The following is a 57,671-nucleotide window of genomic DNA, read 5'->3' on the forward strand; positions in this document are numbered from 1 at the left end:
ATCGCATTCAGCGGCGTGCGAATCTCGTGGCTCATATTGGCGAGAAACATCGACTTGGCACAGTTGGCTGCTTCCGCCTGCTGTTTCGCCACAATCAGCGCCAGCTCCGCCCGTTTCCGCTCGCGGATATCGCGGGTCACGCCGTGCAATTCCACCCGATCCAGCGGCACGTTATGCCAATAACTGGTGACGACTTCCGTCCAGACGGTCGTCCCATCTTTGCGCGGCTGCTCGATCTCATCGCAATAAAAATGCTCGGCAGGCATTTTCCCAACAAGCAGCGCCGCTGCCCGTTGGCGGACGAGCGCCTTCAATTGTTCGCCCATTTCCGGCATCAGTGCTGCATCCACCGGCGCGGCCATAATGTCATCCGCTGTGAAACCGCGCAGCGCCTCAACTGCCGGACTGACATACAGAAAACGCATGGTTGCGACATCGAGTGTCCACACCACGTCTTTGATGTTCTCGGTCAGAACGCGATATTTCTGCTCGCTCTCGCGCAGGGATTGTTCGCGCTGGGCGATGGCGGCAGCCATGGCGCGAAAATGAACATCAATATCCGCCAACTCTTTGAAACGATAGTTGATGTTGACGCTGTCGCCGATGGCGTTGCCGCGCTCTAAATCACGCATCTTGGCGGCAAAAGTGGCGATGGGGCGCGTAAACAGGCGATTTAAGTGCATGTTTTTGAACACCCGCACCAACAATGACACGCCGATAAACGTGACCAAAAAGATCAGCAGTGCATTGCGCTGGGTGTCGAGCACTTCGGTGGGAATCAGAGTCACGATCCGCGCTCCCAGCGCACCGGGTGCAGAAATCACGGGAATCCAGTGCCGTCCACCCGCAGTCAAGGTTCGATACGGCGAGGGCGGTTGTGTCCAGTGTTTGAGATCAAGGGCGAGAATGCGCAGCGTGGGATCGCTGGCGAGCATCACAAACCCGTCTTGCGCGACGAGCAGCACCGGAGTGCCGGAGTAACCGGAAAATTGCGTCAGAAAGTTCTGGACATAATCGAGATTAAGGCGTCCGAGATACAGATGATCGCCTGCCGCAATGTTGAGATAAATGCTTGGCAAATCATCTTCGTACCCGCGCATGATTTCAGAAAAATTGCCGCGTTCGCCGTTAGCTGCGAGATAGCGACTCAGTTTGCTAGTCGCAAAAGAAAAGCCGACAAAGGTTCTAATCTGTGAACCGGCTTTGTAAATTTGGGCAATGCGCAGGTCTTGATCTATCCGATAAATCTCTGAAAAAGTAGAAAACAGTGCAATCACCTTTGGCGTGCGTTCCGCATCCGGCAGTTTGATGAAAGATGCCAGCGCCGCCTGTGAGTCGTTAAGGTGTTGTTTCAAAAACAGATGCACTCTTGTGGCTTCGGCCAACCGCAAATCCAGATATTTCTGGTTCAATTTGGTCAAAGTGAACCACACGGCGAGAAACAAAATGATCGAAGTCAGTAGCAACGCCACTGCTTCTAGCAGCAGGTTGTAGCGTCCAAAGGAGAGGCGGTGCGGCAGTGTCATTTCAATTCGTTCCGTAAATCTCGAATGAAATAATAGGGTCGCGTCACATCGCCAAAGCGGTCAAAACTAATCGAACCCAAACTCGTGTGATGCGTTGGTGTGGACAGCAAATAGCGTTTGACGGTTTCCGGCGTGTCGTATCCCAGCGCAAATGCTTGATCGAGCAGCTCCAGCGCCTGCCGCACTTCAATCGTCATCGCGTGCGGTTTATAGCCAAAGCGAGCGGCGAAGCGATTGAAGTAGTGATCAATTTCCGTGTTTACTTCACGCGGCGGATAGGTGCTTGCCAAAATGATGTGGTCAATGGCGTCGCCAGCGGTTTCCAGAATGGCGGGAGAACGCGCCCAAGGTGTGAGCACAATCGGCGCGTCTGGGTGGAAATAATGAAAAAGCTGGGCGATGTTGCCGATGTCGCTTTGAAAACTGCCGCCAAGAATATAAAGCGCATCAAAGGGTTGCGCCATTAGCTGGCGCTCTTGTTCGGGATTAAATGCCGACATCAACATGGCGTGATGCTCAAGCTGCCAGTGGTTAACGGTGCTCAATTTAGCGGTAAAGGCGTTCAGCCCCGGCTCGGAATAAGCCAGATTGCCAGTGTCCTGCAACACCAACAGCCGCTTGCCCGGCAGCGTGTTGACATAATCCGCAATGGCGCGTTGCTCTTGAATGACATCAGGAACGATGCGCAAAATCCCGTCATCGCGCCCAGTCAGCACCGGCGTGGTTGACGAGGTGTTAATCAGCACTGCCTGCGTATCGGCGAACAGGTGCGCACTTTGCACTGCACAATTTGACGGATGCGTCGAGACAAAAAAACGAATGCCTCGCGCCAGCGCGGCTTGAACAGTCGCTGCCGTTTGTTCAGGTTGCCATTCGTCATCTACCGGAACCACGCGAATGCGGCTATGCGGATGTTCTTCCACAAATAAATCGCTTTCATGGATTTCGCTGGAACCGATGACTGCTCCCGATGCGATCCATGCAATCATTCCGACTTGAATTGGCGGCGCTGGACGCAATTGTAACCACGCCAATCCGCTGCTGATACTCAATAACGCCAACATGGTCAGCAATAACAAACTCTTTTTCATTCACTTAGCCCGATGTCAAGTATTTATTAGATTATTTTTATAGTGTATATTGAAAAGCGCGATCAAAACCAGAACTGCACACTAAAAGATAGGATAACTTTTTTTAAAATGGAGGTAAATGATGCGCGTACTGATTGTTGATGATGTCCCCGATAATGTGCGGATATTAAGCCGAATCGTAGTCAATGAAGGGCATCAGGTGTCCGCAGCAACGAGCGGACAATCGGCGCTTCGCTTGATTGAAAGCTGCGAACCAGATTTGATTTTGCTTGATGTCGTGATGCCAGAAATGGATGGTTATCAAGTCTGTACGACGCTGAAAGCGCATCCGCAATTTCGCGACATTCCGGTGATTTTTATTACCGGGCTGAATGATGTTGATGAAGAAGTACATGGGTTGGAACTGGGCGCGGTGGATTATATTATTAAACCGTTTAAAGAAGTAATCGTGCGAATGCGCGTGCGGACGCATTTGGAACTCAAGCGCCAGCACGACATTCTCAATCAGCTTTCGCATTTTGATGGCTTGACTGGCATTCCCAATCGCCGCGCTTTTGATGAACGGCTGGTGCAGGAATGGAAACGCGCTTGTCGTACAAATGACAGCCTCGCCGCAGTGATGATCGACATTGATTATTTCAAGCAATATAACGATGCCTATGGTCATCTCGTCGGTGATGATTGCCTGCAGCGTGTTGCTAAAGCATTGGCAAAACAGATGCAGCGCGGCAGTGATTTTATCGCTCGCTACGGCGGCGAAGAATTTGTTTGTTTATTGAGCGGTATTGATCACTCCGGTTTAGCGACGTTTGCCGAGCAATTGCGGTTGAGTGTTGCAGTGCTACAGATTCCACATTGCACTTCATCTGCTGCATTTTATGTCACGGTCAGTATTGGTGCGGTGCTATGCCAGCCGAGCATCAATACATCAGCAATTGATCTGATTGCACATACGGATTCTCAACTGTTTATGGCTAAAGACGGCGGGCGCAATCGCGTGAATCTCGCCACCATTAAATCCTGCTGACCGCACTGTTAAACCGCTTGATCGCAGTGATACTTGTATCATCTCGTTTTGAAAGCTGCGCCGTGCGCCGAGGATGTCGTTTATGTCCGCCAATTTACCCCCGCAATTGCAGTCACCAGCAGACCTGCACCCGCAGCGCCGCCGGATTTATAACCTGTTGGCATGGCTATGTTTTGGGCTGGGATTCATCGGCATGGTGGTGCCGCTGATGCCGACGACCGTATTTTGGATCGGCGCGGCGTGGCTGTGGCTGCGCAGTAATCCGCAGCGGGTGCGCTTTTTAGTTGAGCATCCGAGCATGGGCGCGTCTATCCGCAGCTTTTTAGAACACGGCGAAATTTGTCGCACCGGCAAAACGGCGGCGGTCAGCAGCATGGCGGGTAGTTATGTGCTGTGGTGGTGGTTGGTGCAACCGAGCGCCACCAGCGCCGCCATCGTCGCCGCCATTCTCGGCAGCGTCGCGGTGTGGATTGTCAGTCGTCCCACCCGTCGCCCGCATCCCGTTGCTGCGCCAGTCACCGTGACCTTGACGCCCAGCAAGCGCCAGCCACCTACTCTCTAAAACGATGCGTACTCTGTTATTGCTCGACAACGGCTCACGGCGGGCGGAATCAACGGTGATGCTGCGCCGTCTCGCTACGCAGCTCGCTGCCCGCTGCGGCGAAGCGGTGTTGCCCGTCTCGCTGCTGCATTCCGATCAGGTGCCGGTGGCGCAATTGGACGGGCAAGCGGCAGCCACACTTGCGCCGACGCTGCGGCAATTGTGCGCGGCTGGACAACGTGATTTTGTGTTGATTCCGCTGTTTTTTGGGGCGAGTCGGGCGCTCACCGAATTCATTCCGACTACGGCAGCGGAGGTCGCCGCTGACAGTGGTCATTTTCATTGGCAACTCGCGCCGACGCTCTGTCCGCTGCCGGCAGGCGAGCCGCTATTGGTGGACATCATGGCGGCACAGGTGGCAGATGCCGCTGCCGCGCTGGGATCATTAACGCCGCGAGTGGTGCTGGTCGATCACGGTTCACCAGTGCCGGCGGTGACGGCGGTGCGGCAGTGGATCAGCACCCAGTTGGCGCAGCGGTTGGGAATGACGGTGGCGCAGGCGGTGATGGAGCGCCGTGCTGGTGCGGCTTACGATTTCAACGGGATGCTGTTGGAAGAGTGGCTGCAACAACAGGCGGCAGTCGATGCGATCACGCCGGTGATTGTGGCGCTGTTATTTGTGGCTGCCGGTCGCCACGCCGGGGCAAATGGCGATCTGGCGACGCTCATCGCCCGCGTGACGGCGCAACATCCCGGCTGGCGCGTGGTGATGACGCCACTGGTTGGCAGTCATCCGCTGTTGGTGGACATCTTGCAACGCCGAATTCCCGCGCCAGCGTGACGTTGGCAATCAACGAACGTGCTGGCGCAACCACTCTCGTGCCGCCGCCGCATCCTCTTGAATTTGCTGTTGTAAAGCGGCGAGAGAGTCAAATCGCTGCTCATCGCGCAGCTTGTGGCAACATTCCACCGCCAGATGCCGCCCGTAAATCTGGGCATTAAAATCAAAGAGATGCACTTCCAGCCGGTCATCGCGTCCGCTGACGGTCGGGCGCGTGCCGATGTTGGCAACGCCAAGCTGCGGCATCGCGCCCAGCCCGTACACGCGCACCGCGTACACGCCGCGCAGCGGACTGACTTGACGATGTAAGTTGATGTTTGCAGTAGGAAAACCGAGCGTCTGCCCGCGTTGCTCGCCATAACCCACCCGCCCTTCAAACCGATACGGGCGTCCCAACAGATGCCGCGCTTGCGCCAAATCACCCAGCGCCAGCGCCGCTCGCACCCGTGTGCTGCTGATGCGAGCGTTGTTGTGCGTGATCGTGTGCAGATTATCCACCGCAAAGCCGGCATCTGCGCCCATCTGCTGCAATAACGTGTAATCGCCGCCGCGCTGGTGCCCAAAGCGAAAATCATCGCCGACCAGCAAAAAGCGCACGCCCAACCCTTCAATCAACAACCGCTGCACGAACTGCTCCGCCGCCAACGCCGCCAATTTCGGGTTAAATTCCAATAACATGACGCGCTCGATGCCGTTGTCACGCATCGCCGCGAGCTTCTCGCGCAGGCGGGTCAAACGCGCTGGCGCGGCAGCGGGGCGAAAAAACTCCAGCGGCTGCGGTTCAAACGTGATGACGGTGGCGGGCAAACCGAGGTCGCGCCCCCGCGCCAGTAAGCGTTTGAAAACGGCGCGATGGCCGAGATGCACGCCGTCAAAGTTGCCGATGGTGGCGACGCAGCCGTGATCGGCGGGGCGCAAATTATGTAATCCTCGAATCAGTCTCATAATTCTATTTCAAATAACTGGCAACGATGGTGGTAATTATTCTGGCAATAAATCAATTTGACGACTGGTGTTTATCGCTGGCGCATTAGCGAGTACCTCAAGATTCAATGGTAAATCTGCACGACACTGATCTTCAATCATTTCGCGCACGGTCACAATCTGAATACGCGGATAATCCCGCTGCAATAATGCGTGATGGTAGCGCCCCGCTGCCAATGCTTCATCGCGCATCGGCTTGGTTGGCTCTTCCAGCGTGATTAAAATCGCCATCACTGCTTGTTCTCGCAGGCGATCACTATTTAATGTCGCAATATCATTGCGCTGCACCTTGCCGGATTTTACTTGCAAAATCACTTTTTCAGTGCTCTGGTGTCCGCTGACAATATACGCAATGCCATCAATGCCTTTATTGGCACCTTTTTTATCGTTGATGATAGCGCGGTTTTTTGTATAAGTGAGCACCGCCCATTTTTCAAACTCTTTGCGCAGCCGATCATCCTTTTTATGCGCCAACGCTCGCGCTGCATCCATATCACGCGGAATGCCGTTTAACACAATCTGATTGACTGCGTCCGCACCGAAACTATCTTCTAACCGTCTTAAAATCAAGGCGATGCTTTGATAAGTGATGTCAATACCAATCCATTGTCGTTTCAAGCGATGCGCAACGGCAACGCTGGTGCCGCAGCCGCAATACGCATCCAACACCACGTCGCCTTCATTGCTGCTGGCGTGAATAATTCGCTCCAATAACGCTTCTGGCTTTTGTGTGGGATAGCCGAGGCGTTCACCGCCAAACGTGCCAATTTGCCCAATATCATTCCAAAGATTACTGACAGGAGCGCCTTTTTCTTCAACAAAATAATGTTTGTATACTGGATATTTTGACGTAGATGTTATTTTTGCTTCACCCGCTGCTAACAATGCGTTTAATCTTTCCGCCGACACTGTTTTTAACGGATTCCACTTAAATCGTCGTCCTTGTTCGTCTACTTTATCGTAGCGTTTTAACGCGCCCTGACTATAAGGTTTTGTCGCTTTATTAAACAGATATTCTGACGTTTTGCTGTACAATAAAATGCTATCCGTATTTGTTGGAAATCGCCGCGCTATTGCTTTACTGCTTCCCGAATTAAAAGTTCTCTCCCAAATGATTTCGTTCAAAAAATCTCCGCCGCGTGGACAAAAAATGCCATCCAAAATCAACTTCAAATAATGGCTGCATGTTGGATCACAATGCAGATAAAAACTGCCAGTTGGTTTTAATACCCGCCAAATCGCGTTAATTCGCTGCGTCATGCTGATAAGATACGCCAATAAACCACCAGTGCCTAATACGGCTTTTAAGCCTTTCATTAACTCAATGGTTTGCGTGGTGTAGTCATGTTGATTGGTGAGAATATCGGCGAAACCAGCATCAGCCAATTCGTTCCACGTCCAAGTATCAATAAATGCTTGCGCTTGTGCTGCGTCATCTTTACCGATGTTGTTATAAATCTGAAAGTAGTTGCGTTTAGAATTAAACGGCGGGTCGATATAACACAAATCAACAGATTTATCTTTGATTTTCTTGCGCAATACGTCCAAATTATCGCCATAAAACAATTGGTTCATCATTTTTTCCGCTGATTATGTCCGCATTTGTGCCGCACGATTTGCGCGACATTTTAACCAATACGCCCTGCACTGTATTGATTCGCACAGAATTGTGCGCCCGTGCCTGTCGCAATCCTCACAATTCACCCGCGCTTGCCCCACAAAAAACACGTTTTAACAACGACTTATCGCTAAAATTGGCGTTAGGCACAGCGTTTGCTTATTCCAACCGCAAGCGTTGTCAATTGCGCAAAACAGTTGGTTTGGTAGTGGCGGAGGCGGGTGATGACAATAACAGTATTGAATCAAGGTGGAAAAACCGCGCTCACGGGCTGCGCGGCGAGCAGTTGCGGCAGCAGTGCCGACGCACTTGCGCAATTGCCAGAAGCGCTGCGGGCGAAAATTAATAATCATCCGTGCTTTTCTGAAGATGCGCATCATCATTATGCGCGAATGCACGTTGCAGTTGCGCCTGCTTGTAACATTCAATGCCATTATTGCAATCGCAAATATGATTGTTCTAATGAATCGCGCCCCGGCGTTGTTTCCGAAGTATTAACGCCAGATCAAGCCGTTAAAAAAACGTTGGCAGTGGCGGCTGCAATTCCACAAATGACCGTGTTAGGAATTGCCGGCCCCGGCGATCCACTCGCTAATCCCGCTCGCACGTTTGCAACATTCCGCCAACTCACTGCTAAAGCGCCAGATATTAAACTGTGCGTGTCTACGAATGGTTTGGCATTGCCAGAAGTGATTGATGAGTTATGCCAACATAATATCGAACACGTCACGATTACCATCAATTGCGTTGATCCCGACATTGGTGCGCAGATTTATCCTTGGATTTTCTGGAATCATCGCCGTATTAAAGGACGCAAAGCCGCTGAGATTTTAATCGCGCAGCAGCAAAAAGGTCTGGAGTTATTGGTAGCGCGGGGCATTTTAGTGAAAGTGAATTCGGTGTTAATTCCCGGCATTAACGATGAACACTTAAAAGAAGTCAGCCGCATTGTGAAAGCCAAGGGCGCATTTTTGCATAACGTGATGCCGTTAATTTCCGAACCGGAACATGGCACCTTTTATGGTTTGACTGGGCAGCGCGGACCAACGTCAGCAGAATTACAAACGCTGCAAGATGCTTGCGCCGGTGATATGCGGATGATGCGCCACTGTCGCCAATGTCGCGCTGATGCAGTCGGAATGCTCGGTGAAGATCGCGGGCAAGAATTCACACTCGATAAAATTGAACAATTAGATGTTGATTACGCAGCGGCAATGGTGCAACGCGCTCAAGTTCACGCCGCAATTGAGGCGAAACGCGCAGCGCCTGCGCCAATCACGCCAACTGCGCCGCTCGTGACATTGAATCCGCAATTCCGCACATCCCGCCCGGTGTTAATGGCAGTGGCGAGTGGCGGTGGTGGTTTGGTGAATCAGCATTTTGGTGAAGCGAATGAGTTTTTGATTTATGAAGCGTCTAATCGCGGGGTGCGTTTAGTTGGAGCGCGAACTGCTGGACGTTATTGTCACGGCCCGGCGCAATGCGATGACAGCAGTGCGCAAAGATTTGCAAAAATTTTGCGGGTGCTTGCCGGTTGTGAGGTAGTTTTGTGTGCCAAAATTGGTTATGAACCTTGGCAACAATTAGAAGCGGCGGGGATTATTCCGAATAGTGAACACGCGCTCGAATCAATTGAAACGGCTGTGGCGGCGGTTTATCAAGAATTGAGCGCCAGCGGTCGTTTTAGTGTGGATTCAGTTGCCACGCAACGGCGTTCGGCGTAATTGTGGGAATTGACGATCATGGCTTTAACCATTATTGATGCGTGCGTGAATTGTTGGGCGTGTGAACCATTATGTCCGCAGCAGGCGATTCATGCCGCAAAACCGCATTTTTATATTGAGCCGACGCAGTGCAGCGAATGTGTCGGTGATTTTGCTGATCCGCAATGCGCCAGCATTTGTCCGGTTGAGGGCGCAATTGTTGATGCCGCTGGAGTGCCGTTAAATCCGCCGGGTTCATTAACTGGAATTACTCCAGAACGCATGACTGCGTTGCAATTAAAACGTCATGCACCGACGCCGCTGCATGTGATTGAATGACTGTTTTTTACAACCCACTGATAAATTGAGGAACGTTTAATTATGGCACTGGTGACTTTTTCTAATCCTGAACACAAGGATAAAACCGTGTATGCGGTTGCGGGCAGCCACACGGAAACGCTGCTGAAATTAGCCAAAGAGAATAAAATCGCAGTGAATCACGATTGCCAAGATGGTGAGTGTGGACATTGCGTGGTGCGCGTGACGAGTGTTGATAAGAAAACGCAGCGCATGGGTTATCATTTGACCGAGAAAGAACAAACGGTATTGCGGCAGTTGGGCAAATTAACCAAGGATGAGATTGATCAGTTATTGCTGGATGATTTGCCGAGTGAATGGCGGTTGGCCTGCCAGATGATTGTCCGCGATGAAGATATTTTAGTGGAGTATTGAATATGCCAGCCCTCGCTCGCAATGCCAGCCAAGATGCCAGTCATGTGTTTGAGCGTTTAATGGCGCGAGCGATGGGAAGAGAGAATGATCATGCTTTTGCGAGCATGATTGCGACACGAGCGACCGGTGGCGGGGCGTTGCCTGCGTGGTTGGGATTGGAGTTGACGGCGTTTCGCCAGTTGATGACGTATCATTTTCCGGGCGTATCGCCAGATGTGTTGGCGGCGACGGATGGCGGCGCTCCGCTGGCACCGCAGCGGCATGAGGAACGTCAGGAGTTGATCGCGCTGTTGCTGGCGGAGCGGGCGGGCAATTCGCACTCGGAAGTGTGGATGGCGCAGGTGATCGCGGCGGGCTGCATGGCGAACGATCATCTGTGGCACGATCTGGGGCTGTGGAATCGCGGCGAGTTGACGGCGTTGGTGCAGCGCAATTTTCCGGCGCTGGCGGCGCGTAACGTGGCCGATATGAAATGGAAACGCTTTTTTTACAAACAGTTATGCGAGGCAGCAGCGGTGACTGTCTGCCGCGCTCCTTCCTGCGAGGTCTGTGTTGACTATTCGCTTTGCTTTGGCGCTGAAACCTGACGCGCCTGCGCTTGATTTTCCTGCTAATTCGTTATCTAACCGCGCTGTTGCTGCCTATTTAGGCATGGCAATTGGCGATGCGCTGGGTGCAACGGTCGAATTTTTAACTCCGCGTGAAATTGTGGCGCAGCACGGTGAGCATCGTGACATTGTCGGTGGCGGCTGGCTGCGGCTGCGCAAAGGGCGGGTGACTGATGACACGGAGATGAGTTTGGCGCTCGGTCGCAGCATTTTGAGCAGTGGCGGGGTGAACGCGGACGCGGCGGCGGAGGCATTTAGCGCGTGGATGCGTACCAAGCCGGTGGATATTGGCAACACGGTGCGGCGCGGCATTCGTCATTATCGTCAGACCGGCGAGCCGGAGGTGCCGTTGCATGAATACGACGCGGGCAACGGGGCTTGTATGCGCACCTTGCCGATTGCGCTGTACACGTTGGGCGCGGATGTGGCGACGATAGCGGCGGCGCATCGGGCGCAAGCCTATGTCACGCATCACAATTTAGTTTCTGATGCGGGCACGTTGACGGTGATTCAGATGGTGCAGGTGGGGCTGCGCGGCGGGACTTGGCAGGAGTTGCGCGACCTGACCAAGGCGCTGGTGGCGGCAGATGAGCGATATGCTTTTGAGCGGCGGCGGATGGAAAATCCCAGCGGTTATATCGTCGATACGTTGCACGCGGTATTTCAGGCGCTCTTTGCGACCGATAGTTTTGAAGCGGCGTTGATTGATGTGGTGAATCGCGGCGGCGATGCTGATACGACTGGCGCGATTTTAGGAATGATTGCTGGCGCGTTTTATGGATTGGAGGCAATTCCAAAACGGTGGCTGGCGGCATTGGAAAAAGACACCGCACTGGCGTGTCGAGAGCAGGCATTGGCGTTAATTGCTGCTGCGCCGTATTAAAAAAACGCCCGATCTTAAATCCACCCAGCCCTCCTTTTTCAAAAGGGGGGCTTTTTTTTGCCTTTTTAGCCGATAATGACTGAAATGAAATAACGACTGCGGTGAGTAATTGAAATGTTGATGTCTGAGCGCGTGGCGATGATTTTAGCGGCGGGGCGCGGCGAGCGGATGCGCCCGTTGACCGATCACACGCCCAAACCGTTGCTGCCAGTCGCTGGCAAGCCATTGATTGTGCATCATATTGAGCGATTGGCGGCGGCGGGTTTTCGCCAACTGGTCATCAATCACGCCCATCTTGGTGCGCAAATTGTGGCGGCGCTCGGCGATGGCACGGCGTTTGGGGTGCAGATTCGCTATTCCGCTGAAGCGCGGGCACTGGAAACTGGCGGAGGAATTGTGCAGGCGCTGCCACTGCTGGGAACTGCGCCGTTTGTGGTTGTTAATGGCGACATCTGGACGGATTATGATGTCAAGCAGTTGGCGCTGGCTGAGGATGATTTGGCGCAGCTCGTGCTGGTGGACAATCCGCCGCAGCATCCGGCGGGTGATTTTCGGTTAGAAGAGGGGCGCGTGTGGGCAGACGGTGCGCCGCGCCTGACGTTTAGCGGGATCGGGTTATATCGACCGGCGCTGTTTGCGGGCTGTACGGCGGGCGCATCATTGCCGCTGGCTCCGCTGCTGCGGACGGCGATGGCGGCGGGGCGGGTGAGCGGGCAGTGGCATCGCGGACGCTGGTTTGATATTGGGACGCCGGAGCGGTTGGCGGAATTGGAGCAATTACTGCGGACTAATTAACTTGGGAGCGGCACCGATGTTTCATTTTCATTCAATTTTATTATTAACGCGTTGGGTTTTAGTGGTTTGTTTTATCGGTGGTTTGAGTTTTCCGGCGGGGGCGGCAATTTTTACGGTTAATAATATAGATGACAGTAGTGTTGGTTCTTTGCGGGATAAAATCACCAATGCAAGTGCCGGAGATACGATTAGCTTTGATCCGAGGCTTGTAGGTCAAACGATTACCTTAGCGAGTCAAATTACAATTAATAAATTTCTGACAATTGATGGTTCGGGTGCGTCGGGATTGATTATTAAGGGTGCGAGTGGCGACCGTGTGTTTTATGTGAATGAATGGATGTCATTACGCATAAAATTTTTAACGCTTGAAAGTGTCGGTTCCAGAAGCATTCAAGGCGGAGTGATTTATACCAAAGGCAACGGCGTTTTAGAGCTAGAAAATTGTACAATTCAAAATACTACTTCTAATGCTGGCGCTATTTATAACACAAGCTCAGATTTATACCTAAGCGATTGCACGCTTCAATATAATACTGCAAGTTTTGGCGCGGGTGTTTTTAATGACAGCGGAACAGTAAGAATCACCAACTCAACATTAAAAAGTAATGGTAGCAGTGCTGCGGGCACTGGCGGTGGTGCGATTAAAAATAATGCGGCTGGAACAGTGACTATCATCAATTCTACTTTGTCTGGCAATCAAGCAGATATTGGTGGTGGAATTTTTAATGAAGGTGCGCTCAGTGTAGAAAATAGTACTTTTTCTGAAAATAAAGCAATCAATGTCAGTAATCAAGAAGGTGGAGCAATTTATAACGAAAGCGGTGCAACCGCCACTGTTATCAACTCCACCTTTTCCGCAAATACTGCCGGTTGGATCGGTGGTGCAATTTCTAATGTTGGGACTTTAACAATCAAAAATAGCACCTTTGCTGAAAATGTTGCCACCAGCAGCACCAGCAGCAAAGGCGGTGGTATTTATAACGGCACTGGTGGCAACTTAACTGTAGCAAATAGCATTATTTCTGGTAACAGTATCTACAGCACCAACATCAGCCCCGAAATTCATAATAGCGGCATCGTGACGGTGCAGGGTAAAAATGTCATTGGTTTTAATGGCGGCTTTGGCGTTGACAGCATCACATTAAATGCCAGCACTTGTTTTACTCCATCCTCAGGCGCAGCATTAACAACACTGATCGGCGCATTACAAAATAATGGCGGTTTTACGTTCACCCGTGCTCCGGTGAGTGGCGGTTTGGCACACAATACCGGTGATAATGCGTTAGCTTCTGGATTATCTTTCGATCAACGCGGATTTTCTCGTATTCTTGATAGCACTGTTGATATTGGTGCGGTAGAAATTGATTCAGTAAGTTCAGTCAATTTATCTGTCACAACAATTGGAAGCGGTACCGTCACCAGTAATGTCGGCGGAATTAATTGTGGCACTACTTGTTTTACATCAATTAACTCAGGAACAGTTGTTACCCTCACTGCCACACCGGATAGTGATGGTTTTTTTACGAATTGGACAAATTGCACTGTTGTTGGCACTAATCAATGTCAAGTGACAATGGACGCGGCAAAAAACGTCACTGCAACTTTTGATACAAGTAAAACGCTCACAGTTAATTTCACTGGCACCGGCACAGTCGTTGCAACTTATACGGGAATTGGCACGCCCTGCACCAGTAATTGTGTGCTCACTTATTTGAACAATTCAGCAGTCGCTCTCAATGCTATTCCAGCAGACGGTTATATTTTTAGCGGCTGGAGTGGCGATTGCGTAGGAACAAGTATTTGTTCTTTAACAATAACTGATAACAAAACTGTCACTGCGAACTTCACGTTAAACAATTACTCAATCACCGCAACTTCCAATCTAACTGCGGGCGGTTCGATAAGTTGTTCACCGAATCCAGTCACTTCCGGCGGTACAGCAAATTGCACTGTAACCACTAATGCCAGTTATACGTTTAACGGCTTTAGTGGCGATTGCAGCGGCACAACTTGCGAATTAACTAATGTCACAGCCGATAAAACTGTCACTGCGAACTTCACGTTAAACACCTATTCAATCACCGCAACTGCCAATCCAACTGAAGGCGGTAGCGTGAGTTGCGGTTCTTATTTACTGACATACGGCAGCTCAAATACTTGCATGGCAACCGCTAATACTGGTTATACGTTTAACAATTTTAATAGCGATAGTGGTTGCAGCAACGCTAACGACCCAATTTGCATATTAAACAACGTCAGCACCAATAAAAATGTCGTTGCTAATTTTATTGCTATTCCTATCGCGCTCACCGTCACCAGCGCAGGTACTGGTGTTGGCACCATTACCAGCGTTCCTGCTGGAATCAATTGCAGTACCAATTGCAGTGCGAATTTTGCCAGCGATTCTGAGATTATTTTGAATGCTGCTGCTGCGACTGGCTCCACATTTACCGGCTGGAGCGGCGGTATTTGTTCTGGCACTGGCGCGTGTACGTTGCACTTAACCGCCGCGCAAACCGTTATTGCAACCTTTCGCTACAGCGCCGGAACCTTGGGACTAAATGATACGGGCATTGACACCTGCGGCAATGCCACCGCTAATCGTTTGCCGTGTCCGGTCGCAGGTTTTCCGCGCCAAGATGCTGAATACGGCACCAATCAATTTGATTTCACTAAATTGGATTTATCCGGTAATGAATTAGCTGCGACTGCCACCAATCATGCTTGTGTGCGCGATAATGTCACCGGCTTAACTTGGGAAATCAAAACCAAAGATGGCGGCAGTCGTGATCATAAATCGCTGTATCAATGGACAGAGCGGCTGGCTTATGTCGAAAATGTGAATGCTGTGCGATTGTGCGGGTTTAGTGATTGGCGGGTGCCTGATATTAAAGAACTCACCGGCATCGTGAATTATCAACACGTTATTCCTAAATCGGCAGTTGTAACCAGCTATTTTAGCGATTTAGATAAAATCGGCACCTTGGGATTCTGGTCAGAAGCAACCAGCTCTGATATAGCGAGCAGTGCTTGGTTTCTTTATTTTAGCAACGGTGCTGCCAATTACGGCAATCACAATAAAAAATATCACTTGCGCCTCGTGCGCGGTGCGCCAGCTCGCAACGTGTTGGTTGATAATAATAACGGCACCATTTCCCAAACGAATACCGGGTTAATCTGGGCAAAATGTAGTGAAGGTCAAACTGGCAATACTTGCGCAGGCACTGCAACGGTAATGACTTGGGAACAGGCGCTCGTGACCGCCAGCAATTCCAATTTAGCCAATTATTCCGATTGGCGGCTGCCCAACATTAAAGAATTGCAAACGTTAATTGAATACGAGCGCGACGGCGCAGCAAAACTCAATAGCAATTATTTTCCGAATACACCCGCAACTGCAATTTGGTCAAGTACGCCCTTTGCGTTATATGCCCGCAATGCGTGGTATTTATATCCGAATGGTTATCTTGGCTCGCTGGCTCGCACTACAACCTTTCACGCTCGCCTCGTCCGCAACGAATAACCGCCTCCGCCATTCCCAGCGCCAGCGTCACATCGCTGTATCATGCAGCGATCCGCTGCTCGCCAGCTTCACTGCGATTTTTATCTCACCATGACTCACTCGCTTCCCACCGGCGCGGCGCTGCTGCTCGATGTGCTCACTGAACTCGGCGTTGATTATCTGTTTGGGCACACCGGCGGCGCTGTTATTCCGATTCACGTTGAACTCAACAAACGGCTGCGGCGCGGCGACCGCGTGCCCAGTTTCATTCTCTGTCGGCAAGAAGGCGGTGCCGGTCATGCCGCCGAAGGCTATGCGCGGGTGAGCGGTCGCGTTGGCGTCGCGCTGGCCACTTCTGGCCCGGGCGCAACCAATCTCGCCACGCCGATTGCCGATGCCTACAAAGATTCGCTGCCGACGCTGTTTATTACCGGGCAAGTGCCGAGCGGCGCGATTGGCACCGATGCGTTTCAAGAAGTGGACACCGTCGGCATGACCCGCCCGATTTCTAAGTACAATTATTTGGTCAAAGACGTGCGCGATCTCGATTGGGTGCTGCGCGAAGCCTACGCGCTGGCGCAGCAGGGACGCCCCGGCCCGGTGGTGGTGGATATTTGCAAAGATGTCCAACTCGCGCCGGTGACGACGCACAACCCGCCGCGCCAGCGTCACCGCGAGCTGCTGCCATTTGATACGGCGCAAGCCACCGCCATTCTCGACGCGCTGACGCGGGCGGAACGTCCGGTGGTGAAAGCCGGTGGCGGCATCATTCACGCCAACGCAGCCGCCGCGCTGCGCACCTTTGCCGAGCAGTTTGACGTGCCCGTGACGACGACATTTAACGCGCTCGGCACCTTACCCTTTGATTTCCCAAATAATATCGGAATGCCGGGAATGCACGGCACGATCCCGGCGAATTACGCGCTGCGCGATGCCGATTTCATTTTGACGCTGGGCGGACGCTTTGATGATCGGGTGGCGGTGCGCGGGTTTGCGAGCGGCAAACGCATCGCGCATGTCGATATTGATCCGTCGGAAATCGACAAAATGATCGCCACTGATCTGGCGCTGGTGGCAGGGCTGGAGGACTTTTTCGACTTCACCCGCACTTCTGGGCGCACTGCGCAGCATCCGGCGTGGCTGGCGCAGATCGGGCAATGGCGCGAACAAATGCCCAAACCCTATGAATTATCGGCATATATCAAGCCGCAAACCGTGATTGAACTGGTCTCGGAATTGACCGCCGGCCAAGCCACAGTTGTCACCGGCGTCGGGCAACATCAAATGTGGGCGGCGCAGTATTACCGTTTCCAACGTCCGCGCCAGTGGGTTAGCTCCGGCGGATTGGGCACGATGGGATTTGGGCTGCCGGCAGCGATTGGCGCGTGGTACGCCGACCCACGTCGCCCCGTGATTTTATTTGATGGCGACGGCAGTTTTCAGATGAACATTCAAGAGCTTGGCACCGTTGTTGCTAATCGCATTCCATTAAAAATGTTCGTATTAAATAACAGCTTTTTGGGAATGGTGCGGCAATGGGAAGACATGATGGATGGCGGGCATCATTATGAAACTTGCCTCGCTCGCATTGCCGATTGTGATGCCGATTGCACCGCGCTGGATCAAACCTGTCGGCGGCAGATTCCCAATCTCACCGGCTTGAAATACGTTTATCCGCGCCTGAATACAGTGCGAATTAAAGACCCCGCCACTGTGCGGGAACAACTCATCGCTGCGCTTGCTGATCCCGGTCCAGTGCTAATTGATGTGTGGATTGATAAAGCAGAAAACGTGATTCCAATGGTACGACCGGGGCATACGCTGGCACAAATGATTGAATCTTAAACAGGTTGTCAGTTGACAGTAATTTTGCAATGCAAAAGCGGTGTAATGATTTCACCACACTGACAACTGACAACCGCCAACGGACAACTCAAAAAACGCCATGCAGCTTAAAACAAAACTCAAATTCATTGGCGTTTTACCTCTGTTGATGGCGGTCATTTTTGGAGTGACCGCTTATCATGGACATCACCATCTGCGCGAATTGCGCGATCTCACCACCATTGCAGATGGAATGCTCGATCAAATCGAACAATTAGAAGCCGCCATGCAGCGATTTCTTGAAACCCGCAGTCATTCGCAGCGGTACAAAATATATCTCTTGACCGATTCCTTAAACATTCAAATTTATTTAACGGGACAACGGTTTGCCTCAGCCGCGCCGCCGGAAATTGTGGATGAATTACGGCGACACGTCTGGCAATTGCAGGGATTGATTTTAGAACTTGATGCGCGTTATTTGCCCACCTTAACGGCACCAGAAATCAGCCAGATTCAAGCACTCGCGCAACGCTTGCAGATTGAAATTAGCCAAATTCAACCCCGCTTACATCGCTTGCACTATCTCGGTCATCTGCAAACCACACTGTTTAGCGATCAACTGTGGCAAACCGAATTCCTGTTAATTATTGCCGCCGCGCTGTTGAGTTTAGCACTCATGGTGCCGGTGCTCTGGCGCATTGCAACGGCGCTGCATGTCTTGCGAATTGGCACCTTAGCGCAAGGAACCAAGCATCATTTTTCCCCGCTGCGATTAGCTGGCAACGATGAATTTAATCAACTCGCCAACGAATTTAATCAAATGGCGCAGCGACTTGCGCACGCTGAACACGAGCGCAGCATTCATTTGAGCGAATTAGAAAATGCGGTGCAAGATTTAGAAAATTTTAGTTATTCCGTCTCGCATGATTTACGCGCTCCCCTCCGCGCCATTGATGGTTTTGTCGCAATTTTAATGGAAGAATACGCGCCAGTATTGGATACCGAAGGCTTGCGCTTATTCGCTGTCGTCAGCAATAACGCCAAAAAAATGGAGCAGTTAATTAACGACATCTTGGCATTATCTCGCGCCGGACGTTTGGAGTTAGAACTAAAACCTATTGATATGAATGCGTTAGTGCGCGAAGTCTGGGAGCAGTTAATGGAACGCCATCCCGAGCGGGTGGTGGAATTCGACTGCGCTGAACTGCCGCCAATTCACGGCGACGCCCGCGCTTTGCGGCAGGTCTGGCAAAATTTATTGGATAACGCGCTAAAATTTACCGCTGGACGTGAATCGGCACACATTCAAGTGAGCGCCGCACCTCGCGGCGATATGCTGCGTTATTGCGTGAGTGATAACGGCGTGGGTTTTGATCCCGCTTATCAAAATAAACTCTTTGGTTTATTCTTACGGCTGCACGGGATGGAAGAATTTGAAGGCACTGGCGTTGGATTAGCCATTGTGAAACGCTTTGTTCAAAAACATCAAGGAACTGTTGAAGGCACTGGTGCAGTGGGCGCGGGCGCGACCTTCTGTTTTCACTTGCCAATCACCACTTCATCACTGCCTTTTATGCAACCTTTTGTCGAGAGCAACGCATGAACCGTGAATTTGCCGTTGATATTTTGCTGGTTGAAGATAATCCAAATGATGCAGAGTTGGCGATTCGCGCTCTAAAAAAACATCATCTTGCCAATCGTTTGGAATGGGTAAAAGATGGAGTAGAAGCCTTAGATTTTCTATTCCAGCGCGGCGAACATGTGGGACGTTCAAAAACGTTGCCGCGAGTCGTGTTGCTGGATTTACGCTTGCCGAAATTAGACGGGATTGAAGTATTAGCGCAAATTCGCGCCAATCCTGAGACCCGTGATTTGCCGGTGGTGATTCTCACCTCGTCCAAAGAAGAACAAGATTTGGTGGCGACTTATGAATTGGGCGTTAATAGCTTTGTGGCAAAACCGGTTGCTTTTGATGAGTTTGCGCGTACCGTCGCTGACTTAGGCATGTATTGGGTTTTAGTCAATCGCGTTCCTCCTGATATTAGAAATGAGTGAACAACTACGTATTTTATTATTAGAAGATCATCCCGCTGATGCGGAGTTGATTGAACGCTTTTTGAAAAAATCTGGTTTAGTGTTGCTTGCCCAGCGTGTCGATCAACGCGAGCCTTTTCTCACGGCGCTCAATGATTTCCGTCCCGACGCGATCCTCGCCGATTACAGCCTGCCGCAATTTGACGGTTTGCAAGCGTTGGCTTTGGTGCGCCAGCGCGATCCCGATCTGCCTTTTATTTTTGTGACCGGTGCGCTCGGCGAAGAAGGCGCGGTTGAGCTGCTGTGCAAAGGCGCAAATGACTATGTTCTCAAGCACTTATTAACGCGGCTGCCGATGGCGCTGGAGCGGGCGCTGACCACCTCGCGCCAGCAAAAGGCGCTGCGACACGCGGAGCAATCGTTGCGCGACAGTGAAGAGCGGTTTCGCGCCATCGTGGAGACGACGCTGGATTGGATTTGGGAAGTGGACGTTGACGGGTGCTACACCTACGTCAGCCCCGCCTCGCAACGGCTGCTCGGCTACGCGCCGGCGGAAATGCTGGGGCGTCATTTCACTGCGTTCATGCCGCCCGCTGCCATCGCGCAGGTCAGCGCCCACTTTGCCAGCATCTTCGCCACTGCTGCGCCCTTTTCGTTGCTGGAAAATACCTGCCAACACCGCGACGGCAGCTTGGTAGAAATGGAAACCAGCGGCATTCCAATCCTCAGCGCCAGCGGTGAACTGCTGGGCTATCGCGGCATCGACCGTGATGTGACCGAACGCAAGCGGCAAGTGGCGACGTTGCTGTTGCAAGCGCGTCGCGCCAGCGCCCTGCTGGAATTGCCCCGCGCTGCCGAATCGCGCAACGAAGTTGACTTTATGCAGGTCGGGCTGGAGCTCGCCGAGGAGCTGACCGACAGCACCATTTCCTTCATTCATTTCGTCAATGACGATCAGGAAACCATCGAATTGGTTACTTGGTCGCAGCGCACCTTGGAACGCTATTGCAGCGCCGCGTATGACAGCCATTACCCGGTTAGTGAAGCTGGTCTCTGGGCGGAGGCGCTGCGGGAGCGAGCGCCGGTGATGTTCAACGATTACGCCACCGCTCCGAAGCAACGCGGCTTGCCAGCGGGACATGCCGCGCTCACGCGCTTGATTAGCGTGCCGGTGCTGGATGGCGAGCAGGTGCGGATGATCGCCGGGGTGGGCAATAAAAGCAGTTTGTATACCGAGCTGGATGTCGAAAGCATCCAACTCATCGCCAATGAAATCTGGCGCATCGTCCGTCAGCGCCGCGCAGAACAGGCGTTGCGCGAGAGCGAGGAGCGTTTTCATGCCCTATTTGCCAACATGCGCAGCGGCGTGTGCGTGTACGACGCCACTGCCGATGGTTTGGATTTTTGTTTCCGCGAGGTCAATTGCGCCGTTGAGCACATTGAAGGTCTCAACCGCGCTGACTTGAGCGGACGGCGCGTGACCGAGGTATTTCCCAACATTGTCGCCAGCGGCTTGTTGGAGGTGTTCCAACGGGTGTGGCGCAGCGGTGAGTCCGAATATGTGCCGCCAGTTTTTTATGAAGATGAGCGCATCAGCGGCTGGCGCGAAAATTTCGTCTATCGCCTCCCGCATGGCGAATTGGTCACGGTGTATGACGACGTGACGGCGCGGCAGGCGTTAGAACAGGCGCTGGAGGAAAGTCGAGAACGGCTGGAGCTGGCGCTGGAAGGCTCCGATATGGGGATGTGGGATTGGCAGATTCCCAGCGGCACAGTGCAGCTCAATGATCGCTGGGCGCAGATGCTCGGTTATCAGCTCGCCGAGCTGGAGCCGCTCACGATCCAGATGTGGCTTGATTTGACGCATCCAGACGATTTGGCGCAGGCGCAGGAAAAATTAGCGCAACATTTTCAAGGAATAACGCCCTATTACGAGTGCGAAATCCGCCTGCGCCATAAAAATGGGCACTGGCTGTGGATGTTGGATCGCGGCAAGGTCGTCGCCCGCGATGCCGCTGGTCAACCGCTGCGCATGGCCGGCACCCATCTCGACATCACGGCGCGGAAACGGGCGGATGAAGAATTGCACAAGCTGCTGCTGGCAGTTGAGCAAAGCCCCACCAGCATCGTGATCACCGATCTCAACGCGAAAATTGAATACGCCAATCCGGCTTTTACCCGCGTGTCCGGCTACACCCTCGACGAGGCAAATCACCAAAATCCGCGCATTCTCCAATCTGGACACACGCCGCGCCATGTGTATGACGCGCTGTGGGCAACGCTGACTGATGGCGAGGTGTGGCGCGGTGAGTTTCAAAATCGCCGCAAAGATGGTTCCGATTATGTGGAATTGGCGATCATCTCGCCGGTGCGCCAACCCGATGGGCGCGTCACGCATTATCTCGCCGTCAAAGAAGACATCACCGCGCATAAGCGGGTGGAAGAAGAACTGAAACACTACCGCCTGCATTTGGAGGAGCTGGTGGAAATCCGCACGGCGGAATTAAAAAGCACCGAGGAACGCAGTCGCCTGATTCTCGAATCCAGCGCCGATGGGCTGTACGGTGAAGACACCGAAGGTTTTGCGACGTTTATCAATCCCGCCGCCTGCACGATGCTCGGCTACACCGCAGCACAGGTGCTCGGTCAGTCGATGCACGATCTGATTCATCACACCCGCGCCGATGGTTCGCCCTATCCCAAAGCGGAGTGCCCGATTCAACGGTCTTTGAAAGCCGGGCAGGTGCTGCGCCAAGATGAGGATGTGTTTTGGCACGCTGACGGTCATCCCTTCCCAGTGGCGTATTCGTCGCATCCGATGTATCGCAACGGCGTCTTGATTGGCGCGGTGGTGAGTTTTTTTGATATTTCAGTGCAAAAACAAACCGAGGCGGCGCGGGAAGCGGCGCTGGTGGAAGCGGAGCGGCTGGCGCGGCTGAAAAGCGAATTTCTCGCCAATATGAGCCACGAAATTCGCACACCGCTGAACGCGGTGCTGGGCTTTGCGCAAATTGGGGTGCGTCAAAATGACGGGCGCAAGGCGCAGGATTTTTTCAAGCGCATCTTGGATTCAGGGCAATTGCTGCTGGGCATCGTCAACGACATTTTGGATTTCTCCAAAATTGAAGCCGGCAAACTCAGCATCGACCCGGGCGTGATGGATGTCCACGCGGTGATCGATCACGCCGCTGATCAATTGCGCGGACGGGCGGCTGATAAACAGTTGGAGCTGCGGGTGGCGCTGGCGCCGGAGTTGCCGGCGACTTGTGCCGGCGATGCGCTGCGGGTGACGCAGGTGCTGGGCAATCTGCTGTCCAACGCGATCAAATTCACCGAGCGCGGCAGCGTGCGCGTGACGGCGGCGGTGGAAATCCATGAGCAGGAATGGTTGTGCCTCAGCGTGGCGGATACGGGCATCGGCATGACCGAGACGCATGTGGCGCGGCTGTTTCGCCCCTTTGAACAAGCGGATGGTTCGATCACGCGGCGGTTCGGCGGCACTGGCTTGGGCTTGGCGATCAGCAAGCGGCTGGTGGACATGATGGGCGGCACGATCAGCGTGACCAGTCAGGTCGGCGTCGGCACCTGTTTTCGCGTGTGCCTGCCGCTGCGTGAGCCGCAAGGCGTGATCAATGCGCTCACGAATGCGCCAACGGCGGGCAGCGGTTTTACGCCGCTGTCGGTGCAGCACGCGCCGCGTCTGCACGGGCTGGTGATTTTGGTGGCGGAAGACAATCCGACCAATCGGCTGGTGCTGGAGGAATTGCTGCGCGATGAGGGCTGTTGGCTGGTGCAGGTGGAAAATGGGGCGCAGGCGGTGGAGCGGGTGCGCCATAACGATCCCAATGCGTTTGATTTGATTTTGATGGATGTGCAGATGCCGGTGTTGGATGGGATTGAAGCCACGCGGCAAATTCACGCGCTGCGCCCTCATCTGCCGATCATTGGACTGACGGCTCATGCGCTGGCTGCCGAGCGCCAGCATTGCCTCGCAGCGGGGATGGTCGCTCACGTTGCCAAACCGGTGGATTTGGAGCGGTTGATTGCAGTGATTGTGCAACACACCACGCCGCTGCCAGCCGCACCACCTCTGATTGACACTCGCACGACTGCGCCGTTGCTGGCGGCACCACCGCTGCCGGTTCCGTCAGCACCGCCGGCGCTGGTTGATTGGCAGGCGCTGGCGCAGCGTTATCGGCAGCGGCTTGAATTTTTGCCCAAGCTGTTGGAGTCGATGCTGGTGAGCAGCACCACCTTGGCGGCGGATTTGCGCGAGAGCGCCAGCGCGAGCGATTTCACACAACTGGCATTTCTCGCGCACGGTCTCAAAAGCACGGCGGGCAATCTGTTTGCGGTGCCGTTGCAAACGCTGGCGGCGGCAACCGAGCGCAGCGCCCGCGCCAAGCTGCCCGCAGCGATCAATCAAGCGTTTCAGCTCGCCGAGTTGCTGGAGATGTTGTTGAGCGAGATTCAAGCGTGGCAGCGGGAACGTGCGCCAGCGCCGTTGCCAGCCGCCCCGGTGACGCTGGAGCCAGCGCTGGTGATGGAGGTGATCGCTCGTTTGGAGACGTTATTGATGATTGACGACACGGCGGCGAATACGACATTTGATGAAAATGAAGCACTGTTACGGCAACTGTTCGGGGAGCTGGCGCAACAATTGGGGCGACAAATTGAACGCTTTGATTACCAAGCGGCGCTGGAAACGTTGCGGACGTTAAAAGTTTAGATATAAATCAAGCGTGTACGTTTAGAAGTGAATTTAGGCTAGACAAATAAAGAAAAGCCGTTATGATGCGCGTCTCGAAACGCTGGCACACGGAAAGCGCCAATCGCGGGGTCATAGCTCAGCTGGGAGAGCGCAACACTGGCAGTGTTGAGGTCGGCGGTTCGATCCCGCCTGGCTCCACCAGGTTTCCGACGATTTAATCTAGTCCCCATCGTCTAGTGGCCTAGGACATCGCCCTTTCACGGCGGTAACCGGGGTTCGAACCCCCGTGGGGACGCCACTTTAGCAGCAGGCATCTGTCACCAGATGCCTGTTTTTTTGTGCCCATTATTCTAAGCGGCCACGAATAACTGCTTAATTTTATTGGGTAAATAAAAACCCGCGTGCCAGTGGCAACGCGGGTTTTGTGTGTCTCAAGAGCGCAGCAAGCGCGAGTTAATCACGCGGTTTGCGCGGCGTTCCCCGCTCCGAGTGCCCATCACGTTCTGGCGCATGACGACGCGGTGCTGCGCTGTCATTCGGACGCCGCGGACGCGGTGCCTTGTCGTGCGTGTCGGAAGAATGAAAACGCGGCGGCGCGTCACGCGGCGCAGGTGCTGACATTGGCGGCGGATGCACACCATCAGCAGGAGTGATCCGCAACGCCTGTCCGCGCACAAAAACGCGCTTAAGATGCGCCACCATGTCGCGGGACATTTCTTTTGGTAAATCAACGATTGAATAGTCATCTTGAATGTTGATGCGACCGATGAAACGTCCTTCCAAGCCCGCTTCATTCGCAATCGCGCCGACGATCTCACGCGGCGTCGCGCCGTGTTGATGTCCGACTTCAATCCGATAACTCATCAAATCGCCTGCATCACGGCGACCACCGCTGCTGCGTTCTGGACGCGGACGACTGTCATCGCGTTGCCCGTCACGTTCTGGGCGCGGACGACGTTCTTCACGACTGTCGGAACGAGCATCGGAACGCTGCGGCGGACGTTCCGTCCATTCCCGGCGCGGCGGCGGCGGCAAATCTTCCTTGATATTCAACGGACGTTCGCGCTGATTGAGATAAGCCAGCGCAGCGGCGATGTCCATCATGTCGATTTCCTGCTCCTGCGCGATCCGCGCCAGCAGCCGGTAAAAGAAATCCAAATCTTGATCGGTCATCGTTTTGCGCACTTCGGTGATGAAGCGGTCAATCCGTGACTCACTCAGCGCCGCTGCCGACGGCGGATTCATCGCTGGCACATCGCGGCGAATGGTGCGCTCAATCGCCCGCAGCAAGCCGCGCTCGCGTGGTTCTACCAGCAAAATTGCCCGCCCCGCACGACCGGCACGTCCGGTACGACCGATGCGGTGGACGTAGGCGGAAGGATCGGTGGGGATGTCGTAATTGACGACGTGGCTGATGCGTTCGACATCCAGCCCGCGAGCGGCGACATCGGTGGCGACCAAAATATCAAGCTGTCCCTGTTTGAAGCGTTCGACGGTGCGCTCGCGCATTTCCTGATTCATGTCGCCGTTGAGCGGTTCAGCAGCGAAACCGTGCGCCTTGAGCTTGTCGGTCAGTTCGATGGTGGCATTTTTGGTGCGCACGAAAATCAACATGCCATCAAAGGCTTCCAGCTCCAGAATGCGGGTGAGCACGTCGAGCTTGTGAAAACGGGTGACGACGCAGTGATGCTGGTCGATGGTGTCAACGGTAGCGGTGGCGGAGGCGATGCGCACTTCCACCGGATTGACCAGTCGATCCTGCGCCACGCGGCGAATCGCGGGCGGCATCGTCGCCGAAAACAGCGCGACCTGCCGCGTCTTCGGTGCCTGTTCAAAAATCCAGTCGATGTCTTCAGCAAAGCCCATGTTGAGCATTTCATCGGCTTCGTCGAGCACCAGCGTTTTGATGCCGTCGAGCGCCAAGGTGCCGCGCCGGATGTGATCCATTACGCGACCGGGCGTGCCGACGATGACCTGTGGATTGCGGCGCAGTTGGCTGAGTTGCAGCCCGTAGGCTTGGCCGCCATAAATCGGCAGCACGTTGAATCCTTTGATGTTTTTAGCATAGCCCTGAAAGGCTTCTGCGACTTGCAGCGCCAGCTCGCGGGTGGGTGCTAACACCAAGACTTGTGGCTGTTGTAATTCAAAGTCGATGCGACTGAGGAGCGGCAGCGCAAAGGCCGCCGTTTTGCCGGTGCCGGTCTGCGCCTGACCGAGGAGATCGCGGCCAGCCAAAAGATGGGGAATGCACTGGCTTTGAATCGCGGTGGGCGTTTCGTAGCCAAGATCGCGGACGGTTTGGGCAATGATAGGTGCAAGACCGAGGTCGCCGAAACCGGTGCTCGTGTCGGGGGTGTCCATGATGGAGCCTCAAGAGGGGGGAGGGGGAAAAACGCGACCTGATGACAGAGCTAAAGAGCTGTTCAGGTTTGAATTCGCAAGAAAACGCGACATTGTCAATGATTCACTGCGCTGCGGCAAGCCGGATTCTGCTGGCGCGGATTTCAAAGTGTGGCAACGACTTGGCGCACGGCCTCACATAATTGCACTAATTCGGCATCGCTGATGATGTAGGGCGGCATTAAATACACCAGCCGTCCGAACGGGCGCACCCATACGCCGCGCTTGACGAATTCCGGTTGAATGTCGCGCAGCGCGACGGGCTGGCGCAGTTCGACCACGCCGATTGCACCGAGAACGCGCACTTCTGCCACGCTCGGCAGCTCCCGACACGCCGCCAAGCCGTCATTTAACTGCTGTTCGATGCGGCGGATATTGGCTTGCCAGTCGGTGCTCAATAATAAGTTGATGCTGGCGTTGGCGACCGCGCACGCCAGCGGATTGCCCATGAACGTCGGGCCGTGCATGAACACGCCCGGATCGCCGTCAGCGATGGTCTGCGCGATGCGGTGGGTGGTGAGCGTCGCCGCCAGCGTGAGATAGCCGCCGGTCAGCGCCTTGCCGACCGTCATCAGATCAGGAGCGATGTCGGCGTGTTCGCAGGCAAACAGGCGACCGCTGCGCCCGAAGCCGGTGGCGATTTCATCCGCAATCAACAGCACGTCAAATTGATCGCACAGCGCCCGCACTTGCGCCAAATATGCGGCACTGTAAAAGCGCATCCCGCCTGCGCCCTGCACAATCGGCTCTAAAATCACGGCGGCCACTTCGTGCTGGTGCGCAGTCAAGAGCTGCGCGAACGGCGCGATGTCTGCCGGTTGGCAGGCGCTGCCGAAGCGACACGGCGGCGCAGGCGCAAAGAGCTGGCGCGGCAGGACGTTGTGAAAGAGGTGGTGCATTCCGGTGACGGGATCGCAAACCGACATGGCGTTGAACGTGTCGCCGTGATAGCCGCTGCGGATGGTGAGCAGGCGACATTTTTCGGGGCGCTGCTGCGCTGCCCAAAATTGCAGCGCCAGCTTGATCGCCACTTCCACTGCCACCGAGCCGGAATCGCAGAAAAAGACGTGTTGCAGCGGTGCGGGCGTCAAATCGACCAGCGTTTGTGCCAACTGCGTTGCTGGCGCGTGGGTCAAGCCACCAAACATGACGTGCGCCATTTGATCGAGCTGGTCGCGGATGGCGTGGTTGAGCACGGGATGGTTGTAGCCGTGAATGGCGCACCACCACGAGGACATCCCGTCCAGCAGCGTTTGGCCGTCCATCAGCTCCAACTGGCAGCCGTGCGCGGCGCGGACGGGATAAATCGGATCGGTCGTGAACGGCGAGCTGTAGGGATGCCAGACGTGAGCGTGATCAAGGGCGAGGATGGTGGCGGCGGTCATTTGTTTTAACAAAGTTGTCAGTTGTCAGTGAGGCGCGTTAATGAATGGCGGTTATTTTTTAATCCGGTGATGAAAAAGCGTTGACAATTAACAAACAGATTTTTTAGTTTTTTAACTGCCAACTCAATTAACCTCATTGGAATTGCAGCGCCGCCAACCGCGCATACAAACCACCTTCCGTCATCAATTCTTCATGGCGACCAGCCGCCACAATTCGCCCCTGATCCAATACTAAAATCCGATCCGCATTGCGCACCGTTGCCAAGCGATGCGCAATCACAATGCTGGTGCGACCGCGCATTAACGTCTCCAGCGCATCCTGCACCAATCGCTCACTTTCCGCATCCAGCGCACTGGTCGCTTCATCCAGCAACAGCAAGGTCGGATTGCGCAAAATCGTGCGGGCAATCGCAATGCGCTGGCGCTCACCGCCCGATAACCGCACCCCGCGCTCGCCCAAATAGGTGTGAAATCCCTGCGGCAGCCGCTCTAAAAAATCGGTCGCGTGCGCCGCCGCCGCTGCCCGCCGCACATTTTCATCCGTCGCCGTCGCCATGCCATAGCGGATATTTTCCCACGCATCCGCGCCAAAAATGATCGGGTCTTGCGGCACCAGCGACAGTTGTTGCCGCAAATCGTGCAGCCCCAACTCGCGCAGATCGACGCCATCAAACCGAATCACTCCCGCCGCCGGATCGTAAAACCGCAGCAGCAATTGCAATAACGTCGTTTTTCCCGCTCCCGACGGCCCCACCAGCGCCAGCCGCTCGCCCGCCGCCACCGTGAACGTCACCTCCGTCAGCGCCGCCGTGTCTGGACGCGCCGGATACTGAAAATGCACGTTTTGAAACATGATCTGCCCCCGCGCTGGCACCGGCAACCGTACTGGCTGCGCGGGTGCCACCAACTTCGGGCGCATCTCTAACAATTCCAGCAACCGCTCACTCGCACCCGCGCCGCGCAGCAATTGCCCCACTAATTCGCTCAAAGAACCCACTGCGCCGGCGACCACCACCGCATAAAACAGAAACGCTGACAGCTCGCCGCCGCTCAATACGCCATCCAGCACCTGATGTCCGCCGATCCACAGCACCACCCCAATCGCACCAAACGTCAACAGCGTCGCCACTCCCGACAAAATCGCGCTCGTCAACGACCGTTGCAGCGCCACCGTAAATGCCGATTCCACCTGCTCGCCATATCGCGCCCGATCCAGCGGCTCGTGGCAAAACGCCTGCACCGTGCGAATGCCGTGAATCACCTCGTCGATATATGCGCCCACGTCAGCGATTCGATCCTGACTTGACCGTGACAGCGCCCGCACCCGTCGCCCTAATAACCACGTCGGCCCAATCACCAGCGGCAAGCCCAATAACACCAATCCCATCAAGCCCGGACTGGTGATCGCCAACATTACCACCCCGCCGAGTACCAATAACGACGTGCGTAATGCCATCGCCAAGGTGGAACCGACGACGACCTGCAATAACGCGGTGTCGCCCGTCAAACGTGAAATCACCTCGCCAGCGCGGGTGATTTCAAAAAATCCCACATCTAAATCCAACACCCGCCCAAAGACTGCTTTGCGAATATCCGCCACCACCCGCTCACCCAGCCAATTGAGCAAATACGAGCGCACCGTTACCGCGCTGGCCATCAATACCACCACAATTAAAAACAGCAGCAGAGAGCGATTCAAAGTGGCGGCAGAACCCGTCGTGCCTAAACCGGAATCAACCACCACGCGAATAACTTGTCCAAATGCCAGTACTGCGCCTGCTGCAATTAACAACGCCACCATTGCAATCACTGCTTGCCAGCGATACGGAAGAATGAAATGCAATAATTGCATGAGCGGGTCGAGTTTGCGCGTGGTGGGGCGTTGCGGCAGATCAGCGGAAGTGTGACGCATAAAAAATTCTCAATGATGATTGAGCAGCAGCTTGATTGGCTCAATCCGTTTTTAACTAAAAATAAGGGCAGCAGCGGTTGAAAGTGATTGCCAGCAATCGCAATTGTTATTCACTTTCTGGTATGCTGATTCCTCCTCTCGCTATTGACCGCAGTCAATTATTTAATCAGTCTGGAATTCGCTGTCATGCCGTTTATTCCCCACACCGCCGCCGATACCGCCGCCATGTTAGCGACCATCGGTGTTGCTGCAATTGATGAGTTATTTGCGGAAATTCCCGCCGCGCTCAAAGTCAACACGCTCGCTGCCATACCGCCCGCGCTGGCGGAGCTGGACATCACCCGCCTGATGACCGCTCGCGCCCGCGCCGATGGGCAAGCGTGTTGTTTCATCGGCGCTGGCGCGTATGACCATCACATCCCCGCTGCCGTGTGGCAACTCGTCTCGCGGGGCGAATTTTACAGCGCCTACACGCCTTATCAGGCCGAAGCCAGTCAGGGCACCTTGCAAGTGCTGTACGAATTCCAATCCATGATGACGGCGCTCACCGGCTTGGCGGTTTCCAATACGTCGTTATACGACGGTGCGTCGGCATTGGCGGAAGCGGTGTTGATGGCAGTTCGCGCCAATCGTCGCACCAAATCGCAGCGCGTGTTGATGCCGGCCACCTTACATCCCGCGTATCGGCGCACAGTACACACGCTGGTTGCCGCGCAAGGTATCGAATTGGTGACGATTCCCTTCGATCCAAAGGGCGGTCACACCGCGCTGGAGCTGCTCGACACGACGGCGGGTGCTGAAGAATTCGCGGCGCTGGTCATCCCGCAGCCGAATTTTTTTGGCGTTCTCGAAGAGGTGGACGCGCTCACCGATTGGGCACATGCCCGCCAGATGCTGGTCATTGCGGTGGTGAATCCTATCGCGCTGGCGCTGTTGAGTCCGCCCGCTGACTGGGGCAAGGCAGGCGCTGATCTTGCCTGCGGCGAGGCGCAACCGCTGGGAATGCCGTTATCATCCGGCGGCCCTTATGCCGGATTTCTCTGTTGTACCAAAGAGTTAGTGCGCCAACTGCCCGGGCGGATCGTGGGGCGCACGCTGGATGCTGACGGCAAACCCGGTTTTACGCTGACGTTGCAGGCACGGGAGCAACATATTCGGCGCGGCAAAGCGACCTCCAACATTTGCACCAATCAAGGCTTGATGGTGACAGCGGCGACCATTCATCTGGCGCTGTTGGGAGCGGAAGGGCTGGCGCGAGTGGCGGCTGCCTGTCACGCCAACACCCGTCGTTTAAGTGCGTTGCTGAGTGCGATTCCGGGTGTGGCGCCGATCTTTGAGCGCACGATCTTTCACGAACAAGCCCTGCGACTGCCGACACCCGTTGCCGCCGTACTGACGGCGTTAGCGGCACAAAACATTCTCGGCGGCTTTGATTTGAGTGCGGATTATCCAGAGCTGGGCGCAGCGTTATTGATCTGCGCCACCGAACAGCGCACGGAAGAGGAAATGGTGGCGTATGCCACCGCGCTGGCGCAGGTGCTGTAACTGATTGAAAAAAGTTGTCAGTTGTCAGTAAAAAAACGTCGTTGTCACTGACAACCGCCAACTCAATTCAATGATCGCTTAAAAAGTGATTCGTCTCCTCCCGCACTTTGGGCACGCTGGGATTCAGAAACGACTCCCAGCCCACGCGCTGAAACTTCGGCTCCTGCCACGAGCCAGTCACCCGATAGCGATAGCGCGTCAGCCGATCAAACGGATTGCCCGCCACCTTATCCACCAAATACACCGCCGCGCCCACCACCGGCCCGCCCGCCACCGCGCCCGCCAGCGCGATGCCCGATCCCAGTTTGGGCGCAACCGTCACCGTTTGGTTGAATTGGCGAGCGATCAAATCGGTTTCGCCCTCGATCTGAACCAGCCCAGCCGGACCGTCAATCGTAAAACCGCTGACCTCAGCGCGACCGTCACGAATGCTCACGCGCCCCTTGATGCGTTCAAATGCAAATCCTTTGCCATATAAATCACTGAAATCTAAAGTCAAACGCCGACTCAACGCCCCAAAATTAATCACGCCGAGCAGCCGTCCCAGCCCCGGCTCCACCTTCAGCAGTCGCCCCGCGCCCACGTCAACATCAATCACACTCTCCGCCGTTTGCCACTGAAAAGCGTTGAAACCGCCGCGCCAATTCAACTGCAATTCCGCACGAGCGCGTCCCGCCTCAACCGCGCTGGCTTCATCCAACAGCCGCAGCACCGTGCCCAACTGCTCCGTCTTCAGCGTCAACTTGACCGCACTCTGACCACCACCCGCGCCGCGTTGCCAACTACCGCTGCCGCTGGCAGTCAGCACACCCGCGTTATCAAGCGTCAACCGCTCCAACCGCTGCTCGTCCGCCGTGCGGCGCAGCGCCAGCTCCAGCCGTCCCAGCGTCGTCTGATTCCAGCGTAAATCCGCCACCCGCAGCTCCAGCGACGGCAGCTCCACCGGCGGCGGCAATGTCGCTTTCGCTTTCGTTTTTTGCGCCTGCTGCGCTTTAGCATCCGCTGCTGGTGCCAACAACGGCTGTAAATCCAACCGCTCCAACGTCAGCGCCAGCGGACGTGCTGCGCCGTCTGCCAGCCGCACCTTGCCAGCTAACTCATTGGCTTTAATCGTGATTTCACCCGCTGGCTGCATCGCCTCGCGTTTGATCGTCACGTTGTGAAACCGCAATGTGCCCAGCGCCAGCCGCTCCACGCGCAGATCAAGCGCCAGCGGCACCGCCGCCCCGCCTTTTTGAGATGACGCGGGTTTTTTGGCACTCACTGCGGAGACTTGCGCCCCAAACAGCTCAATCCACGCCCCCAGATTTAACTCTTTTAGCCGTCCCACGAGCAGCAGCTCGGACGCGTTCTCCCCCCTTTGGAAAAGGGGGGTTGGGGGGGATTTGGCTACACCCAAGCGCAATTGCCCGCCAATGATGCGAGCGCCACGGTCTTCCAGCGCCAGCTTGAGCTGCGTTGCCAACGCGCCGACCGTGCCGTTGAGCGTCAACGTCTGCTTGGGAATCAGCGTTCCGTCCAGCGCCAGTTTTTGTACGGCTGGCGCGAGTTTGCCGAGCGGAGCGGGCAGTTTGAGCGCCACGCCGCGCAGATCAGATGTCAACCGATAGTCCAGCGCCAGCGGCGTCGTGCCCGCCGGCGGCACCGTCACCGCCAATTGCCACGCCAACGCCCCGCTCGCATGTACCCACAACGGACTCGGCACCTGCTGCGCCAATTCCGGCAGCGGTGTTTTCGATTCGGCATTGATGCGCAGCCGCAGCGCAGATGCCGTGCCTTCGGTAGCGAGCTTGAGCTGCGTCGCTTGTCCCCACAATTTCGCCGTCAGCGCCTCGCTGCGCAGCCCGCTTTCCGTGAAATGCAGCGCCCCGCCGAGCGCCGTGAGCTGCACCAGCGTATCGCGCAGCGTGAGCGTTGCCGGTTGCGGCCAACTGAGCTTCCCGCTGACGCCAACGTGATTTCCTTTCACCAGCGGCACCGTCACCGTCAGCGCGAGCTGCGAGCGCCCGCTGACGGTCAGCAGTTTGCCGACGGCACCGAGTTTGGTTGCCAGTGGCGTGGTCGTCAGCGCCCGCACGCCATCGCTAAACGGCCCCGCGATCTCGCCGTGAATGACGACCTGTTGCAGCGCGTGCAGTTCGGGAATGTCCACTGCGCCCGCAGTGAAATCGCTGTCATAAATGCGCCCGCGCTGCACCGCAATTTTTAGCCCTTGATTGTGCAGATGCAGAGTGCCGGTGGCGGCAGTGAGCGGCGGCCAGTCGGCGTGATAGCCCAATTGCAACTCGGCGAAGGCGAGACGCAGATCAAAGTGACCGGGGCGATCTCGAAACGGGTAATCCGCCAGCCGACCGTTGAAATCGAGATCGGCGCTGGTGATGCGCCCGGCGAGCAGAGCGCGTTGTAACCACGCCACCAGCGGCGGTGAAAGTTTGTTGATCGGCAAATACTGCGTCACTCGCGCTGCGGGCAGATTGCGCAGTTGTCCGTGCAATTCGAGCTGCGGGCTGCTGCCGTCCGGCGGCAGATTCAGTGCAAAACGGGCGCTGCCGCTCAGATCGGCGTTGGCAAATTGCAGCTCACGCCCGTCAAACTGCCAACTGCCAGCGGCGGTGCGCTGCCACTGGAGTTGACCGCTGAGTTGGTCGAAACCGAGCGGCGCGGCGGTGACTGCGCTGTCCAGCGTGAGGTGTTGCGCGTCAAGCTGGAGTTGACCGCCGTCTTGATTGGCGGTGAGCCGACCATCGATGCCGCTGAAGCCGGGCTGCGTGGCGGTGCGGGCGCTGCCGACGACAAAGAGCGCAGCGGCGGTCTGCCATTGCCACGCGAGATCAGGCGCGGGGCGCTGGGCATGAATGGCGAATTCGGCGAGGCGTCCGTGCGGCTGGGCGGCGAGCAGTGGCGTGAGTGCCGCAGGAAGTGGCCAGGGGCTGGCGCGGAGCAGGGCGCTGAGATCGGCGAGATCAAGCTGGTCAGCGGTGATTGCCACCTGCGTCGGAGCGCCAGCAGCGGTGGTCAACAGCTTGATATTGACGCCGGCGATGCCGGTGCCGCCGTGAGAGCTGGGTTGGCTGGCGCTGAGATCAACGAGCGTGAATGCCCAACTGCCGTCGGGTTGGCGCTGGAGTTGGGCTTGGGTTTGCAGCCGGTCGATGGTCAGGGCGGAGGTGGCAGCGACGTTCACTCCCAACACATCAAGTTGCAGCGCGACCTGTTCAATTGCACCAGCGCGGAGTCGCAGCCAACTGTCGAGATGAGCGCGGGTGGTAGTGAGACGGGTATTTGTGGGCAACGCGCTGGCGAGAAATGCGCCGAGATTGCCGCCGTTATAACGCAATTCCAATTCACCATCCCACGCGGCTGGAGTGGCGGGATCGCCATTAAAATTGGCAGTGAAATGGAGTTCTTCATTCAATTTTGCTGTTTTATTAAATCCTGTTAACTGCCTTATCTCAAATCCCCCCAACCCCCCTTTTTCAAAGGGGGGCTTTGATGCTGCGTCTTTGTTTTTTTCAATAGATGGCTTTTCATCGCCCCCCTTTGAAAAAGGGGGGTTGGGGGGGATTTTGCCCACCGTAGGTGGGCTGTGAGCTGCCGCCATCACAGTCAATTCCAATTGATGCTGCCAACCAACGTTGTGCAGTTGCAGCGCGACCTGCCGCAGCACCAGCGGTGTCGCGTGTGGCTGGCGTTCATCAATGAACTGGAGGGTGCTATCGCTTAGGCTGACGTGACCTTGCGCCAAAAACCGCGACACCATCTCCGGCTGCGTTTTTAACGCTTCAAATCCTTGCAAAAACCAGCGGTTATCGCTGCTGCGCACCACGTTTAATTCCGCGCCGACGAGATGAAAACGCCGGAATTGCGGGCTGGCGCTGCGCCATGAACCCACCAGATCAAGATCAAGCTCCAACGCGCTGGCAGTGAACGCAGGTGGCGCTGGCGGTGGCGCATCGACATGAAAGTGCTGGAAAATCAAGCGCGGTTGCCAGTCGTGAAGCTGCACGGCGAGCGCGTCAAAACTGACTTGATAACCGAGATGCTGGCTGAGTTGGGCGGCGAGGCTGGCGCGTTGCGTGGCGGTGAGCGGCAGCGTTAAGCCGGTGACGGCAAATAGCAGCGCGGCGCTCAGTGCCGTGAGCAGCGCCAGCACCAGCGTTGCGGCGATAACGCGAATGGTGCTCACGCTGCACCTGCGCAGTGCGGCGGTGGTGAAGCGGCAAAAGGAATGGTTACGCGCATGTGCTGGGATCGTGAGGCAGTGACGGTCAACCAAGATACGCAAAAGTTTGGTGTCTGCGCTGCTTGCCTGCAAATGGTAAGAACCGGCGCGGCGTGGCGATGTGGTAATTTTTTCGCCAGCGCCGGGTGAGATGTGTCGCTAGAATGGTCACAGCGATCAGTGACCGACGGTTTCCGATCTTCAATTCAGCGCACCACCGGCTGAAATACATCCTTTTTTTTCATCCCCGCGCAGCGGCGAGCATTTGCGTTCAGCGCCGCCCTGCGCCGTCAATCTGGCGTACTTTTCAATATGATGCGTGCACAGAACATCTTTATCGTTGGCCCGATGGGGGCTGGTAAAAGCACCGTAGGACGGCAACTTGCAGAGGCGTTGTCTTACACCTTCAAAGATAGCGATCAGGAAATTCAACGCCGAACCGGAGTGGATATTCCGACCATTTTTGAATTCGAGGGCGAGGCGGGATTTCGTAATCGGGAGCGCCTCATCATTGAGGAATTGGTCAATGAGGAGCGCATCGTGCTGGCGACTGGCGGCGGCGCGATTCTCAGCCCCGAAAATCGCCAAAATCTTTCCGCTCGCGGCGTGGTGATTTATCTCCATTGCAGCGCCGAGCAGCAGCATTCGCGCACCGCCCGCGACCGCACACGCCCGCTGTTGGAAACGGAAGACCCGCTGGAAAAACTCCGCGCCCTGATGGAGGAGCGCGAGCCAATCTATCGCCAAGTCGCCGATATGGTCATTTCAACCGAGAAGCGCGGCACCAGCTCGGTGATTAAAGAAATCATGCGCCGTCTGACTTCTGAAGACGCTTGAGCGCGGAGGTTGTCGATCATGCACACGCTCAAAGTTGATCTGGGATCGCGCAGTTATCCCATCCACATCGGCAGCGGGCTGCTGGCGGAGGCGGCGCTGTATCGCCCGCATCTGGCTGGCGCTCAGGTGTTGATTGTCACCAATGAGACGGTGGCGCCGCTGTATTTGGCGACGCTGCGCTCGGCGCTGACCGACGTCACGGTGCGCGAGGTGATTTTGCCCGACGGCGAGCAGTACAAAACGCTGGAGGTGTGGAACCAGATTTTTGACGCGCTGCTGACGGCGCGGATGAGCCGCGATTGCACGTTGATTGCGCTCGGCGGTGGCGTGATTGGCGATATGGCGGGCTTTGCGGCTGCCTGTTATCAGCGCGGCGTCGCGTTCATTCAGGTGCCAACCACGCTGCTGGCGCAGGTCGATTCGTCGGTCGGCGGCAAAACCGGCGTCAATCATCCGCTGGGCAAAAATATGATCGGCGCGTTTTATCAGCCTCGCGCCGTGATTGCCGACACGGCGACGCTCGCCACGCTGCCGCAGCGCGAGTTGTCGGCGGGATTGGCGGAGGTGCTGAAATACGGTTTTATCCGCGATGCCGCGTTTTTAGACTGGCTGGAGGCGCAATTACCGGCTTTGCTGGCGCGAGAACCGGCGGCGCTGGCGCACGCGATCCGGCGCTCGTGCGAGGTGAAGGCGGAGATTGTCGCCGCCGATGAGCACGAATCTGGGCAGCGGGCGCTGCTCAATTTCGGTCACACCTTCGGCCATGCGATTGAAACCGGCACCGGTTACGGCAACTGGCTGCATGGTGAGGCGGTCGGCGCGGGGATGGTGCTGGCGGCTGATTTATCGGCGCGGCTGGGCTGGTTGACGGCGGAGGCGCTGGCGCGAGTGCGGCGGGTGATTGCTGCTGCGGGTTTACCAGTTGCGCCGCCGAGCGATTTATCTGCCGAGCGGTTTTTGGAATTGATGGCGGTGGATAAAAAAGTGCTCAACGGGCAATTGCGGTTGGTGTTATTGCAGCAATTGGGCACGGCAGTTGTCACGGGTGAGGTGGCACCGGAATTGTTACGCGCCACGCTGGATTAAATGTGCGGTTTCAATTGAGGAAATTTTGATGAACATTGACAATAACGCGATTCATGCACTCATCAATCGCGCCCAAAGCACGAAATCGTCTGCCCGTGCTGATGAATCTGCGTCATTCGCTACTGCGCTGGCGGAGAATACTCAGGAAGCGAATAGAAATACCACCGTTAAACCGCTTGAAAAGTACGATTTCTCGAATATGACGCCGATAGAATTCCGTGACACTATAAATGAACTCATCAGCGCCGGACAATTGACTCTTGATAACACCTCGCCATTGCTTGGCATGATGCCTTCGCCATTATCCAAGGTGCATTTCGACGGCGCTATGCCAGCATCTGCTTATCAAGCAGTGAATTTTTTTGCCAAGATTCAGGAGGGTATTGACGGAGCGTTGTCGCGCAATGAAAAGAAGAGCGCAGAAGGTTTGCATCAAGCTGCCAATGCTTTACGGCGCATTCAAGGCCAGGTGAGGATCAATTCGCAGACCTAGCAAAAAAAGCCGGAATCCCCGGCTTTCGAGCGGTTTTTGGAATTGATGGCGGTGGATAAAAAAGTGCTGAACGGGCAATTGCGGATGGTGCTGTTGCAGCAATTGGGCACGGCAGTTGTTACGGGTGAGGTGGCACCGGAATTGTTACGCGCCACGTTGGATTAAATGTGCAGTTTTAATTGAGGAAATTTTGATGAACATTGACAATAACGCGATTCATGCACTCATCAATCGCGCCCAAAGCACGAAATCGTCTGCCCGTGCTGATGAATCTGCGTCATTCGCTACTGCGCTGGCGGAGAATACTCAGGAAGCGAATAGAAATACCACCGTTAAACCGCTTGAAAAGTACGATTTCTCGAATATGACGCCGCAAGCCTTGCATGAAACTATGTCTGCCCTCTTTCAAAGCGGACAGGTGAGTTTTGATGAAACCTTATCATTTCTTGGCTTGATTCCTTCGCCACTAGACAAGGTGAATTATGACGGCAAAGTGCCGACATCTTACTATCAGCCCGTGAATTTTTTCGCCCAGATTCAGGAACGTATCGAAGGAGCATTGTCGCGTAGCGAGAAGCAGAGTGCGGAGCGCCTGCAACAGGCTGCCGATACCTTGCGGCGCATTCAAGGACAGGTGAGGATCAATTCTCAGACCTAGCAAAAAAAAGCAGGGATTTCCGGCTTTTTTTATCAATAAAACGGCAGCACCCGTTCAATTAAAAATTGCTGCAACGCAGTCAATTCAGGATCGCGCCCTGCGACCGCCACGAGATAATTCAAAATGCGCGGCACATCAGCGAGATATTGCGATTTGCCGTCGCGCAAATGCAGCCGCGCAAAGATGCCGCACACTTTGAGATGCCGCTGCATTCCCATCCGATCAAACCAGCGCAGAAATTGCTCCGGCTGCTCCGTCCGCAAAATCCCCGTTTGCCGAGCGAGCTGGTGATAACCGACCGCCCATTCCGTCACCCGCTGCTCCGGCCACGCGATGTAGCAATCACGCAACAGCGATACCAAATCGTAAGTCACCGGCCCCAGCACGGCGTCTTGAAAATCCAACACGCCGGGATTGCCGCGCTTGGTGAACATCAGGTTGCGCGAGTGAAAATCGCGGTGAACGCAGACCTGCGGTTGTTCAAGCGCGTTGGCAATCAACAGGTTATTGACCTGCGCCAGCAGCGTTTGCTCGGCAGCAGTCAGTGCTAAACCGAGCAATTTTTTAATAAACCATTCATTAAACAGCGCCAGCTCGCGTTGTAAAAATGCCGCATCGTAAACGGGCAAGTCGGCAGTCGCGCCGCAGGCTTGAATGATCGCCAGTGCGCCGAGCGCGTCGCCATACAGCCGGTCGGCAGTGGCGGCGGTGAGCACATCCAGATAAGTCTGGTTGCCAAAATCGGTGAGCAGTAAAAAGCCTTGCGCTTGGTCTGCGGCATAAATCTCCGGCGTGTTGAGACCGATGCCGCGCCAGTCCCGCGCTAACGCGGCAAAGCGTCCGCAATGTTCCGGCGGCGGCGCGTCCATCACAATCAAGGTGCGCTCCGGCTGGGTGACGCGCCAATAGCGGCGAAAACTGGCATCCGCTGAAGCTGGCGCGAGCGTCCAGTCGTCCGTGTGCAGTTGCGCGGTCAGCCAGTCGCGCAGGGCGTGGTGTCGGTCAGAAAAATCAATCACTTAATAACTCCAGTTGGGCGCAAAATGGCAGCCGTCGCCGTCCATTGAGATTGCTGATAAAACCAGTCTGTGCCATGTTTGCAGCATCACATCCATGCGTCCACCACCAGCCACGAGCTTGTTCATTGCAATGCCAATTTTGGTTGATCTCAAACGCAGTGCGTGGGCGATGCTTGTCGTGACCACTGTCACCTCGGCAACCGCTGCCGCTGCGCCCCCAATGATTTCCGAGCCGCCGCCGGTTCCCGCATTGATGCCCACATCGCCCGTTGAAAATGGCGCGGTTCCGCTCAATGCCCCTCAGCGCATTCCCGCGTCCAGCGCCACCCAACGTCCACTACTGCCGCCATTAACGGTCAGCGCCCCGGCGCTGCCGACGTTGTTGCCGAGTTTGCCGTTGCCAGCGCCAGCAGCGGCGACCACCGCATTGCCGCTGTTGAATGAAGCATTTTTGCAATTACGCGCTGATCCCAAACAACAGGAGTTGCGTTTGCACGACAATCTACTGTGGGATGTGTGCGGAGCGCGTCCGGGAGCGGCACCGGTCAATCCGCAAGTGCAATTCACCGACGCGAAAAGCCAGCCGCTGGACATCAGCGCCAATCGCATGGATGGCGATCAACACAACGGCATCGTGCAGTTGCAGGGCGACATCGAATTACGCCAAACCGACCGGCTGCTGGAGGCAGATTGGGCGCGATATGACCGGCGCAGTGGTCAAATTGACGCGGCTGGCGCGTTGTTTTTAGACACGCCGGGCTTGCGTCTGACCGGTGATGCCGCGCAATACAATCTCAACACCCAATACGGCAGCATTGACCATGCGCAATATCGGCTCTCAGGTGCCGCCAATGTGCGCGGTGCGGCCGAACGCGCGTGGGTATTGCCGAATCAAGTGAGCCATTATCAAAACCTGTGGTATACGACCTGCCCGCCGGGGCAAGCGGATTGGTCATTGCACGCCAGTGAATTGGAAATTGATCAAATTAGCGGCATGGGCACAGCGCGTCATGCGCGGATTCAAATCGGAGCCGTGCCCATTTTGTATAGCCCTTATCTCAGTTTTCCAATTGATAGTCGGCGGCGCACGGGATGGTTAATTCCCAGCTTTGGCTCATCCGATGACACCGGCACCGACATCACTCTGCCATATTATTTGAATTTAGCGCCGAATATAGATGCGACTGTGACGCCGCGTTATATGAGTGAACGCGGGCTGATGTTAGGAGCGCAATTGCGTTATCTCAATGCGCGGCAGGAATTGGAAGTGAATACCGAAGTATTGCCGCATGATCAGCGCGACACGGAACAAGGCTTGCGGGATGCGGTGCGTATTAAACAGCACGGTCAATTCGGATCACATTGGCGTTCAACTATTGATTATGCCGCCGTATCTGATGACCAGTATTTGCAAGATTTTGGCAATCGTTTAGATATTACCAGCGTCCGCAATCTTGAACGCCGCGCTGATTTGCATTACAGCGGCACCGGCTGGCAATTTTTAACGCGGATGCAAGAATTTCAAACGGTTGATTCCACCATTGCACCAGCCGAGCGCCCGTATGGGCAATTGCCGCATCTTGCATTTCAATTAGACCCTCGGCGCTGGTACGGTTGGGAAACGCGGCTTGATAGCCAATACGATTATTTCGATCACAACGCAGCGGTGCATGGCAGTCGTTTAGTCACCGTGCCATCAATTCGTTTTCCGCTGCGCCGCAGTGCAGGTTATTTCATTCCGCGCTTGCGCGTTTTTCATACTGAATACAATTTAGTTGACCAATTGCCCGGCTGGTCAGAACAACCGTCACAATTGATTCCCAGCGCCGATGTCGATACGAAATTGATTTTTGAACGGAATACCAGTTGGTTTGGTCATCCGACATTGCAAACGCTAGAACCGCGCATTTATTATGTGCGCACCGCCTACGCCAATCAAGCTGAGAATCCGCGTTTTGATACCACCGCTTTAGATTTTAGTTTTGCCAGTTTATTCCGTGCCAATCGCTTTACTGGCTATGATCGGATTAGCGATGAAAACCGGCTGACGGTGGGCGTGACCTCGCGCACCATTACTGATCGCAGCGGAGAAGAATTATTCCGCGCCAGTTTAGGACAAGTATTTTATTTCGCTGATCGGCGCGTCCAACTCAGTGCAGATGAAGTTGAAGATGCGCAAATTTCAGCGGTGGCGGGTGAATTGGCAGCGCAATTGAGCCGCAATTGGAGCGCGGTGATGAGTGCGCAATGGAATCCGAATCGGACGCTAAATACTGCGCCGCAGGTAGACCAATTGCTGTTAACTGTAGCGGATACAGAACGCTCGTGGGAAAAGCAGATCGTGCAATTACGTTATGTGCCCGACTCCAATCATTTATTTACTTTTGGTTATCACTATAATCTGGGCGGTCAAACTGCTGAACGCTATGAAGATATGGATGTTGCTTTTCAATTGCCGTTAGGAGCGCGGGTGACATTGATTGGGCGCTGGCTGTATTCAATTCTGAATGATGAAACGGTTGAAGCCTTTGCGGGAGTGGAAGTTGGGCGCTGTTGCTGGCGACTGCGGTTGCTGGGGCAACATTTGAAACGCGATGCAGAGACGCCCGGCAATACCAGTGTCATGGTGCAACTGGAATTAGCTGGGCTGGGGTCTTTTGGAAATCGCATTGATCAATTGCTCGAACGAGGAATTTATGGCTATCACACGAACTAAAACAGTTGTCGGTTGTCAGTTGTCAGTTGTCAGTTGGGGGGTTTTAGCCCGCAGTTGGCAATGCTTTATTGCTGCATTTCACTGGGTGAATTCTTTGTGCCGACAGCGCCAGCAGCGCATTTTTCTGACAACTGCCAACTGTCAACTGACAACGCTTTTAATCGCATTGCTCATTCTCAGTCCCGCCGTTTTGTCTCAGCCCGGCAGCGAATCGCTCGATGCGATTATTGCGGTGGTGAATGATGATGTGGTGGTGCGCAGTGAATTGAATAAAGAAATCAATTTAGTGTTGCCACAATTGCGCCAGCAAGGCACCGCCGAGCCGCCACGAGCGCAATTGGAAAAACAGGTTTTAGATCGACTGATTTTGAAACGGTTGCAACGTCAACGCGCTAAAGAATTAGGTATTGAAATTGATGATGCAACATTAAATGAAGCGGTGATGAATATCGCTAAACGCAATAATCTTTCTATTGAGGATTTACAGCGCACGCTTGAAGCTGGCGGGATTCGGTTTGCCGATTTCCGCGATGATACGCGCTCGCAAATCCTCACCAATCGCCTGCAAAGTCAGGAAGTGGTCAGCAAAATTCGCGTCACCGAGCCGGAAATCGACCGCTTTTTGGCGAAGGAAGCGGGGCGCTTGGTCGAACGTGAACAGGTGCGGTTGCAGCATATTTTGCTGGCGCTGCCGGACAATCCGACGCCGGAACAGCTCAAAACCGTTGAAACTAAAGCCAATCGCTTGGTGGCGGAATTGCGGCGCGGTGCCGATTTCAGTGAGATGGCGGTGCGCGAGTCGGAAGGGCGCAACGCGCTGGAAGGCGGCGATCTCGGTTGGTTTGAAATGGGTGCGGTGCCGGCGCTGGTGGGCGATTTGGCGACGACGTTGGCGGCCGGTGAAGTCAGCAATCCGCTGCGCAATCCCAGCGGCTTTCACATCATCAAATTGCGCGAAATCAAAGGTGCTGCGCCCAAAAATGTCAGCCAAACCAAGGCGCGTCACATCCTGATTCGCACCAATGAACTGGTTTCCGATGAAGACGCGAAACGGCGCTTGCTGCAATTGCGCGGGCGGATCGTCAGCGGTGAGGATTTCGCCACGCTCGCTCGTGCGCATTCTGATGACACTGGCTCGGCGCTCAAAGGCGGCGATCTCGGCTGGGTCTCGCCCGGCGACACGGTGCCGGATTTTGAGCAGGCAATGGCGGCACTCGCGCCCAACGCGGTCAGTGAGCCGGTGAAAACGCCGTTTGGCTGGCATCTGGTGCAGGTGTTGGAACGGCGCTCGCAAGATACCAGCGTCGATTTGTTGCGGCTCAAAGCGCGGGAAGCGTTGCAGCGGCGCAAAGGGGAAGAAGCGATTGAAGAATGGCTGCGGCAACTGCGCGATGAGGCGTATGTCGAGCTGCGGTTGGAGGCGGAATGACAGGAACAATCAAACGCTTGGCGCTCACGCCCGGCGAACCAGCGGGAATCGGGCCGGATTTGGTGGTGCGGTTGGCAGCGCAGCTCTGTGTTGATAAATCCCCTTTTCCAAAGGGGGAGAATAAATCCCCCCTGCCCCCTTTGCTAAAGGGGGAGGAAAAGCCCCCCTTTGAAAAAGGGGGGTTGGGGGGATTGATCCAGCTCGTCGTCATCGCCGATCCCGATCTGCTCGCAGCGCGGGCGCAACAACTCGGTTTGGCGCTGACGCTGCTCCCGTTTGATCCCGCCGCCGCGCCAGCCGTGAATCCACCGGGCAGCTTGACTATTTTACCCGTTGCGCTGCGCCAGCCAGTCACGCCCGGCGTGTTGAATGCTGCCAATGCTGAATATGTACTCGAGACGCTGGCGCGAGCTTGCGACGGCTGTTTGGACGGCACCTTCGCCGGACTCGTCACCGCCCCAGTTCACAAAGGCATCATCAACGACGCCGGGCTGCCGTTCACCGGTCACACCGAATTCCTCGCCGACCGCTGCGCCGCCACGCCCGTAATGCTGTTAGTCACGCCAGAACTGCGCGTCGCCTTAGTCACCACCCATCTGCCGCTGGCCGCAGTCAGCCGCGCCATCACCGCCGCGCATTTGACGCAAGTGTTGACCATCATCCACCACGATCTGCGCCACCGCTTCGGCATCGCTGCGCCGCGTCTGCGCGTGTGCGGCCTCAATCCTCATGCCGGCGAAAACGGACATCTGGGACGCGAAGAGCTGGACATCATCATCCCGGTGCTCACCGCGCTGCGAGCGCAGGGCATGAACATTGAAGGGCCGGTGCCAGCGGATACCGCTTTTGTCGCAGAGCATTTGGCGCAAACCGACGTCGTCGTCACGATGTATCACGATCAAGGCCTGCCCGTGCTCAAACATCTCGGCTTCGGCCGCGCCGTCAACGTCACCCTCGGCCTGCCGATTGTGCGCACCTCCGTCGATCACGGCACCGCGCTCACGCTGGCCGGCACCGACCGCGCCGATCTCGGCAGTTTGTACGCCGCGCTCACCCTCGCGCAGACGCTGGTTTAACCTTCAACCGCTTGTCAAATCAATATGTTGCCATCAGATCGCCGCAGTCATCGCCAAGTGTTTCTCGCCGCTTGGCACAAAGCACACAGCGGGCAACCGCTCACCGCGCTGGATCAGCAAATTCTCGCCATCCTGCACCAACATCCCGACTATCAGCTGCTGCTGGCGCACGCGGAAACTGCGCTGGCGCAGGACTTCACGCCCGAATCGGGACAGGAAAATCCCTTTTTACACATGGGCTTGCATCTCGCCATCCGCGAACAAATCAGCCTTGACCAACCGCACGGCATTCGGGCGCAGTATCAAAAAGTGCTGCGCCGCCAGCGCGATCCGCATCGCGCCGAACATCAATTGATGGACTGTCTCGCCGCCGCGCTGTGGACGCTCCAACGCTATGAGCGTCCATTCAATGAAGCGGATTATTTCGCCTGCATTCAACAGCAACTCCAGCAATAAAACCGCACCTTCTCATTCACTTTTTATTCACCTTGAATTCACTATGACTGACACCAGCACGCCCACTCGCTCCAACTTTATTCGCCAGATTATTGAAAACGATCTGGCAACTGGCAAACATGAACACATTGTCACCCGCTTTCCCCCAGAACCGAATGGCTATCTCCACATCGGTCACGCCAAATCAATTGTGCTCAATTTCGGTTTAGCGCAGAGCTATGGCGGCACCTGTAATCTGCGCTTTGATGACACCAATCCGCTCAAAGAAGACGTTGAATTCGTCGATTCTATTCAAGCCGACGTGCGCTGGCTCGGTTTTGAATGGGGCGAGCGCGTGTATTTTGCTTCCGATTATTTCGAGCAATTGTATTGCTTCGCAATTGAATTGATTGAGCAAGGATTGGCGTATGTCTGCGATCTCAACGCCGATGACACTCGCGCTTATCGCGGCACCTTAACGGAACCCGGTCGCGCCAGCCCGTATCGTGACCGCGCAATTGCGGAAAATCTCGATTTATTTATGCGAATGCGGGCGGGTGAATTCGCAGATGGCAGCCGCACCTTACGCGCAAAAATTGATATGGAATCACCCAATATCAATTTGCGCGATCCGGTGTTATATCGCATTAAACACGGCGTCATTCACCATCAAACCGGCAGCGCATGGTGTTTATATCCGACTTATGATTACACCCATCCGCTCTCGGATGCGTTAGAAGGCATCACCCATTCATTATGCACCTTGGAATTTGAAGATCATCGCCCGTTATATGAATGGTGCATTGCGCACGTTTCCGTCTCCAGCACCCCGCGTCAAATTGAATTCAGCCGCCTGAATTTAGAATATACGGTGATGAGTAAACGGCGTTTAACTGAATTAGTGAGCGAGCATTTAGTGCAGGGTTGGGATGATCCGCGAATGCCCACGTTGGCGGGATTACGGCGGCGCGGTTATACCCCGGCTGCAATTCGTGATTTTTGTGAGCGGATTGGGATTACAAAATCCGATAATTTAGTCGAAATGGCGTTATTAGAAAGCGCCATCCGCGATGATTTAGATGTCACCGCACCGCGCCGCATGGCGGTATTGCGACCATTAAAAGTGGTATTAACCAATTATACGGCAGCAGCGCCGGAGTGGATGATTGCGAATAATCATCCGAAATGCAGCGAGATGGGCAGCCGCGCATTACCGTTTAGCCGCGAGCTGTATATTGATCGCACGGATTTTGCTGAACAACCGCCAAAAGATTTTAAGCGGCTCATTCCCAATGGTGAGGTGCGGTTGCGCAATGCGTATGTGATCCGCTGTGATGAAGTCATTAAAGATGCCAGCGGCGAAGTGATTGAATTACGCGCCAGCGTGGATTTCGCAACTTTGGGAAAAAACCCCGAAGGGCGCAAAGTAAAAGGTGTGATTCATTGGGTAGCGGCAGCCACTGCAATTGCGGCAGAAGTGCGGTTATATGATCGCCTGTTTGGTGTGCCAATACCGGGCGCTGGCGGCAATGATTATCGCGCTGATCTCAATCCCAATTCATTGCAAGTGTTGACTGCGTGCAAGGTAGAACCGGAATTGGCAACTGCGACCGCTGGCGAGCGGTTTCAATTCGAGCGCGAGGGTTATTTTGTGGTTGATCCCGATACCACACCAGCGCATCTGGTGTTTAATTTAACGGTGGGTTTGCGCGATACTTGGGCGAAATCTTAATTTCAGCAGCGGCGCAGCGGGTGCAGATATGTAGTGCGCAATGTGCATTATTTATCTGCACTTCTGCGAATAAAAAAATGCAATTGTGTTGCATAAAATATCATGCAATTTCAACCCATCGGCGTCATTCGCTCGCCCTATACCGACAAATTCGGTATTCCGCGCCAGCCCGGTTTAGTCACTGCTGCCGAGGCGCGGTTGGAATTCTTGCCGCCCTTCGCCCGTGAAGAAGCATTTAAGGGACTTGATGGCTTTTCTCACGTCTGGTTAATCTTTGTTTTTCATGCAGATTGTCTTGATGCTGGCTGGAAACCAACGGTGCGCCCGCCGCGTTTGGGCGGTCGCCAATCCGTCGGCGTTTTCGCCAGCCGCGCCCCGTATCGCCCCAATCCGCTGGGATTATCGGTGGTTGAGCACCTCGGTTTAGTCCGCGATGCGCGAGGATTGGCGTTGCGTCTGCGCGGGGTCGATGTGTTGGACGGGACGCCGGTGCTTGATCTCAAGCCGTATGTGCCCTACGCCGACGCGGTGCCGACCGCTCGCAGCGGCTTTGCCACGCCACCGGAATTGACGGCGACGCCGGTACATTTTGCGCCCGCCGCCGTGATTGAATTAAGCGCAATTGATCCAAATGGCGAGCGCAATTTAATGCCGTTAATTCAACAGGTTTTAGCACAAGACCCGCGTCCCGGCTATATGAATCGCTATCCAGAGCGCCGCGAGTTTGGAATGCAATTATATGAATTAAACATTCGCTGGCGCATGGATGCGACGGGAATTGAAGTCACGCAGGTCAGTGTATTGAATCACGCTAACAACGGCAATACTGCGTGATCGGTTTACGCGATCATCATCTCCATAAAATAAAGTTGACTGATTGAGCGGCAATGATGAATAAAAAAGCACTTACTGAACAAGATATTTGTAGTAAATTTGTTCTTCCTGCTCTTGTTGGAGTAAATAAAGAAAAGTGGGATTTGTTTACCCAAATTCGTGAACAATACTATTTTACTCAAGGGCGCGTGATGGTGCAGGGTAAAATAGTCCAGCGCGGTGACGCTAAAAAAGCAGATTTTTTGCTGTTTTATAAACCCAACCTTCCTTTAGCAGTTATTGAAGTTAAAAACAATAAACTTGCCATCGGTGCTGGAATGCAACAGGCATTGCATTATGCCGAAATTCTTGATCTGCCGTTTGTTTACAGCTCGAATGGCGATGGCTTTTTAGAACACGACCGCACACAAACGCAAGGCATCATTGAGCGAGAGCTATCGTTAGAACAGTTTCCTACACCGGCAGAGTTATGGCATCGCTATTGCCAAGCGAAAGAATTACACCCGGCGCAACAACGCATCATTGCTAAAGACTATTATGAGGACGGCTCCGGCAAGGTGCCGCGTTATTATCAACGCATTGCCATTAACCGCACGATAGAAGCCGTTGCGCAAGGTAAAAACCGCATTTTGTTGGTAATGGCAACCGGCACGGGCAAAACTTATACTGCGTTTCAAATCATTTGGTGCTTGTGGAAATCTGGCGCTAAAAAACGCATTTTGTTTTTAGTGGATCGCAATATATTAGCCGATCAAACGAAGACCAATGATTTTAAGCCGTTTGGTCAGGCAATGACTAAAATCACCAATCGCACCGTAGATCAAGCATTTGAGATTTATCTGTGTTTATATCAGGCAGTCACTGGTACTGAAGAAGCGCAAAACATTTACCGACAGTTTTCCGCTGGCTTTTTTGATTTGATCTTTGTTGATGAATGTCATCGCGGCAGTGCGGCTGATGATGCAGCATGGCGTCAAGTATTAGATTATTTTACTTCAGCAACCCAAGTCGGTATGACGGCAACACCCAAAGAAACGGAAGAAGTATCTAACATTGAATACTTCGGCAACCCGCTTTATACCTATTCGTTGAAACAAGGTATTGCTGACGGGTTTTTAGCGCCTTATAAAGTGATCCGTGTTGATTTTGATAAAGATTTAACGGGATGGCGACCAGAAAAAGGACAATGTGATCAAAATGGAAAACTGATTGCAGAGCGGGAATATAACGCCACTGATTTTGATCGCAGTTTAGTGTTAGAACAACGCACAACGCTGGTGGCAGCGAAAATCACCGAATGGCTTAAAGCAACAGATCGTTTTGCCAAAACAATTGTATTTTGTCAGAACATTGACCACGCTGAACGAATGCGCCAAGCCTTGGTTAATGCGAATGCCGATTTAGCTGCGGCTAATCATAAATATGTGATGCGCATTACGGGCGATAATGAGGAAGGCAAAAGACAGCTCGATCATTTTATTGATCCTGCATCGACATATCCGGTCATCGCGGTCACTTCGCAGTTAATGTCCACCGGAGTTGATGCGCAAACGTGTCGGTTAATTGTGTTGGATAAACGCATTCAATCCATGACGGAGTTTAAGCAAATTATTGGACGCGGCACCCGTATCAATGAGGAGTATCATAAACTCTACTTTACTATTTTAGATTTCAGACGGGCAACCGTGTTATTTGCTGATCCGGCATTTGATGGTGATCCCGTTCAAAGTGATGAATTTGATTTTAATAAGCCGCTTATTCCAGCAGAAGCAAATGAGGATAAACAAGCGCCAGCTTCGGTGTCATCTATGACGCGCTATGTGGTGGGAGATGTCGCAGTGAGCATTGTCAGTGAGCGGGTGCAATATCTCGCCGTTGATGGTAGTTTAATTACTGAATCACTGCGCGATTATTCGCGTAAAACTGTGCGCCAAGCATATTCTTCATTAGATGCGTTTATAACAGTTTGGAATAGCGCGGAGCGGAAACACGCAATTGTGGAGGCATTGGCGGCGCAAGGCGTGTTCTTTGATGAATTAGCGGCACAAGTGGGGCGTGATTATGATGCGTTTGATATGGTGTGTCATATTGCTTTCGACCAGCCACCATTAACGCGCCGAGAACGCGCTCAACAGGTGCGCCAGCGCGATTTATTTAACGTTTATGGTGATAAGGCGCGAGCGGTATTGGAGGCGTTGTTGGATAAATATGCTGATGTCGGTTTGCGCAGTATTGAATCTTTGGATATTCTTAAAGTGAGACCGTTAACCCAGTCGGGAACGCCAGTGGAAATTCTCAATCTGTTTGGCGGTAAAGCAGGTTATTTAGCAGCAGTGCGGCATTTGCAGTCCGCGCTTTATCAACAGGCAGCTTAATTTATGTCAAACATTTCTACGCTCGTGAAATCAATTCAAGACATCATGCGCAAGGACGCCGGCACCTATGGCGATGCGCAGCGTTTAGAGCAAATGGCGTGGTTGTTGTTTCTCAAGATTTTTGATGACCATGAGTTTGGATTGGAAAGTATGAACAATCATTATCAATCGCCACTGCCGGAGCAATTGCGGTGGCGTAATTGGGCAGCAAATATCGCAGGAATCACCGGCGAACGTTTATTAACCTTTGTCGAGAATAAATTGCTGCCAGAGTTGCGGCAATTAACGGGCGCTGATCCAATGGTGAAGCTGATCCGCGACACGTTTGCTGATGCCAATAATTATATGAAAAACGGCACGCTGTTGCGGCAGGTCATCAATAAAATTTTAGGCATCAATTTTAATAACTCAGTTGATCGTCACTTGTTTGGCGATATTTATGAGAAGCTGTTGAAAGATTTGCAATCCGCCGGCAATGCCGGTGAGTTTTATACGCCGCGAGCAGTAACGCAGTTTATTGTTGAACAAGTCAATCCGCGTCTCAGTGAAACGGTGTTTGATCCGGCATGTGGTACCGGGGGATTTTTAATCTGTGCGCTGGAACATTTACGGCAGCAGGCAAAAGAAGGCGATGATGAACGCACGATTCAAAACAGCATTTTTGGGATTGAGAAAAAGCATTTGCCGTATGTGTTGTGCATCACAAATCTGTTATTACATCAGGTGGAAGTGCCAGCAAGAATTAAACATGATAATACGCTCGCCCGCCCGTTGACGGATTGGAAAATCAATGAGCAAGTCGATGTCATTGTGACGAATCCGCCGTTTGGTGGTATGGAAGAAGATGGCATTGGCTCGAATTTCCCGGCGGATTTCCGCACCCGTGAAACAGCAGATTTATTTTTAGTGTTGTTAATGAGGATTCTTAAACAACAGGGGCGGGCTGGTATTGTGTTGCCGGATGGTACGTTATTCGGTGAGGGAGTGAAAACGCGCATTAAAGAGGCATTGTTGACGGAGTGCAATTTACATACGATTGTGCGCTTGCCGAATGGCGTATTTAATCCTTATACCGGCATCCGCACTAATTTGTTGTTTTTTACGAAAGGATCGCCTACCACTGAGGTTTGGTATTATGAACATCAATATCCGCCCGGTGTGAAAAGTTATAATAAAACCAACCCCATTCGGATTGAAGAGTTTGCAGCGGTGCAGGCGTGGTGGGGCAATGAGGCCGACGGTTTTGCAACCCGCGTGGAGAATGAATGCGCGTGGCGGGTGTCATTTGAAACAATCAAGGCGGGCAATTTTAATTTGGATTTGAAAAACCCGCATCAAGTTGACAGCTCTGTGAATACGGTTGAACAGCTTTTGCCCGAATATGAACGGTTATTGGCGCACATTGCGGAAACGCGGGCAGCGGTGCAAACAGAACTGCAACAGGCGTTGCTTGCAACTGGCGAGGAAAAGTAATGACTTTAGCCACTTTTTTTGAGAAGTTTGAATTGATTGCGGAAATACCGGGAGCGATACCGAAGCTGCGGGAGTTGGTGTTGGAATTAGCAGTGCGGGGGAAGTTGGTGCCACAAGATGCGAATGACGAGACTGCTTTAGCACTTTTGCAAACAGTAAACGCTGAACGTGTCAATCTTGTCACGGCAAAAAAAATTAAATCCCGCCCAATCGTATCAATTAAACTTAACGAACAACCTTATGATTTACCTTTAAGTTGGGCATGGGCAAGGCTTCTGGAAGTTGGTTATGAGCTTGGTCAGAAAATCCCTAAAAACCGATTCACTTATATTGATGTTGGCAGCATTGACTCTAAAAAAGGCTGTATTAGTGATAAAATTGAGCAATTAGAATCAAACGAAGCGCCATCAAGGGCGCGTAAGCTGTTACAAAAGGGCACTGTTATCTATTCCACTGTGCGCCCTTATCTTCTGAACATCGCAATAATTGATTATTTTTTTGATCCAGAACCAATTGCTAGTACAGCATTTGCTATTTTACATCCATTTAATAGAATTAGTAATCGGTATTTATTTTACTGGCTAAGAAGTGCGCCATTTACCACTTATGTTCAGGAAAATATGAAAGGGATGGCTTATCCAGCCATTAACGATGATAAATTTTATAATGGACTAATTGCGCTTCCGCCCGCTGAAGAACAAAAACGCATCGTCGCCAAAGTCGATCAATTGATGACTTTATTGGATCAATTGGAAACGCAACAGCAGGAACGCAACTCACAACAGGCGGCGCTGGCGCAGTCATCATTAGCGCGGTTTGCGGCGGCACCAACTCCAGAAAATTTGCAATTTCTATTTCATCCGTCTTACAACATTCAACTGGCGGATTTGCGCAAAACGATTTTGTCGCTGGCGGTGCGGGGGAAGTTGGTGCCGCAGGATGAGAATGATGAGCCAATTGATAGTTGGACTGCATCACAAGTTACGAATCTTGAAAAATCAAAAAAAGATAAAGAAGTTCAGTTTGATCTGCCAATCATGTGGGGATGGGCGCAACTGGGACAAGTTAGCGAGCTGATAAACGGTGATCGGGGTAAAAATTACCCTAACAAACAAGAGTATGTTCGAGAGGGCGTTCCATGGATTAATGCAGGACATATTGAATTAAATGGGACACTAGCTATCAATTCAATGCAGTACATCACGAGAAAAAAGTTTGAGTCACTTCGGAGTGGCAAAACACGACTAGGAGATTTAATTTATTGTCTGCGAGGCACGCTTGGAAAAACGGCAATTATTACTCAATTTCAGGAAGGTGCAGTTGCTTCATCGTTAGTAATTATTCGCCTCTCGACTGTGATTGATCCAAGATTTGCTTATTATTTTTTAATAAGTCCATTGGGGCGTGAGCAAATTTTCAAGTTTGATAATGGTTCAGCGCAGCCAAATCTTTCAGCAACTAACGTCAAAAAGTATTGGGTACCAATTCCCCCCCTCGCCGAACAAAAACGCATCGTTGCCAAAGTCGATCAATTGCTGGCACTGGTCGATCAATTAGAACAGCACCACAACGCCGCCCGCAGCACTGCTGCGCAATTGCTGGAGGCGGTGGTGCGTGAATTGATTGCCGCACACTCTCATTAAGCAGCTTGGGGCGCGTGTGATAAACAATTCTTTGGACACACCCGCGAACAGGCTTGGCAGCCAATACAATCAAGGGCATCTTTCAAATTCATTACCATGCCCGGCATATCCTCATCACAATCATCGTCATCGTCACTGTCTTCTAATTCCAAATCTTCCCGATCCACCAATTCAAATACATCACGCGGACAGACTTTATAACAGCGTCCGCAGCCAATGCAGTGATGTTGATTGATTTTCATCACAAATGCTGGCGTCCATGCCACACCGCCGCGTGTTAAGCCCGTCATCATTGCCATTTCGTTATGCACTCCGTTGAGTTGAATCAGTATTGGTTTCCGCCGCGTGTAATTGCGCCGTTGCGTGTGCCCACGCCTGACAAGCGTCATAAGCCGCTTGCGCTAAAATTGGGATTTCTTCATACGCAGCGGGCAGACGCTCCTCCACCAAATCATGTAAGGCGCTGGCGCGTTCACTCGCAATGCGTTTCGCTTTACTCACCGCTTTTTCCAGTGCTTGGCGTTGTTCGGGAGTCATCTGCCCAGCCTCCTAATTGATTAAAGCCCAGCAACCTTGGAATGGGTGCCAATGAGTTCTAAAGCGACTGATAAAATTTTGTCGCCTTCATCTTTCATTTTAGAAAGACTTGGAAAACCAAAGCGATGCGCATCGCGGACGCTGCGATCCAACACCACTAATTTACCGACCGTAATCAATACGCGCCCAAATCCTTCGTGGTTTAAACTCACCAAAGGCACAGCCATCAAGTTGCATTCTGCTTCAATCATCACTGCTAAAGCATTGTAAAACGCTTTCATGCGAGCGACTACCAATTCATCGGGATCGCCAATAATTGGAATCTCGCGTTTTTTATCAGTCGTGAGAATGAATGGCTCCAAAATCACACTGGCTGATAACTTATCCGTTCTGCCATAGGTATCAATGGCGCGCATCTGCCGCACCATTTCAGTGATGAATTGAGAACTCAACAATCCTTCCGTTTCTGCGGCTGGCGCATCACTCATTTTGAATACCTCGTTGAAGTCGGTTCGTTGCCATTAAAATCCCCCAACAACGCCACCGAAAGAGTTAAAAACCTTTGATGCGCTCTGCAAAAAAGGTGGGGATTGCTTATTCAGTCCAGCCTTCAGCAGCCATCGCATCAAAGCGATTATCATGCGCTTCTTGCTGCTGACTGAGCAGGGCGCGGCTCAACCATGCACTCGGCCCATCGCGCAATTCAATTTGCAAGGCGCGAATGGTTTGCGGTAATGAAGTGCCGGCATCAACTTTAATCGCATGAATGCCACGCGGTCGCAATTGATTCACCGCTGACGCGCCAATTGCTTGGCAATACACCGCGACACAACCCGTTAATGCGTCAATTTTGGCGGCCAATTTATTTTCATTGCCATCTTCAGCCACTTGCCCGAATTGCACGACTTCTTCTAAATGCGCTTCTTTGGCATCAAGACGATAAATTGCTAATGATTCCGCAGTACCAAAATGCTGATCGACGTGTTTACGGTCGGTGGTCGCAAAAGCAACGCGAATGGTGAGCGGCGTTTTGGCGTCAACAGTGGTCAACACTTTCAGGTGGCGCGACACGGTCATCACAGTTTCCTATTGTGCAACAAGGAGTTAGGCGGAATGCGCAGCGACGTGTCGCTCCGCCTCCGACCATTGTTTGAGCGCCGAGCGATACGGATGAATTTCGCCTTTTTCGAGCGATAACAGCAGGTTGGCGAGTTCAAACAGCGTGGCGCGAGTGCCGCTGTAACCAATCCAAGTGCGGGTGTAGCCGCCCAGCGTGTCGTATTGCGGAAAGCCCGCCCGCAGCAGCGGAATCCCCAACCGCTTGCCGGTGTGGACGCCGTGCGAATTGGTGATTAACACGTCGGCGCGATTGGCGCGGGCGGTCAGTTCTAAATCCTCCAGATCGCCGATTTGCACCTGCTCGCACACCGCCGCCGCCAATGCTGGCGCGTTGGTCGGGCTGACTGCCGCCACCGTCGTCGCGCCGACTCCCGCCAGCATCTGCGTCAAACCGACCAACAAATCCGGCTCGGCCGCCAGCGCCAGCCGCGCTTGTCCGAGCATGAAATGGCTATCGAGCATCGCATCCTGCAATTGCTCCCGTTGCCGCACGATTTTGGCGGGCACCGGCACCGCTGCCAGCGTGGCCAAGGTCGCAATCAACGCATCGACCGCGCTGATGCCCATGAGATGCGCAAAGCGATGATCGGGAACGCCGGTGCGCTCATGCAGCGCATCGGCGGCTGCATTCATCGCGCCGCCAATCACCACCGTCGCCAGCGCATCGCCGACCGTCGCCAATTCGCTGACCAAGGTGCCGCCAATCGTCAAGGCGCTGTAATCGCTGGCGGGCAAATGCCCGTCGAGCGCGTCGGACAAATCCGGCAGCACCAGCGGACGCAGGCCAAATAATTCAATCAATTCCTTGAGATGTTCGAGATCGCCCGGCGTGAGCTGCGCCCCGGCTAACACATTGATTTGACGCTGCCGCCGTCCGGGGCGCGTGCCCGCAGCGGCAGCGGTCGGCACTAAAATTTCAATGATGGCGCGGGTCGCAGCGGCATAACCGGACTCCATCCCGCCGCTGAAATCGGGCGCAGACACGGCGACGACCGGAGTGGCGTTAAATTGCGGATAACGTTGGCGAAATTCGCGCACAGCCAGATGAATATCCGCGCCCTGCGCTTCCACTAAACCGGTGGTCGGCACGCCAATCAGCGCCGGTTGATGCTTTTCGCACAGCGTTTTCAAGCCCTCAATAACCAACGCATCGCCTCCCATGATCGCGGTGACGTGATCGACGGCGGTGGTTTGCAGCGGGATCGGCTCCCGAAAATGCCGTACAAACAAAATCTTACCGAAGGCGCTACAGCCTTGCGCTCCGTGCAACATCGGAATGGCGCGATTAAAACCCAGAAATGCCAACGCCGCGCCGACGGTCGAACTTGCTTTGAGCGGGCTGACCGATAAGGCTTTTTTGCGTTTTATAATGACAGGACTTGGAGTTTTTATTAACGGCGGAGTGGCGCTCGCAGCCAATGCAGTGGCTAAAGAAGATTTCACTGCCGCCCAGATAGGACTTTCAATCGTCACGCACAACTGTTTAGCGAGTTCTTCCATGCCTTCATAACCGGCATACGCAAACTCACGTTCTTGGTTAATATCCAAAAATGGAATACGCGCTTTTAATGCCGTGTACAAATTGCGCCCACCAGCAATCAGCACATCAACGCCTTGTTCATTCACCATATCAATCAACGTGCGCGGGTTTCCTTCTTCCAACATCACCGCATCATCACCCATTAACTCACGGATGCGTGCTTTATCATCTTCAGTGGATTTACGGGTGCCGGTTGCAACGACCGTCATGCCCAAATCTTGTAATGCAGAAATCACTGACCACGATTTCACACCGCCGGTATACAACAAGACTTTTTTGCCCTGCAAGCGCAGCCGCCAAGGTGCCAAAATCAATTCTGCATTGGCTTCTTCACGCGCAATCACTCTTTCAACCCGCGCAGTTAAATCGGGGTCAGCGATAATGCGAGCGAATTCACGCAATGCGTTTGATACATCGCGCACTCCATAAAAACTGCCTTCAAACCAAGGAGTTCCATACGCGGATTGCAATTTACGCGCAACATTGACCAGCGCCCGCGAGCACACCATCATATTGACTTCCGAGCGGTGCATGGTCTGCACTTCACGAAAGCGTCCATCGCCAGAAAGCGTACATAACACGCGCAAACCGAGTTCATCGAATAATGGCAACACGCGCCATAATTCTCCGGCAATGTTATATTCACCAATTAAACAAATGTCGTGAACTTTGAAATGTTCATTTTCAATGCCGGGCGGAATTGGATCAGGTTCGCGGGTGCCGCAAACATATTTCACCATTGCTTCCCCGGCAATACGGCTACCGAGGTTTTTTGCTCCATAAAA

The 57,671-nt window shown here is 53.9% G+C and carries 43 protein-coding genes, 2 tRNA genes and 2 pseudogenes (2 of these 47 running past the window's edge); 31 read left to right on the forward strand and 16 right to left on the reverse strand.

Features of this window, described 5'->3' with window-relative positions; all coding sequences use genetic code 11:
• Both CKO12_RS00515 and CKO12_RS00520 read right to left on the reverse strand, forming a co-directional pair.
• A protein-coding gene (locus tag CKO12_RS00515) for a hybrid sensor histidine kinase/response regulator (RefSeq protein ID WP_200152775.1) crosses the window boundary here: on the reverse strand, positions 1 to 1,526 show its 5' portion. It extends 1,336 nt beyond the left edge of the window; only the first 1,526 of its 2,862 coding nucleotides appear in the window; the start codon lies at positions 1,524 to 1,526; its stop codon lies off the left edge, out of view.
• Positions 1,523 to 2,617, reverse strand: a complete 1,095-nt coding sequence (locus tag CKO12_RS00520; protein ID WP_242466128.1) for an ABC transporter substrate-binding protein — start codon at positions 2,615 to 2,617, stop codon at positions 1,523 to 1,525. The genes CKO12_RS00515 and CKO12_RS00520 overlap by 4 nt, the downstream gene beginning before the upstream one ends.
• 118 nt (positions 2,618 to 2,735) lie before the next feature.
• Here CKO12_RS00520 and CKO12_RS00525 point away from each other — a divergent pair, with 118 nt between their 5' ends.
• The 3 genes from CKO12_RS00525 to CKO12_RS00535 all read left to right on the forward strand — a co-directional run bounded on the left by CKO12_RS00525 (position 2,736) and on the right by CKO12_RS00535 (position 5,026).
• On the forward strand, positions 2,736 to 3,644 hold the full coding sequence (locus CKO12_RS00525; RefSeq protein WP_242466129.1) for a diguanylate cyclase domain-containing protein: 909 nt from the start codon (positions 2,736 to 2,738) through the stop codon (positions 3,642 to 3,644).
• Positions 3,645 to 3,726: 82 nt separating this feature from the next.
• Positions 3,727 to 4,206: a YbaN family protein gene (locus CKO12_RS00530; RefSeq protein ID WP_200152777.1), complete on the forward strand. Its 480-nt coding sequence runs from the start codon at positions 3,727 to 3,729 to the stop codon at positions 4,204 to 4,206.
• Between the two features lie 4 nt (positions 4,207 to 4,210).
• Positions 4,211 to 5,026, forward strand: coding sequence for a sirohydrochlorin chelatase (locus CKO12_RS00535; protein WP_200152778.1), 816 nt, complete (start codon positions 4,211 to 4,213; stop codon positions 5,024 to 5,026).
• Between the two features lie 9 nt (positions 5,027 to 5,035).
• Here the strand turns inward: CKO12_RS00535 and ribF are convergent, their stop codons facing one another.
• Positions 5,036 to 5,971, reverse strand: coding sequence for a bifunctional riboflavin kinase/FAD synthetase (gene ribF / locus CKO12_RS00540; protein ID WP_200152779.1), 936 nt, complete (start codon positions 5,969 to 5,971; stop codon positions 5,036 to 5,038).
• Positions 5,972 to 6,007: 36 nt separating this feature from the next.
• The gene (locus tag CKO12_RS00545; protein ID WP_207146192.1) at positions 6,008 to 7,588 is read right to left on the reverse strand and encodes a DNA methyltransferase; all 1,581 of its coding nucleotides are present in this window, start codon (positions 7,586 to 7,588) and stop codon (positions 6,008 to 6,010) included.
• A gap of 264 nt (positions 7,589 to 7,852) precedes the next feature.
• On the opposite strand from CKO12_RS00545, the gene nifB reads away from it, so the two are divergent.
• From nifB to CKO12_RS00610, 13 genes are all read left to right on the forward strand, one after another.
• Positions 7,853 to 9,352 carry a nitrogenase cofactor biosynthesis protein NifB gene (gene nifB / locus CKO12_RS00550; protein ID WP_200152781.1) on the forward strand — a complete coding sequence of 500 codons (1,500 nt, stop codon included), beginning with the start codon at positions 7,853 to 7,855 and terminating at the stop codon, positions 9,350 to 9,352.
• A gap of 18 nt (positions 9,353 to 9,370) precedes the next feature.
• Positions 9,371 to 9,670: a 4Fe-4S dicluster domain-containing protein gene (locus CKO12_RS00555; protein ID WP_200152782.1), complete on the forward strand. Its 300-nt coding sequence runs from the start codon at positions 9,371 to 9,373 to the stop codon at positions 9,668 to 9,670.
• A gap of 42 nt (positions 9,671 to 9,712) precedes the next feature.
• On the forward strand, positions 9,713 to 10,063 hold the full coding sequence (locus CKO12_RS00560; RefSeq protein ID WP_200152783.1) for a 2Fe-2S iron-sulfur cluster-binding protein: 351 nt from the start codon (positions 9,713 to 9,715) through the stop codon (positions 10,061 to 10,063).
• 2 nt (positions 10,064 to 10,065) lie between these two features.
• On the forward strand, positions 10,066 to 10,650 hold the full coding sequence (locus CKO12_RS00565) for a nitrogen fixation protein NifQ (protein ID WP_200152784.1): 585 nt from the start codon (positions 10,066 to 10,068) through the stop codon (positions 10,648 to 10,650).
• Positions 10,640 to 11,554, forward strand: coding sequence for an ADP-ribosyl-[dinitrogen reductase] hydrolase (gene draG / locus CKO12_RS00570; RefSeq protein ID WP_274599878.1), 915 nt, complete (start codon positions 10,640 to 10,642; stop codon positions 11,552 to 11,554). Before CKO12_RS00565 ends, draG begins: the two co-directional genes overlap by 11 nt.
• A 114-nt stretch (positions 11,555 to 11,668) precedes the next feature.
• Positions 11,669 to 12,349: an N-acetylmuramate alpha-1-phosphate uridylyltransferase MurU gene (murU, locus tag CKO12_RS00575; RefSeq protein WP_420826820.1), complete on the forward strand. Its 681-nt coding sequence runs from the start codon at positions 11,669 to 11,671 to the stop codon at positions 12,347 to 12,349.
• Between the two features lie 16 nt (positions 12,350 to 12,365).
• Positions 12,366 to 15,872, forward strand: coding sequence for an Lcl domain-containing protein (locus CKO12_RS00580; RefSeq protein ID WP_200152785.1), 3,507 nt, complete (start codon positions 12,366 to 12,368; stop codon positions 15,870 to 15,872).
• Positions 15,873 to 15,962: 90 nt separating this feature from the next.
• On the forward strand, positions 15,963 to 17,696 hold the full coding sequence (gene ilvB / locus CKO12_RS00585; RefSeq protein WP_200152786.1) for a biosynthetic-type acetolactate synthase large subunit: 1,734 nt from the start codon (positions 15,963 to 15,965) through the stop codon (positions 17,694 to 17,696).
• Between the two features lie 148 nt (positions 17,697 to 17,844).
• On the forward strand, positions 17,845 to 19,278 hold the full coding sequence (locus CKO12_RS00590; protein WP_242466130.1) for a sensor histidine kinase: 1,434 nt from the start codon (positions 17,845 to 17,847) through the stop codon (positions 19,276 to 19,278).
• A complete protein-coding gene (locus CKO12_RS00595; RefSeq protein ID WP_200152788.1) occupies positions 19,275 to 19,730 on the forward strand; it encodes a response regulator in 456 nt (151 codons plus the stop codon). The genes CKO12_RS00590 and CKO12_RS00595 overlap by 4 nt, the downstream gene beginning before the upstream one ends.
• Positions 19,723 to 24,438, forward strand: a complete 4,716-nt coding sequence (locus CKO12_RS00600) for a PAS domain S-box protein (RefSeq protein ID WP_200152789.1) — start codon at positions 19,723 to 19,725, stop codon at positions 24,436 to 24,438. Before CKO12_RS00595 ends, CKO12_RS00600 begins: the two co-directional genes overlap by 8 nt.
• A 107-nt stretch (positions 24,439 to 24,545) precedes the next feature.
• Positions 24,546 to 24,621 (forward strand) — tRNA-Ala (locus CKO12_RS00605).
• 21 nt (positions 24,622 to 24,642) lie between these two features.
• Positions 24,643 to 24,718: transfer RNA gene (locus CKO12_RS00610), tRNA-Glu, on the forward strand.
• A 155-nt stretch (positions 24,719 to 24,873) separates the two neighbouring features.
• Here the strand turns inward: CKO12_RS00610 and CKO12_RS00615 are convergent.
• The 3 genes from CKO12_RS00615 to CKO12_RS00625 all read right to left on the reverse strand — a co-directional run bounded on the left by CKO12_RS00615 (position 24,874) and on the right by CKO12_RS00625 (position 30,117).
• Complete coding sequence (locus CKO12_RS00615; protein ID WP_200152790.1) at positions 24,874 to 26,781, reverse strand: DEAD/DEAH box helicase; 1,908 nt, start codon at positions 26,779 to 26,781, stop codon at positions 24,874 to 24,876.
• A 143-nt stretch (positions 26,782 to 26,924) separates the two neighbouring features.
• Positions 26,925 to 28,205, reverse strand: a complete 1,281-nt coding sequence (gene bioA / locus CKO12_RS00620; RefSeq protein WP_200152791.1) for an adenosylmethionine--8-amino-7-oxononanoate transaminase — start codon at positions 28,203 to 28,205, stop codon at positions 26,925 to 26,927.
• A 133-nt stretch (positions 28,206 to 28,338) separates the two neighbouring features.
• Positions 28,339 to 30,117: an ABC transporter transmembrane domain-containing protein gene (locus tag CKO12_RS00625; protein ID WP_200152792.1), complete on the reverse strand. Its 1,779-nt coding sequence runs from the start codon at positions 30,115 to 30,117 to the stop codon at positions 28,339 to 28,341.
• Positions 30,118 to 30,303: 186 nt separating this feature from the next.
• Here CKO12_RS00625 and gcvPA point away from each other — a divergent pair, with 186 nt between their 5' ends.
• Complete coding sequence (gcvPA, locus tag CKO12_RS00630; protein ID WP_200152793.1) at positions 30,304 to 31,662, forward strand: aminomethyl-transferring glycine dehydrogenase subunit GcvPA; 1,359 nt, start codon at positions 30,304 to 30,306, stop codon at positions 31,660 to 31,662.
• Between the two features lie 67 nt (positions 31,663 to 31,729).
• Here gcvPA and CKO12_RS00635 read toward each other — a convergent pair whose 3' ends face one another.
• Complete coding sequence (locus CKO12_RS00635; RefSeq protein ID WP_200152794.1) at positions 31,730 to 35,848, reverse strand: YhdP family protein; 4,119 nt, start codon at positions 35,846 to 35,848, stop codon at positions 31,730 to 31,732.
• A gap of 348 nt (positions 35,849 to 36,196) precedes the next feature.
• On the opposite strand from CKO12_RS00635, the gene aroK reads away from it, so the two are divergent.
• The 5 genes and pseudogenes from aroK (at position 36,197) to CKO12_RS00660 (ending at position 38,958) form a co-directional block, all read left to right on the forward strand.
• Positions 36,197 to 36,721: a shikimate kinase AroK gene (gene aroK / locus CKO12_RS00640; RefSeq protein ID WP_200152795.1), complete on the forward strand. Its 525-nt coding sequence runs from the start codon at positions 36,197 to 36,199 to the stop codon at positions 36,719 to 36,721.
• 18 nt (positions 36,722 to 36,739) lie between these two features.
• The gene (aroB, locus tag CKO12_RS00645) at positions 36,740 to 37,807 is read left to right on the forward strand and encodes a 3-dehydroquinate synthase (RefSeq protein WP_200152796.1); all 1,068 of its coding nucleotides are present in this window, start codon (positions 36,740 to 36,742) and stop codon (positions 37,805 to 37,807) included.
• 28 nt (positions 37,808 to 37,835) lie between these two features.
• On the forward strand, positions 37,836 to 38,300 hold the full coding sequence (locus CKO12_RS00650; RefSeq protein ID WP_200152797.1) for a hypothetical protein: 465 nt from the start codon (positions 37,836 to 37,838) through the stop codon (positions 38,298 to 38,300).
• Positions 38,301 to 38,324: 24 nt separating this feature from the next.
• Positions 38,325 to 38,465, forward strand: a pseudogene (locus CKO12_RS15330) (3-dehydroquinate synthase); the annotation flags it as partial.
• A 28-nt stretch (positions 38,466 to 38,493) separates the two neighbouring features.
• Complete coding sequence (locus CKO12_RS00660; RefSeq protein ID WP_200152798.1) at positions 38,494 to 38,958, forward strand: hypothetical protein; 465 nt, start codon at positions 38,494 to 38,496, stop codon at positions 38,956 to 38,958.
• Between the two features lie 32 nt (positions 38,959 to 38,990).
• On the opposite strand, the gene CKO12_RS00665 is transcribed toward CKO12_RS00660, so the two are convergent.
• Both CKO12_RS00665 and CKO12_RS15095 read right to left on the reverse strand, forming a co-directional pair.
• Positions 38,991 to 39,974 (reverse strand): phosphotransferase, encoded by a 984-nt coding sequence (locus CKO12_RS00665; protein WP_200152830.1) that lies wholly within the window; start codon positions 39,972 to 39,974, stop codon positions 38,991 to 38,993.
• Positions 39,975 to 39,977: 3 nt separating this feature from the next.
• Complete coding sequence (locus CKO12_RS15095; RefSeq protein WP_274599876.1) at positions 39,978 to 40,103, reverse strand: hypothetical protein; 126 nt, start codon at positions 40,101 to 40,103, stop codon at positions 39,978 to 39,980.
• A gap of 4 nt (positions 40,104 to 40,107) precedes the next feature.
• On the opposite strand from CKO12_RS15095, the gene CKO12_RS00670 reads away from it, so the two are divergent.
• The 9 genes from CKO12_RS00670 (at position 40,108) to CKO12_RS00710 (ending at position 53,690) form a co-directional block, all read left to right on the forward strand.
• Positions 40,108 to 42,693: an LPS-assembly protein LptD gene (locus CKO12_RS00670; RefSeq protein WP_200152799.1), complete on the forward strand. Its 2,586-nt coding sequence runs from the start codon at positions 40,108 to 40,110 to the stop codon at positions 42,691 to 42,693.
• A gap of 118 nt (positions 42,694 to 42,811) precedes the next feature.
• Complete coding sequence (locus CKO12_RS00675) at positions 42,812 to 44,122, forward strand: peptidylprolyl isomerase (protein ID WP_420826821.1); 1,311 nt, start codon at positions 42,812 to 42,814, stop codon at positions 44,120 to 44,122.
• The gene (gene pdxA / locus CKO12_RS00680) at positions 44,119 to 45,198 is read left to right on the forward strand and encodes a 4-hydroxythreonine-4-phosphate dehydrogenase PdxA (protein WP_200152801.1); all 1,080 of its coding nucleotides are present in this window, start codon (positions 44,119 to 44,121) and stop codon (positions 45,196 to 45,198) included. Before CKO12_RS00675 ends, pdxA begins: the two co-directional genes overlap by 4 nt.
• Before the next feature lie 24 nt (positions 45,199 to 45,222).
• A complete protein-coding gene (locus CKO12_RS00685) occupies positions 45,223 to 45,654 on the forward strand; it encodes a DUF1841 family protein (protein WP_200152802.1) in 432 nt (143 codons plus the stop codon).
• Between the two features lie 43 nt (positions 45,655 to 45,697).
• Entirely contained in the window at positions 45,698 to 47,365 is a 1,668-nt protein-coding gene (locus tag CKO12_RS00690; protein WP_200152803.1) for a glutamine--tRNA ligase/YqeY domain fusion protein, read from the forward strand.
• 102 nt (positions 47,366 to 47,467) lie between these two features.
• The gene (gene tsaA, locus CKO12_RS00695) at positions 47,468 to 48,199 is read left to right on the forward strand and encodes a tRNA (N6-threonylcarbamoyladenosine(37)-N6)-methyltransferase TrmO (protein WP_200152804.1); all 732 of its coding nucleotides are present in this window, start codon (positions 47,468 to 47,470) and stop codon (positions 48,197 to 48,199) included.
• Between the two features lie 56 nt (positions 48,200 to 48,255).
• Positions 48,256 to 50,574, forward strand: coding sequence for an EcoAI/FtnUII family type I restriction enzme subunit R (hsdR, locus tag CKO12_RS00700; RefSeq protein ID WP_200152805.1), 2,319 nt, complete (start codon positions 48,256 to 48,258; stop codon positions 50,572 to 50,574).
• A 3-nt stretch (positions 50,575 to 50,577) separates the two neighbouring features.
• Positions 50,578 to 52,047, forward strand: coding sequence for a type I restriction-modification system subunit M (locus tag CKO12_RS00705; protein WP_200152806.1), 1,470 nt, complete (start codon positions 50,578 to 50,580; stop codon positions 52,045 to 52,047).
• Positions 52,047 to 53,690, forward strand: a complete 1,644-nt coding sequence (locus CKO12_RS00710) for a restriction endonuclease subunit S (protein WP_200152807.1) — start codon at positions 52,047 to 52,049, stop codon at positions 53,688 to 53,690. Before CKO12_RS00705 ends, CKO12_RS00710 begins: the two co-directional genes overlap by 1 nt.
• Here the strand turns inward: CKO12_RS00710 and fdxB are convergent.
• The 6 genes and pseudogenes from fdxB to nifE all read right to left on the reverse strand — a co-directional run.
• Positions 53,687 to 53,989 carry a ferredoxin III, nif-specific gene (gene fdxB / locus CKO12_RS00715; protein WP_200152808.1) on the reverse strand — a complete coding sequence of 101 codons (303 nt, stop codon included), beginning with the start codon at positions 53,987 to 53,989 and terminating at the stop codon, positions 53,687 to 53,689. The genes CKO12_RS00710 and fdxB overlap by 4 nt on opposite strands.
• Before the next feature lie 4 nt (positions 53,990 to 53,993).
• The gene (locus CKO12_RS00720) at positions 53,994 to 54,227 is read right to left on the reverse strand and encodes a CCE_0567 family metalloprotein (protein WP_200152809.1); all 234 of its coding nucleotides are present in this window, start codon (positions 54,225 to 54,227) and stop codon (positions 53,994 to 53,996) included.
• Positions 54,228 to 54,247: 20 nt separating this feature from the next.
• The gene (locus CKO12_RS00725) at positions 54,248 to 54,715 is read right to left on the reverse strand and encodes a NifX-associated nitrogen fixation protein (RefSeq protein WP_200152810.1); all 468 of its coding nucleotides are present in this window, start codon (positions 54,713 to 54,715) and stop codon (positions 54,248 to 54,250) included.
• Positions 54,716 to 54,821: 106 nt separating this feature from the next.
• Positions 54,822 to 55,304 carry a NifB/NifX family molybdenum-iron cluster-binding protein gene (locus CKO12_RS00730; RefSeq protein ID WP_200152811.1) on the reverse strand — a complete coding sequence of 161 codons (483 nt, stop codon included), beginning with the start codon at positions 55,302 to 55,304 and terminating at the stop codon, positions 54,822 to 54,824.
• A gap of 27 nt (positions 55,305 to 55,331) precedes the next feature.
• A complete protein-coding gene (gene nifN, locus CKO12_RS00735; protein ID WP_420826822.1) occupies positions 55,332 to 56,738 on the reverse strand; it encodes a nitrogenase iron-molybdenum cofactor biosynthesis protein NifN in 1,407 nt (468 codons plus the stop codon).
• 45 nt (positions 56,739 to 56,783) lie between these two features.
• Positions 56,784 to 57,671: pseudogene (gene nifE / locus CKO12_RS14800) on the reverse strand (nitrogenase iron-molybdenum cofactor biosynthesis protein NifE); its annotated part runs 465 nt beyond the window's last position; the annotation flags it as partial.

It is taken from the genome of Chromatium okenii (assembly GCF_016583745.1).
GTDB classification, from domain to species: Bacteria; Pseudomonadota; Gammaproteobacteria; order Chromatiales; family Chromatiaceae; genus Chromatium; species Chromatium okenii.

Excerpts from the sequence above, each read along its gene's own strand:
- CKO12_RS00520 (WP_242466128.1), bottom strand. The coding sequence starts at position 2,617 with ATGAAAAAGAGTTTGTTATTGCTGACCATGTTGGCGTTATTGAGTATC.
- CKO12_RS00525 (WP_242466129.1), top strand. The coding sequence starts at position 2,736 with ATGATGCGCGTACTGATTGTTGATGATGTCCCCGATAATGTGCGGATA.
- CKO12_RS00530 (WP_200152777.1), top strand. The coding sequence starts at position 3,727 with ATGTCCGCCAATTTACCCCCGCAATTGCAGTCACCAGCAGACCTGCAC.
- CKO12_RS00535 (WP_200152778.1), top strand. The coding sequence starts at position 4,211 with ATGCGTACTCTGTTATTGCTCGACAACGGCTCACGGCGGGCGGAATCA.
- ribF (WP_200152779.1), bottom strand. The coding sequence starts at position 5,971 with ATGAGACTGATTCGAGGATTACATAATTTGCGCCCCGCCGATCACGGC.
- CKO12_RS00545 (WP_207146192.1), bottom strand. The coding sequence starts at position 7,588 with ATGATGAACCAATTGTTTTATGGCGATAATTTGGACGTATTGCGCAAG.
- nifB (WP_200152781.1), top strand. The coding sequence starts at position 7,853 with ATGACAATAACAGTATTGAATCAAGGTGGAAAAACCGCGCTCACGGGC.
- CKO12_RS00555 (WP_200152782.1), top strand. The coding sequence starts at position 9,371 with ATGGCTTTAACCATTATTGATGCGTGCGTGAATTGTTGGGCGTGTGAA.
- CKO12_RS00560 (WP_200152783.1), top strand. The coding sequence starts at position 9,713 with ATGGCACTGGTGACTTTTTCTAATCCTGAACACAAGGATAAAACCGTG.
- CKO12_RS00565 (WP_200152784.1), top strand. The coding sequence starts at position 10,066 with ATGCCAGCCCTCGCTCGCAATGCCAGCCAAGATGCCAGTCATGTGTTT.
- murU (WP_420826820.1), top strand. The coding sequence starts at position 11,669 with ATGTTGATGTCTGAGCGCGTGGCGATGATTTTAGCGGCGGGGCGCGGC.
- CKO12_RS00580 (WP_200152785.1), top strand. The coding sequence starts at position 12,366 with ATGTTTCATTTTCATTCAATTTTATTATTAACGCGTTGGGTTTTAGTG.
- ilvB (WP_200152786.1), top strand. The coding sequence starts at position 15,963 with ATGACTCACTCGCTTCCCACCGGCGCGGCGCTGCTGCTCGATGTGCTC.
- CKO12_RS00590 (WP_242466130.1), top strand. The coding sequence starts at position 17,845 with ATGGCGGTCATTTTTGGAGTGACCGCTTATCATGGACATCACCATCTG.
- CKO12_RS00595 (WP_200152788.1), top strand. The coding sequence starts at position 19,275 with ATGAACCGTGAATTTGCCGTTGATATTTTGCTGGTTGAAGATAATCCA.
- CKO12_RS00600 (WP_200152789.1), top strand. The coding sequence starts at position 19,723 with ATGAGTGAACAACTACGTATTTTATTATTAGAAGATCATCCCGCTGAT.
- CKO12_RS00615 (WP_200152790.1), bottom strand. The coding sequence starts at position 26,781 with ATGGACACCCCCGACACGAGCACCGGTTTCGGCGACCTCGGTCTTGCA.
- bioA (WP_200152791.1), bottom strand. The coding sequence starts at position 28,205 with ATGACCGCCGCCACCATCCTCGCCCTTGATCACGCTCACGTCTGGCAT.
- CKO12_RS00625 (WP_200152792.1), bottom strand. The coding sequence starts at position 30,117 with ATGCGTCACACTTCCGCTGATCTGCCGCAACGCCCCACCACGCGCAAA.
- gcvPA (WP_200152793.1), top strand. The coding sequence starts at position 30,304 with ATGCCGTTTATTCCCCACACCGCCGCCGATACCGCCGCCATGTTAGCG.
- aroK (WP_200152795.1), top strand. The coding sequence starts at position 36,197 with ATGATGCGTGCACAGAACATCTTTATCGTTGGCCCGATGGGGGCTGGT.
- aroB (WP_200152796.1), top strand. The coding sequence starts at position 36,740 with ATGCACACGCTCAAAGTTGATCTGGGATCGCGCAGTTATCCCATCCAC.
- CKO12_RS00650 (WP_200152797.1), top strand. The coding sequence starts at position 37,836 with ATGAACATTGACAATAACGCGATTCATGCACTCATCAATCGCGCCCAA.
- CKO12_RS00660 (WP_200152798.1), top strand. The coding sequence starts at position 38,494 with ATGAACATTGACAATAACGCGATTCATGCACTCATCAATCGCGCCCAA.
- CKO12_RS15095 (WP_274599876.1), bottom strand. The coding sequence starts at position 40,103 with ATGAACAAGCTCGTGGCTGGTGGTGGACGCATGGATGTGATGCTGCAA.
- CKO12_RS00670 (WP_200152799.1), top strand. The coding sequence starts at position 40,108 with ATGCCAATTTTGGTTGATCTCAAACGCAGTGCGTGGGCGATGCTTGTC.
- pdxA (WP_200152801.1), top strand. The coding sequence starts at position 44,119 with ATGACAGGAACAATCAAACGCTTGGCGCTCACGCCCGGCGAACCAGCG.
- CKO12_RS00685 (WP_200152802.1), top strand. The coding sequence starts at position 45,223 with ATGTTGCCATCAGATCGCCGCAGTCATCGCCAAGTGTTTCTCGCCGCT.
- CKO12_RS00690 (WP_200152803.1), top strand. The coding sequence starts at position 45,698 with ATGACTGACACCAGCACGCCCACTCGCTCCAACTTTATTCGCCAGATT.
- tsaA (WP_200152804.1), top strand. The coding sequence starts at position 47,468 with ATGCAATTTCAACCCATCGGCGTCATTCGCTCGCCCTATACCGACAAA.
- hsdR (WP_200152805.1), top strand. The coding sequence starts at position 48,256 with ATGAATAAAAAAGCACTTACTGAACAAGATATTTGTAGTAAATTTGTT.
- CKO12_RS00705 (WP_200152806.1), top strand. The coding sequence starts at position 50,578 with ATGTCAAACATTTCTACGCTCGTGAAATCAATTCAAGACATCATGCGC.
- CKO12_RS00710 (WP_200152807.1), top strand. The coding sequence starts at position 52,047 with ATGACTTTAGCCACTTTTTTTGAGAAGTTTGAATTGATTGCGGAAATA.
- fdxB (WP_200152808.1), bottom strand. The coding sequence starts at position 53,989 with ATGGCAATGATGACGGGCTTAACACGCGGCGGTGTGGCATGGACGCCA.
- CKO12_RS00720 (WP_200152809.1), bottom strand. The coding sequence starts at position 54,227 with ATGACTCCCGAACAACGCCAAGCACTGGAAAAAGCGGTGAGTAAAGCG.
- CKO12_RS00725 (WP_200152810.1), bottom strand. The coding sequence starts at position 54,715 with ATGAGTGATGCGCCAGCCGCAGAAACGGAAGGATTGTTGAGTTCTCAA.
- CKO12_RS00730 (WP_200152811.1), bottom strand. The coding sequence starts at position 55,304 with ATGACCGTGTCGCGCCACCTGAAAGTGTTGACCACTGTTGACGCCAAA.